The 57671-nt window shown below is 44.0% G+C and carries 56 protein-coding genes, 3 tRNA genes and 1 pseudogene (2 of these 60 only partly in view); 40 read left to right on the top strand and 20 right to left on the bottom strand.

The genetic code is table 11. From position 1 onward, the window contains the following. From CKQ84_RS20150 to CKQ84_RS20130, 5 genes are all read left to right on the top strand, one after another. Window positions 1-323 carry the 3' portion of a bifunctional 2-polyprenyl-6-hydroxyphenol methylase/3-demethylubiquinol 3-O-methyltransferase UbiG gene (locus CKQ84_RS20150; RefSeq protein ID WP_105252526.1) on the top strand. The gene continues 358 nt to the left of window position 1, outside the view, so the window shows 323 of its 681 coding nt (coding positions 359-681); its start codon lies beyond the left edge, outside the window; the stop codon is at window positions 321-323. Next, window positions 313-1374 carry an HNH endonuclease gene (locus tag CKQ84_RS20145; protein WP_105252525.1) on the top strand — a complete coding sequence of 354 codons (1062 nt, stop codon included), beginning with the start codon at window positions 313-315 and terminating at the stop codon, window positions 1372-1374. The genes CKQ84_RS20150 and CKQ84_RS20145 overlap by 11 nt, the downstream gene beginning before the upstream one ends. A 314-nt stretch (window positions 1375-1688) precedes the next feature. Then, window positions 1689-2117: a hypothetical protein gene (locus CKQ84_RS20140; protein ID WP_105252524.1), complete on the top strand. Its 429-nt coding sequence runs from the start codon at window positions 1689-1691 to the stop codon at window positions 2115-2117. Between the two features lie 21 nt (window positions 2118-2138). Then, on the top strand, window positions 2139-2723 hold the full coding sequence (locus CKQ84_RS20135; RefSeq protein ID WP_105252523.1) for a hypothetical protein: 585 nt from the start codon (window positions 2139-2141) through the stop codon (window positions 2721-2723). 119 nt (window positions 2724-2842) lie between these two features. Next, window positions 2843-3469, top strand: coding sequence for a Fic family protein (locus CKQ84_RS20130; protein ID WP_105252522.1), 627 nt, complete (start codon window positions 2843-2845; stop codon window positions 3467-3469). Between the two features lie 3 nt (window positions 3470-3472). Here CKQ84_RS20130 and CKQ84_RS23900 read toward each other — a convergent pair whose 3' ends face one another. Together CKQ84_RS23900 and CKQ84_RS20120 are read right to left on the bottom strand one after the other, a co-directional pair. Next, a complete protein-coding gene (locus CKQ84_RS23900; RefSeq protein ID WP_173913200.1) occupies window positions 3473-3628 on the bottom strand; it encodes a hypothetical protein in 156 nt (51 codons plus the stop codon). Window positions 3629-3835: 207 nt separating this feature from the next. Further along, the gene (locus CKQ84_RS20120) at window positions 3836-5446 is read right to left on the bottom strand and encodes an ABC-F family ATPase (protein ID WP_105252520.1); all 1611 of its coding nucleotides are present in this window, start codon (window positions 5444-5446) and stop codon (window positions 3836-3838) included. Between the two features lie 675 nt (window positions 5447-6121). Here CKQ84_RS20120 and CKQ84_RS20115 point away from each other — a divergent pair. The 9 genes from CKQ84_RS20115 to CKQ84_RS20075 all read left to right on the top strand — a co-directional run bounded on the left by CKQ84_RS20115 (window position 6122) and on the right by CKQ84_RS20075 (window position 14740). Next, window positions 6122-6730 (top strand): VF530 family DNA-binding protein, encoded by a 609-nt coding sequence (locus CKQ84_RS20115; protein WP_105252519.1) that lies wholly within the window; start codon window positions 6122-6124, stop codon window positions 6728-6730. A 734-nt stretch (window positions 6731-7464) separates the two neighbouring features. Beyond that, window positions 7465-7656 carry a hypothetical protein gene (locus CKQ84_RS24100; protein ID WP_254053141.1) on the top strand — a complete coding sequence of 64 codons (192 nt, stop codon included), beginning with the start codon at window positions 7465-7467 and terminating at the stop codon, window positions 7654-7656. 544 nt (window positions 7657-8200) lie between these two features. Next, window positions 8201-9169, top strand: a complete 969-nt coding sequence (locus tag CKQ84_RS20100) for a helix-turn-helix transcriptional regulator (RefSeq protein ID WP_105253121.1) — start codon at window positions 8201-8203, stop codon at window positions 9167-9169. Further along, on the top strand, window positions 9166-10359 hold the full coding sequence (locus tag CKQ84_RS20095; protein WP_105252518.1) for an EAL domain-containing response regulator: 1194 nt from the start codon (window positions 9166-9168) through the stop codon (window positions 10357-10359). Before CKQ84_RS20100 ends, CKQ84_RS20095 begins: the two co-directional genes overlap by 4 nt. Window positions 10360-10362: 3 nt before the next feature. Further along, on the top strand, window positions 10363-10662 hold the full coding sequence (locus tag CKQ84_RS20090; protein WP_105252517.1) for a hypothetical protein: 300 nt from the start codon (window positions 10363-10365) through the stop codon (window positions 10660-10662). Continuing rightward, the gene (locus tag CKQ84_RS24095; protein ID WP_254053140.1) at window positions 10652-11419 is read left to right on the top strand and encodes a hypothetical protein; all 768 of its coding nucleotides are present in this window, start codon (window positions 10652-10654) and stop codon (window positions 11417-11419) included. Before CKQ84_RS20090 ends, CKQ84_RS24095 begins: the two co-directional genes overlap by 11 nt. Then, window positions 11413-12555 (top strand): ATP-binding protein, encoded by a 1143-nt coding sequence (locus tag CKQ84_RS24090; RefSeq protein WP_367870071.1) that lies wholly within the window; start codon window positions 11413-11415, stop codon window positions 12553-12555. The genes CKQ84_RS24095 and CKQ84_RS24090 overlap by 7 nt, the downstream gene beginning before the upstream one ends. 187 nt (window positions 12556-12742) lie before the next feature. Next, on the top strand, window positions 12743-13777 hold the full coding sequence (locus tag CKQ84_RS20080; RefSeq protein WP_105252516.1) for a sensor domain-containing diguanylate cyclase: 1035 nt from the start codon (window positions 12743-12745) through the stop codon (window positions 13775-13777). 174 nt (window positions 13778-13951) lie between these two features. After that, window positions 13952-14740: a CLCA_X family protein gene (locus tag CKQ84_RS20075; protein WP_105252515.1), complete on the top strand. Its 789-nt coding sequence runs from the start codon at window positions 13952-13954 to the stop codon at window positions 14738-14740. Between the two features lie 128 nt (window positions 14741-14868). Here CKQ84_RS20075 and CKQ84_RS20070 read toward each other — a convergent pair whose 3' ends face one another. Further along, window positions 14869-15831, bottom strand: a complete 963-nt coding sequence (locus CKQ84_RS20070; protein WP_105252514.1) for a hypothetical protein — start codon at window positions 15829-15831, stop codon at window positions 14869-14871. Between the two features lie 461 nt (window positions 15832-16292). Here CKQ84_RS20070 and CKQ84_RS20065 point away from each other — a divergent pair, with 461 nt between their 5' ends. The 3 genes from CKQ84_RS20065 (at window position 16293) to CKQ84_RS20055 (ending at window position 20397) form a co-directional block, all read left to right on the top strand. Continuing rightward, complete coding sequence (locus CKQ84_RS20065; protein WP_105252513.1) at window positions 16293-17462, top strand: PepSY domain-containing protein; 1170 nt, start codon at window positions 16293-16295, stop codon at window positions 17460-17462. Next, a complete protein-coding gene (locus tag CKQ84_RS20060) occupies window positions 17462-17938 on the top strand; it encodes a hypothetical protein (protein ID WP_105252512.1) in 477 nt (158 codons plus the stop codon). The genes CKQ84_RS20065 and CKQ84_RS20060 overlap by 1 nt, the downstream gene beginning before the upstream one ends. 272 nt (window positions 17939-18210) lie before the next feature. After that, entirely contained in the window at window positions 18211-20397 is a 2187-nt protein-coding gene (locus CKQ84_RS20055; RefSeq protein ID WP_105252511.1) for a TonB-dependent siderophore receptor, read from the top strand. Window positions 20398-20989: 592 nt separating this feature from the next. Here CKQ84_RS20055 and CKQ84_RS20050 read toward each other — a convergent pair. Continuing rightward, entirely contained in the window at window positions 20990-21748 is a 759-nt protein-coding gene (locus tag CKQ84_RS20050; protein WP_011071076.1) for an IS5-like element ISSod6 family transposase, read from the bottom strand. Between the two features lie 173 nt (window positions 21749-21921). Here CKQ84_RS20050 and CKQ84_RS20045 point away from each other — a divergent pair, with 173 nt between their 5' ends. The 4 genes from CKQ84_RS20045 to CKQ84_RS20030 all read left to right on the top strand — a co-directional run bounded on the left by CKQ84_RS20045 (window position 21922) and on the right by CKQ84_RS20030 (window position 24490). Further along, window positions 21922-22380: a hypothetical protein gene (locus tag CKQ84_RS20045; protein ID WP_105252510.1), complete on the top strand. Its 459-nt coding sequence runs from the start codon at window positions 21922-21924 to the stop codon at window positions 22378-22380. A 183-nt stretch (window positions 22381-22563) separates the two neighbouring features. Beyond that, on the top strand, window positions 22564-23193 hold the full coding sequence (locus tag CKQ84_RS20040; RefSeq protein WP_105252509.1) for a DsbA family protein: 630 nt from the start codon (window positions 22564-22566) through the stop codon (window positions 23191-23193). Between the two features lie 816 nt (window positions 23194-24009). Continuing rightward, window positions 24010-24195, top strand: a complete 186-nt coding sequence (locus CKQ84_RS20035; RefSeq protein ID WP_028759929.1) for a CsbD family protein — start codon at window positions 24010-24012, stop codon at window positions 24193-24195. Between the two features lie 142 nt (window positions 24196-24337). Beyond that, window positions 24338-24490, top strand: coding sequence for a DUF3309 family protein (locus CKQ84_RS20030; protein ID WP_301553935.1), 153 nt, complete (start codon window positions 24338-24340; stop codon window positions 24488-24490). A 423-nt stretch (window positions 24491-24913) separates the two neighbouring features. Here the strand turns inward: CKQ84_RS20030 and CKQ84_RS20025 are convergent, their stop codons facing one another. The 4 genes from CKQ84_RS20025 to CKQ84_RS20005 all read right to left on the bottom strand — a co-directional run bounded on the left by CKQ84_RS20025 (window position 24914) and on the right by CKQ84_RS20005 (window position 27426). Next, window positions 24914-25216, bottom strand: a complete 303-nt coding sequence (locus tag CKQ84_RS20025) for an encapsulin-associated ferritin-like protein (protein WP_105252507.1) — start codon at window positions 25214-25216, stop codon at window positions 24914-24916. 389 nt (window positions 25217-25605) lie between these two features. Further along, window positions 25606-25682 (bottom strand) — tRNA-Val (locus CKQ84_RS20020). A gap of 37 nt (window positions 25683-25719) precedes the next feature. After that, window positions 25720-25796, bottom strand: a tRNA-Val gene (locus CKQ84_RS20015). Between the two features lie 250 nt (window positions 25797-26046). After that, a complete protein-coding gene (locus tag CKQ84_RS20005) occupies window positions 26047-27426 on the bottom strand; it encodes an MATE family efflux transporter (protein WP_105252505.1) in 1380 nt (459 codons plus the stop codon). Window positions 27427-27459: 33 nt separating this feature from the next. On the opposite strand from CKQ84_RS20005, the gene CKQ84_RS20000 reads away from it, so the two are divergent. Then, on the top strand, window positions 27460-28083 hold the full coding sequence (locus CKQ84_RS20000) for a riboflavin synthase subunit alpha (RefSeq protein WP_105252504.1): 624 nt from the start codon (window positions 27460-27462) through the stop codon (window positions 28081-28083). Between the two features lie 34 nt (window positions 28084-28117). Here the strand turns inward: CKQ84_RS20000 and CKQ84_RS19995 are convergent, their stop codons facing one another. Both CKQ84_RS19995 and CKQ84_RS19990 read right to left on the bottom strand, forming a co-directional pair. Then, a complete protein-coding gene (locus CKQ84_RS19995) occupies window positions 28118-28318 on the bottom strand; it encodes a CPXCG motif-containing cysteine-rich protein (protein WP_028759934.1) in 201 nt (66 codons plus the stop codon). Window positions 28319-28566: 248 nt separating this feature from the next. Beyond that, window positions 28567-28800, bottom strand: a complete 234-nt coding sequence (locus tag CKQ84_RS19990; RefSeq protein WP_028759935.1) for a hypothetical protein — start codon at window positions 28798-28800, stop codon at window positions 28567-28569. A gap of 291 nt (window positions 28801-29091) precedes the next feature. Here CKQ84_RS19990 and thrS point away from each other — a divergent pair, with 291 nt between their 5' ends. The 4 genes from thrS to rplT all read left to right on the top strand — a co-directional run bounded on the left by thrS (window position 29092) and on the right by rplT (window position 32218). Continuing rightward, complete coding sequence (thrS, locus tag CKQ84_RS19985) at window positions 29092-31020, top strand: threonine--tRNA ligase (protein WP_105252503.1); 1929 nt, start codon at window positions 29092-29094, stop codon at window positions 31018-31020. A 3-nt stretch (window positions 31021-31023) separates the two neighbouring features. Further along, window positions 31024-31566 carry a translation initiation factor IF-3 gene (gene infC / locus CKQ84_RS19980; protein ID WP_012089240.1) on the top strand — a complete coding sequence of 181 codons (543 nt, stop codon included), beginning with the start codon at window positions 31024-31026 and terminating at the stop codon, window positions 31564-31566. Between the two features lie 84 nt (window positions 31567-31650). Continuing rightward, a complete protein-coding gene (gene rpmI, locus CKQ84_RS19975) occupies window positions 31651-31845 on the top strand; it encodes a 50S ribosomal protein L35 (protein ID WP_006081653.1) in 195 nt (64 codons plus the stop codon). 16 nt (window positions 31846-31861) lie between these two features. Then, window positions 31862-32218, top strand: a complete 357-nt coding sequence (gene rplT / locus CKQ84_RS19970) for a 50S ribosomal protein L20 (RefSeq protein ID WP_006081652.1) — start codon at window positions 31862-31864, stop codon at window positions 32216-32218. Between the two features lie 299 nt (window positions 32219-32517). Here the strand turns inward: rplT and trxB are convergent, their stop codons facing one another. Continuing rightward, the gene (gene trxB / locus CKQ84_RS19965) at window positions 32518-33471 is read right to left on the bottom strand and encodes a thioredoxin-disulfide reductase (protein ID WP_105252502.1); all 954 of its coding nucleotides are present in this window, start codon (window positions 33469-33471) and stop codon (window positions 32518-32520) included. Between the two features lie 319 nt (window positions 33472-33790). After that, complete coding sequence (gene ald / locus CKQ84_RS19960) at window positions 33791-34906, bottom strand: alanine dehydrogenase (protein WP_105252501.1); 1116 nt, start codon at window positions 34904-34906, stop codon at window positions 33791-33793. Between the two features lie 179 nt (window positions 34907-35085). Here ald and lrp point away from each other — a divergent pair, with 179 nt between their 5' ends. From lrp to CKQ84_RS24155, 7 genes are all read left to right on the top strand, one after another. Further along, window positions 35086-35592, top strand: a complete 507-nt coding sequence (lrp, locus tag CKQ84_RS19955; RefSeq protein WP_006081649.1) for a leucine-responsive transcriptional regulator Lrp — start codon at window positions 35086-35088, stop codon at window positions 35590-35592. Between the two features lie 341 nt (window positions 35593-35933). Next, window positions 35934-38699 (top strand): DNA translocase FtsK, encoded by a 2766-nt coding sequence (locus CKQ84_RS19950; protein WP_105252500.1) that lies wholly within the window; start codon window positions 35934-35936, stop codon window positions 38697-38699. 55 nt (window positions 38700-38754) lie between these two features. Next, complete coding sequence (lolA, locus tag CKQ84_RS19945; protein WP_028759940.1) at window positions 38755-39381, top strand: outer membrane lipoprotein chaperone LolA; 627 nt, start codon at window positions 38755-38757, stop codon at window positions 39379-39381. 8 nt (window positions 39382-39389) lie between these two features. Then, the gene (locus CKQ84_RS19940; protein ID WP_105252499.1) at window positions 39390-40721 is read left to right on the top strand and encodes a replication-associated recombination protein A; all 1332 of its coding nucleotides are present in this window, start codon (window positions 39390-39392) and stop codon (window positions 40719-40721) included. Continuing rightward, a complete protein-coding gene (crcB, locus tag CKQ84_RS19935) occupies window positions 40714-41088 on the top strand; it encodes a fluoride efflux transporter CrcB (protein ID WP_028759942.1) in 375 nt (124 codons plus the stop codon). The genes CKQ84_RS19940 and crcB overlap by 8 nt, the downstream gene beginning before the upstream one ends. Window positions 41089-41106: 18 nt before the next feature. Beyond that, a complete protein-coding gene (gene serS / locus CKQ84_RS19930; protein WP_028759943.1) occupies window positions 41107-42393 on the top strand; it encodes a serine--tRNA ligase in 1287 nt (428 codons plus the stop codon). Between the two features lie 19 nt (window positions 42394-42412). Further along, window positions 42413-42535: a hypothetical protein gene (locus tag CKQ84_RS24155; protein ID WP_028759944.1), complete on the top strand. Its 123-nt coding sequence runs from the start codon at window positions 42413-42415 to the stop codon at window positions 42533-42535. 99 nt (window positions 42536-42634) lie between these two features. Here the strand turns inward: CKQ84_RS24155 and CKQ84_RS19920 are convergent, their stop codons facing one another. From CKQ84_RS19920 to punR, 6 genes are all read right to left on the bottom strand, one after another. Continuing rightward, the gene (locus CKQ84_RS19920; protein ID WP_105252498.1) at window positions 42635-42973 is read right to left on the bottom strand and encodes a TusE/DsrC/DsvC family sulfur relay protein; all 339 of its coding nucleotides are present in this window, start codon (window positions 42971-42973) and stop codon (window positions 42635-42637) included. Then, window positions 42967-43248: a sulfurtransferase complex subunit TusB gene (gene tusB, locus CKQ84_RS19915; RefSeq protein ID WP_105252497.1), complete on the bottom strand. Its 282-nt coding sequence runs from the start codon at window positions 43246-43248 to the stop codon at window positions 42967-42969. Before tusB ends, CKQ84_RS19920 begins: the two co-directional genes overlap by 7 nt. Then, window positions 43248-43604, bottom strand: a complete 357-nt coding sequence (gene tusC / locus CKQ84_RS19910; protein ID WP_105252496.1) for a sulfurtransferase complex subunit TusC — start codon at window positions 43602-43604, stop codon at window positions 43248-43250. The genes tusB and tusC overlap by 1 nt, the downstream gene beginning before the upstream one ends. Before the next feature lie 14 nt (window positions 43605-43618). Continuing rightward, entirely contained in the window at window positions 43619-44008 is a 390-nt protein-coding gene (tusD, locus tag CKQ84_RS19905; protein ID WP_028759948.1) for a sulfurtransferase complex subunit TusD, read from the bottom strand. Window positions 44009-44077: 69 nt separating this feature from the next. Next, on the bottom strand, window positions 44078-44737 hold the full coding sequence (locus CKQ84_RS19900; protein WP_028759949.1) for a Bax inhibitor-1/YccA family protein: 660 nt from the start codon (window positions 44735-44737) through the stop codon (window positions 44078-44080). Window positions 44738-45076: 339 nt separating this feature from the next. Next, window positions 45077-45979 (bottom strand): DNA-binding transcriptional activator PunR, encoded by a 903-nt coding sequence (gene punR / locus CKQ84_RS19895; protein ID WP_028759950.1) that lies wholly within the window; start codon window positions 45977-45979, stop codon window positions 45077-45079. A 115-nt stretch (window positions 45980-46094) separates the two neighbouring features. Between punR and punC the strand changes: the two genes are divergently transcribed. Next, window positions 46095-47366 carry a purine nucleoside transporter PunC gene (punC, locus tag CKQ84_RS19890; RefSeq protein ID WP_105252495.1) on the top strand — a complete coding sequence of 424 codons (1272 nt, stop codon included), beginning with the start codon at window positions 46095-46097 and terminating at the stop codon, window positions 47364-47366. 80 nt (window positions 47367-47446) lie between these two features. Continuing rightward, window positions 47447-47537, top strand: a tRNA-Ser gene (locus CKQ84_RS19885). A gap of 198 nt (window positions 47538-47735) precedes the next feature. Here CKQ84_RS19885 and CKQ84_RS19880 read toward each other — a convergent pair. Next, window positions 47736-48299, bottom strand: a complete 564-nt coding sequence (locus CKQ84_RS19880) for a hypothetical protein (protein WP_105252494.1) — start codon at window positions 48297-48299, stop codon at window positions 47736-47738. Continuing rightward, window positions 48296-49855, bottom strand: coding sequence for an MATE family efflux transporter (locus tag CKQ84_RS19875; protein ID WP_254053139.1), 1560 nt, complete (start codon window positions 49853-49855; stop codon window positions 48296-48298). Before CKQ84_RS19875 ends, CKQ84_RS19880 begins: the two co-directional genes overlap by 4 nt. A 1822-nt stretch (window positions 49856-51677) precedes the next feature. On the opposite strand from CKQ84_RS19875, the gene CKQ84_RS19860 reads away from it, so the two are divergent. From CKQ84_RS19860 to CKQ84_RS19840, 5 genes and pseudogenes are all read left to right on the top strand, one after another. Continuing rightward, entirely contained in the window at window positions 51678-51926 is a 249-nt protein-coding gene (locus tag CKQ84_RS19860) for a heavy-metal-associated domain-containing protein (RefSeq protein ID WP_105252492.1), read from the top strand. Window positions 51927-52181: 255 nt separating this feature from the next. After that, a pseudogene (locus CKQ84_RS19855) lies at window positions 52182-52400 on the top strand (IS3 family transposase); the annotation flags it as partial. Window positions 52401-53026: 626 nt separating this feature from the next. After that, a complete protein-coding gene (locus CKQ84_RS19850) occupies window positions 53027-54223 on the top strand; it encodes an efflux RND transporter periplasmic adaptor subunit (protein ID WP_301553931.1) in 1197 nt (398 codons plus the stop codon). After that, the gene (locus tag CKQ84_RS19845) at window positions 54220-57402 is read left to right on the top strand and encodes an efflux RND transporter permease subunit (protein WP_105252490.1); all 3183 of its coding nucleotides are present in this window, start codon (window positions 54220-54222) and stop codon (window positions 57400-57402) included. Before CKQ84_RS19850 ends, CKQ84_RS19845 begins: the two co-directional genes overlap by 4 nt. Beyond that, window positions 57399-57671, top strand: the 5' end (the start) of a protein-coding gene (locus CKQ84_RS19840) for an efflux transporter outer membrane subunit (RefSeq protein ID WP_105252489.1). It continues 1194 nt past the right edge of the window; the window shows 273 of its 1467 coding nt (coding positions 1-273); the start codon lies at window positions 57399-57401; the stop codon falls past the right edge of the window. The genes CKQ84_RS19845 and CKQ84_RS19840 overlap by 4 nt, the downstream gene beginning before the upstream one ends.

Here is a 57671-nt window from a genome sequence, read left to right as displayed (position 1 = left end):
GGATGCATTTATCTCCCTCAGAACGCCCACTTGCACTAGCAACACTCTCACGCTTACTCAATTCGACTGGACTTTTAGTCATCAGTTTGCGCCATGGCCCAAGCCCCGATGCGCGCGTTATGCACCCAGTCAGTGCCGATGAACTGCTCACACTGGCTGCAGATTGTCAGCTACAACTTTTAGATTTGAGCCAAGATGAAACCGATAAACTCGGTCGCTCACAAGTGCATTGGCAGACGCTAGTTTTCACACCCAAACTGATGCCAAACGTAAATGCACCTGAAGCAAGCGTTATTATTCAGGAGCGACTGAATGCCGATTGATGCGAGAAGACAAGTTGAATTTATTAGCTATTTACAACGTCTGTTAGTTCAAGGGGATTTCGTTGCAACATACAAATTTGCCTTACTGCATGCGATCGCCGATATCTGTATCGAACGGCCATTAATACTCAATGCCGAGCCTGCGCTGAAAACCGCGATCAGTATTGATGATTTGGTAGAGAAGTTTATTGAACTTTACTGGCAACACTCTTTGCCTTTTGGTGCCAATGATGGGTATTTTGTCCTGATCCAAAATAGTGGAAAGCAATCAGCCTTGATCAACCGTTTGATTGAACTACGCCATCAAGGTGTTAACAGTCTATCCCAGTTAAAAGCGCATCTTAGTTATCCAGCTTTATTGCGTAAAACGCGCGGTACGTTTAAAGATGGCCCCTTATGGCGCTTACAAAACTTGTCACGTAATGAAGAATGTTTTCTTTATCCCCATGATAAAACGAAAAATTACATCGAGTTGAATCCGGGTATCGCATTTTGCTTCAGGCGATTTCACGATTTAGTGGTGTCATTGGCTCGTACTCAATGGGTACAAAAAATCGCCGAGTTTCCAGCAAATCAGGTCATTATAGGCAGTAAAGGCAATTTAAGTGAGTTTCTGTTTGGTAGCGACAGACAGACGATCACCCATGCTAGACCTGTACTGCTTGATATCCAAAAAGGCCAATGCTTCTATTGCCAAAAATCATTAAAAGAAACAGGCGAAGTGGATCATTTTATCCCTTGGGCACGATATCCTAATGATTTAGGCCATAATTTTGTCCTCGCACATAGCAGTTGTAATAATCAAAAACGCGATCATCTTGCCGCTCAGCACCATAAAGATAACTGGTATGAGCAAAATATTATCCAGCATGGCCAAACGTTACACTCTGAACTCAGTCGATATTTCGTCTGTGAGAGTGATCGCTCTGAAGCCATTACTACTTGGGCTTATCAGCTTGCAGGACAAAATCGCTCGCCTCTCTGGTTCGATAAAAAGACCTTTGTGCCTTTTAATGCATTAGACAATGACCTGTCAAATACTGCAATTTAGAGCATGCTCACAGCTTTATGGCACTTATTTTTAGCACTTGCCAAGGTAAGCAACTGTGCTGCAATTGAATGAGCAACGCTGCCAAGCTAAAGTAATCAATGAACTATTTACATGTTATCTTGGTGGCATTACATTTTATCTTCATTGATTTTGTTACCTGTTGATAGTAAAGGTTTAATTTCTGCCAAGGTAATTGATTTCAAAGAGAATAAGGAGTATTTAGTAGGCATATATGGCGCACTCGTTCAGTGACAACAAGCAGATGAATGCACCATGGAATTTATTGATAATACATGTCTAGTTTTGGAGGTTTGATGATGAAATCGATTTTCTTACTGCCCATATCTGTGCTTGTGCTGATAGGTTGTACAACACCTAAATCGCCGAGCGAAGTGTATGACGAGTACAATACTAAGGTACAGCAGGGGATGAGTTATCAAGAGGACAAGGCTTACTATACCCAACGTAAGCAAGCGGATGTTGAGTCTAAGTTCCCACAGTATATGCAGCAGATGAAGCTGTCCCGCGATGAAGTGATCGCATCTTATCTTTCATTTTCAAAAGCCGCGGCCAAGTGCAAAGCACTCACCTTAGTGTCGCAGGTGATAGAAGGGGATACGGCCGTTCTTGAATATGCACAAAAAGATCTCTGTGGTAATGCATCGGAGGCGAATGAAAAACAAAGAATTAGCATGATAAATGAAGGTGGTTGGAAAATTGATGAGCTCCAAATTAGTCTCTAAATCATTTGGAATGTCGTATCTATGACAGGATTTTATGAGTTTTTTAGCCTGCCAAACGGAGTTGAAGTTACTTGCCCCCATTGTGCTGGCTGCGCCACTTTTACCTTTGCCCATGTTTTTCGTTTAGAGAAAAAAGATGTGCATTTATTTGAGGGTAGGCAGTTTGAGATCAAGCTGTTTAATCAAAGATTTGCCCATAAATGGCCTGGAGTGCTGTTTTTCCCTCCGCTATTGGATGCTTCTTGGCGGGAAAAATTGCCAGAAAAATACCAAGGTACTTCGACTTGGGAACATAGGGCAAACAGTGCTTTTACAGATGGTACAGATCTTGGTCTTATTTGTTGTTATCAGTGTATGGCAAAACAGAAACATCGACTTGAATGGCCCAATGACGCATTTTATTCCCTTGAGTTTAAAGGTCATTCACTTTGGGCATTTAATAAACAGATGATGCTTCAGATCCGTGATTACATTCAGGCCAAAGATCGCAATGCGGTATTCGAGTCAGAGCCGATAGTCATTCGACATTTGCCGACAATTTTTAAACTGGCTAAAAATCGCGAGATATTGGTTAAAAAAATTAATCAGCTAATTTATAGCCCATAGTTTCTACATACCTATTTCAAAGACTTGTGTGGTCAATCTCATCGAGTAGTTATGTTAAGTTGTCTGTGACTCGGATATTTGCTTTTCTATTAGTTATTACAGTTAGCGGGTCTATTATCATGTCGAAATATCATATTGGCACTACCGAGGATGAATTCGAACCCGGTTCCGGCGGCCATATACTTCGTAACAAACTCGCGATAACCGATGAAGAGGATATGGCAGAGGTAGAGACTCAGTTGTTACTAAAGCTTTATGAGTACGTGTTTCAATCTGGTGTTATTGAAAGCGAGCATCTATCGGTTGGTATGCTCTTTGAGTGGCATCGAAAATGGCTCGGTAATGTTTATTACTGGGCTGGTGAGCGGCGTACAGTCAATATGGGAAAAGGTGGTTTCGAATTTACGGCAGCGGCTCAAATACTTAAGTGTCTCACTCAGTTTGAAAAGGAATATTTAAGCAAGTTCAATGGTTTAAATTCGTTTTCTAGAGACGAAGTTGTGAGTTACTTGGCTGAAAGTCATGTGGAATTTATCCTAATTCACCCATTTAGAGAGGGAAATGGACGTTTGTCACGTTTGATACTCGATGTGATGGCAGTAAAGGCGGGTTATCTCCCACTTGATTATGGGATTTGGGAACAAAATAGAGATTTTTATTTTAAGTCAATTCAAGCAGGGTTGGGTGGGGATTATCAACATATGGCTCGTTTGGTAAACGATGTGCTCAGCGCTAAAAACGAATGAAGTTTAGGCTAAGGTCAAATGACTGAAACGGCTTTTTTTGGCCTTCAATTTTGCTTCAACTTCAGCTGTAGTTTTACCCGTCTCAATAGCGGTTGAACTGGCCACAGCGCGATAGAGTCGATTTTGAGTTACTTGTGTGTTTTTTGATTTAGTTTTCATCGGATCAACCTCAATTAAGTGCATGAATTATAGCACTCTAGATAACGAATAGACAGCTGTGTATCCAAGGCCCAAAGCAGCAATACTTCATGTTTTACCAATCATATCGCTCTTTAGATATCGATAAAAAGTCGTCAGTAGGCTCTCCCAATGACGACTCTTTTAATCAAGCTGACATAGCCGATTAAGGTTTATCAAAGCACAACATTACGCGCTTTTTCTCGCTTCCATTTCAGCTTGACTTGAAAGGTACTCATCGAAAGTGCCTTGGAAGTTAATCACTTTTTTATCTTTAATATCAATGATACGTGTAGCGAGTGACGATACAAACTCACGGTCATGACTGACGAATATCAAAGTGCCTTCAAAGTCTTTCAACGCATTATTGAGTGCTTCGATGGCTTCCATGTCCATGTGGTTAGTCGGTTCGTCCATGATCAGCACATTGATGTCTTGCATCATTAACTTACCGAATAACAAGCGGTTTTTCTCTCCGCCTGAACAGTTACGAGCTTTCTTGTTCGCGTCATCTTCAGTGAACAGCAGACGGCCTAACATGGCGCGTACCATAAGATCGTTGTGCTTAGGTTGGCGCCACTGTGACATCCAATCCATTAATGTGTAGTCATTATCAAATTCGTCACTGCTGTCTTGTGGACAGTAGCCGATTGATGCGTTTTCTGACCACTTGATAACGCCTTTATTATGTTCTAAATCATTGACTAAGCAACGTAGGAAAGTGGTTTTACCCACGCCGTTTTCGCCGATAATCGCTAATTTTGCACCGGCTTCGAGGATTAAGTCGCCGCCTTCGAATAGCAGCTCATCATCAAACCCGTGGGCCAAATCTTCGAGGATCAGTGCTTGGCGATGCATTTTCTTGCCGGCATCGAAACGAATAGAAGGGTGAATACGGCTTGAGGATTTCACTTCATCAAGCTTAATCTTGTCCATTTTTTTCGCGCGCGAGCTGGCTTGTTTTGCCTTAGATGCGTTGGCACCGAAGCGGTTAACGAAGTCTTGCAGTTCTTCGATTTCAGCACTCTTCTTGGCGTTGCCTGATAATAATTGTTCACGGATCAAAGACGATTGTGCAAGGAAGTATTCGTAGTTACCAGGGTAAATGCGCAGTTCGCCGTAATCGATATCGGCCATGTGGGTACATACGGCATTCAAGAAATGCCTATCATGGGAAATAATGATCATGGTGCATTTGCGTTTATTCAACTCGGCTTCTAACCAGCTAATGGTATGTATGTCCAAGTTGTTTGTTGGTTCGTCGAGCAGCAAAATATCTGGGTTGGCAAATAGTGCTTGTGCCAACAGTACCCGCAGTTTCCAACCAGGTGCGACTTGTTGCATTAGGCCGTAATGGAAAGATTCTTCAATACCCGCTTCGAGCAGAATTTCACCGGCGCGGCTTTCGGCGCTGTAGCCATCCATTTCGGCAAATTCACTTTCAAGATCGCCAACGCGCATGCCATCTTCTTCGGTCATATTCGGATTGGCGTAGATTGCATCGCGTTCCTGTTTGACTTTCCACAGGGCAACATCCCCCATGATCACCGCATCGATCACACTGTATTGTTCAAACGCGAACTGATCTTGGCTTAGGGTACCGACTTTTAAGCCGGGCGTGATGGACACATTGCCAGAGGTTGGCGCTAACGCTCCGCTGAGGATCTTCATAAAGGTCGATTTGCCACAGCCATTCGCGCCGATCAAACCATAGCGGTGACCATTGCCAAATTTCGCTGAAATGTTTTCAAACAATGGCTCAGGGCCAAACTGCATCGTGATGTTCGCGGTAGAGATCAAAGGAGCTTTCCTAGGTATTTGCTAACGGGGATTGTGACAAACAAGCCTCAAAATGAAACATGCGCTTCACCCACTCTAAGCCAAAACATTAAAGTTGGGATAATAAGGTCGCGGAGTATACAGACTAAGGGCTAAAGATGCGAGCAAGGATGTGATGCGCAGCTATAAATCGAGCCGTTTCAGTTGCGTTCATTTTGAGGCTGACCCAAGGCATTAGCGGATCATAGGTAAAATTTAGAAACGGGTTTGAGCTTGATGCTGAGTTCATACCTGTTAGCGTGATATCGCGGATATGTAGATTAAAACTGTCAGCTGCGGCGTATTTTCTTTGCCCTAAAGCCGATGCCAAACCTCGCTAGCGCAAATAAAAGAAGGCGTTTAGCTTATTTACCGTTATTATTCCCGCAGTTTTGTCGAGCAGCAGATTTTACGGCTAATATTTAATGGCTCTGTTTGGAGGCTTTAGGTCCTTAAGATTTAAGATCTAAGCATCACGAGTAACAAGGTTTAACGCCCGATGCTATTGCCGTAACAACGTCAGTGGCTCATGACTTCATAACTTGAGTGATTTCTCTAATCGCGAATTTTAGTAGCGAATTTAGTCACTCGTTTAACAACTCAAAACCGTAAACTAATACAGTAAAATCAGCCAATAGGGCTGAACTTGGAATTCCCATGATTGAAGAGCAACAGAACAACCCATTACACGGCCTCAAACTCGAGACAATGATCACTGAGTTAGTCGATTTTTATGGCTGGAAAATTTTATACGCGGCATTAAAGCTAGGTTGCTTTAACACCAACCCGACCATTGAGGCCTGTATTATTTTCCTCAAGAAGACTGAGTGGGCGCGGGAGAAAGTGGAAAACTTTTACCTGTATCGATTCAAGCGTATGCCTAAAGCCGTCGGTGAGCAGTTTGATCTTAAGCCACGCGAACGAGGTTTTGCCTCAGGTATCGCGCCGCGTAAACCGATGGAACTCACCATAGAATCTATCGCTAAAATGCAGGCACAAGCCAGCGCCGAGTACGAAGCGGGTAATAAACGTCCTAACTCTGGTTATGGCTCAGGTAAGAGCTTTGGTAATGGTTCAGGTAAAAGCTCAGGCAAAAAACCTACGGGTGGACGTGGCACCGGCTCTGGATATGGTTCATCGAATAGCAACTCACAGCGCCGCAGCGAACTCCGAAACGAGCCAAGAAACGATTCAAGAATGGCTGAACGTTCAGGACCAAGCCCATCGACGGATGACAACGATCCGTGGGGCACTAAACGCGGCTAATCCCATGTCTGCCGAATTGTGTGGGCATGGTTTTTCACAGGCGTTAGTTTTACATTCGTTATTTACAGTGACTAGCCTCAGCTTGCTATTTCCGTACCCGTAAAAATTAGCTCTGGTATGAGTTAGCTTTTGTATGAGTCGTTTTGAAGTCATGGTTCTAGTTGTATGATAGAACATCTGATTTATCGCCTGATTTAAAGAGAAGAGGTTAGCTGTTGAATACAGCCAACCTCTTTTTTATGATTAACTATTCACTTTATTGCATTAAGGTGAGAAAAATATCGGGGGTTATAGTTTTAGATTTGCATATCAAGTGCATAACCAGTTAATTCATCAATTTGCAATCAGATGGTGCCGGTTGCTCATTTTTAGGACCAATACCAGCGCCTTTTCTAACACCTGTGCTTTATACTTTGTGCCTTTTGTTCATCTTCGTCGCTTAAATGTCCAGAGTTAACGTCAAGGTGTTTGACGATACAGCTCCAAGGTAACCATTTAAATGTTTGATTATCATTGGGTAAGTAGTTTTAGCCGACTTGCTCCACCAGCATTCCCTGTTGCCAAACGCCGCTGCCGACTGGCTGATGCGTAACTGCCAAATCGGCGCTGCCGTCATTCAGCGCCAAGGGATATGTCAATCACTACTATATGCGAACTGCGGTTAGGCTTAGCGGCTGGTATTCTTTTGTGTCTAATGCGGGATAACTTAAGTTTGCCCGAGATGGATTTAAACTTTGCCCAACTCGCTGATACTTGCCGATGAGACCCGTTTAATCAAAGCACGCTATGACTTAGCGACACCTGCGCAAGATGCTCACCGTATTCTTCTTTATGCTTCAGCGACGCCAGTGATGATAGGCGTTCCTTTAAACGCTGGACTGGCCAATTACCCACTTATTTTCGCAGCTGGCTTGCTTAAGCCATAAGCCATTAAAAACTATCCTAGTAATATCTCTAAGCTGATACTGTCGCGGCTTGCCTATTCCAAGCACGAATAACTATGCATAAAAACGTAGATTAGTGAGAAAAATCCCGAGGTTATATCCCATATTTTGAATATTTATCGCATAAATAATCAATTTGGCGTTTTGTGGCCATTGCTGGTGAATCTTATATTTTATGCGGTTTTATAGGAGGGTTTGTTGATTGCGGTTTTATCTATGATGCAATGATTTAACCGAACGAATAACTAGACACTTTTTTCCATCGCTTTTTTGACTGTGCCATGGTCTCAGATAAACAATGGCATTTATACTCGTTTTCCTATTGCAAAAAACGTGGTGAATAAAAGGCTGAGATGGAGGAACTGAGTGATGAGTGACGAAAAAATCACTGGACTTTATTTCATCGAGAAATTTCAACGCATTTGGATTACTTTTACATTTAGACATCCAGAGCCAGTAGATGACATCGACCATAAGACGTATATGGAGCTGCTAGATAAAATAAAAAATTCAGATGGAACGCGATATGATTTGTACACCTATCTCCTATCAAAGCAAAACAAGTGCACAGACATTCTCCAATTTCTTAAAACACACCCGCAGTGAGAATAATTTATCTCAAGAAGATTTATGTAGTCTGCTCAGGCAAAAAAGCTGCCTATTCGATATGTTAGATTCCATCACTATTAGCCGTTGGGAGCGGGGAGTTAACATTCCATCCCTAGCTAAACAGTCTGAAATCGTTGAAATATTTGGCTCTGAACTGTTTGATATTTATCGGGAGGACAAAAAATTCATCAACGAAGGTTTAGCGTTAATTAACCTTTTTGAATCAACCATAGAACGCAGTGATCATCCGTACTACCGTAATACTCCTTATCGTGTCGAGTTTATCGAAAGCCACCATCAAAACTTTATGACCCTGCTGCAACTTAGCTTGGTTTATGAAAGTAACCCGCGTTTATCCTTTGTGAGCCGTAAGTTATCTCAACCTTTTTTTCGTGGACTCTCATTGGTGGTGGCTTTTAGCTTTGGCGATCAAATCATTGGACACAGTCTATTCTGCCGCACTCAAGGCAAAATTGCCCTCGAATTTATGAATGATGAGGTGGACTTGTTTGAGGTCATTAACCATAACAGTCAAGCTTTGCCAGATACCTTAATGGTGTTCTCCTCCTTTGGCGTAACGCCTTATATTGAAAATTATATGATGTCTGTTTATCTCAATGAATTGGCCACGAGTCGCTCACTTAAGTTTTTGAGTTTTAATATCTGTGATGAGTCACTAAAACGAAAATTGACGCAATTTAAGTTGCCCATATTTAAAGTAAGAACGATAGAAGGCGGCTTCAAACCAGTCAAAAACTATTCGTTTTTCTCCAGTCGCACAGAAGTCATGGCGAATCGTAATTTACTCAAGCTTTCTGTTATCCCTACATCCAAATCCCAGACGATCGATCCCATTTTCTTTATGCAGTTAGAGACCAATATATGAATATTCTCATCATAGATGATCAACGCTTTATTAGAGAAACCATGAAAGCTGATATCCATAAGTACTTAGCAGAGGACAATGTGGAGATCTATGAAGCCAGTAATGGTAATCAAGGAATTGAACTGATCTTAGCTGTAGAAGCAAAACTTGATTTAGTCATTTTAGATTTAAAAATGGATCAAGGTGACGGTATTGCGGTGATTAATATGTTGGCCTCCGAGCCCCGATTTACAGCCATTCCGATTGCGGTGATAAGCTCCTCGGATAAACGGACTTTAGAACTGGTGGATAGCATTATCACGGGTTTGAAACTCAACTTGCTTGGCGTATTTGCTAAACCTATCAATGTGAATGACATTTTAACGCCATTGCTAGACGCCTCCGACGATAGAAACCGTGTCCATCAAGATGAGTCTATCGTGCAAGACATGGCGGCGAATATCAATGTGCGGCAATTGCTCAAAAATGAACAATTAATTTTGTGTTATCAGCCTAAGATTAACCTTAAAACAAAGGAGATCATCGGTTTTGAAGTGCTTTCGCGGCTTTGCGATCAATCCAATGGCTATATTTATCCCGACGTTTTTTTGCCACTGGTGAATCAGCAGGGGCTAAATAGCTTGTTTTCGCGGATGGTTATTTCCCAAGCATTGCAATGTTGGTCGCGCCAACCGTTATTAATGGCGTTTGCCCTGTCGATTAACATTACCGCAGATGATTTGACCTGTGATGAACTCATTGAGTACATCATCGAATGTGGTCGTGAGTATAAACAAATCCATTTGATTTTAGAGCTCACCGAATCACAGGAAATCATTAACCAAGATAGAGTGCTTAACTCAATTGCACGGCTGATCATCAATAATATTGATATTTCCCTTGATGATTTCGGTAAAAGTTATTCTACTTATGATCGTCTTGATGCCATTCCCTTTAAAGAGATCAAAATTGATAAAAGTTTTGTCTCCGATATGGATATCAATCACCAACATTATCTCATCGTAGAGTCCACCATCGCGCTTGCGCAGAAGATGCACGTAAAGGTGGTTGCAGAAGGCGTTGAGACAAGTGCAATAGAGTTAATTCTCTCTGAGTTGGGGTGTGATGTTGCCCAAGGTTATTTGTACAGCCCCCCGATTGAAGGTCGTTATCTTATTGATTGGATTGCTCAATATAATAGGAGTGCCTAATGTATGAATGCTAATACTGAGTTACCCAAGGCCTTATCTGTATTTTTTGAGCAATACAGCCAAGAACAGCAATCGCGACTGCGATTGACACTGATTGCTGAATTACAGCGAATGCGACTTGAGCTAGAACAATATGAGTCCTCTGACAGTATCGAAGGGCTGAAACATCAATTTACGGGTATTGCGCGCTACTTGCAGCTTAAAGATATGCTGTCTGTCATGGATGTTTGCGAGCGAGAGCAGTTTGAACATCAGTTATGCAGCTTGCTAAAGGCCGTAATGGATTACGCTAATGAGCTTTAAATATAGCGCTTGTATCAATATGTTCAGTGGTTTATGGGTCACTCTGTTGGTGCTGTGGTTAACCTTGTCCCACTCACGTTATGAATTTGACTCCATTTACAATAAAAAAGCAGAAGCGGTTTTTACTTCTTCACGGGATATGTTCTTACAACATGAAATTATGTTGGATGCGCTAAAATCGTTTTTTTATGCTTCGAGTGAGGTAACGTCACAGGAATTTGAGGTTTTTGCTAAGGACTTACTGAAGATCAAATCTGCTGTCGCTTTTACACTGACCCCCGAACTTGAACTGGCCTATATCTCTGATCAGACAATGGCGCGAGAACTTAAGCCACTTAAATTAGTCAAGAATAGTAAAGGGGAACTTCAGGCTAGCCTTGCCGATTACACGTTAGCGGTTGTTAATATCGATGGGCCTAATATGCTTTATTTAGTCTATGCCATTTCTCATCAGCGGATATTAGCGCGGATTGAGCAGGAGCAGGGTGTATGTATTAGCTATCAATTTGAACAATCGTTATTGCAAAGTTCATCCTGTAACCATGAGTTTTCCACAGGCATATTTTCAATGTTTAGCTACACAGATAGCCGAACTTTGGATATTCCTGGATACCAAACCCGTGTGAATTTACGCATAGAATATCAAGTGCCACAAAAAGAGGTTGTCGAGCTAATCGTGATTATCTTACTGATTGCTTCTCTTGGTATTACTCTGTCTTTTCTTTTGTACTTTAAGTCTAAAAATCACATATTGTAGAGCAGATTAAGCTCGATAATCGATCTAGATTAGCAGTACTTTCCAGCATAAATCATGAGATCCGCACTCCTATCAATGCCATTCTTGGCTACAGTCGCATGTTAAAAAAAGCGCGTTCACAACCACAAAAACTGGACGAAATTATCGATAAAATGACCTGGTCAGCTAACTTACTTTACTCGGTTGCCGAAAATACGTTGAATTACAGTAAGGCTGAAGCTGGGCAGTTAAAATTGAATCGGCATTTAGTCAATTTGCACGAATATCTGAGCAATATTGAGGATTACTATCGTGCTTTTAGTGCGACATCGGGTAAACGTTTACAGGTTGTCGTGAATGAGTCTCTGCCGAAGTTTATCGAGCTCGATGGGACTAAGTTATTCCAACTCATGACTAACATTATCAATAATGCCTTTAAATACAGTACGGGTAGCGAAGTGCATTGTTATATGGACTTACGCCTTAAACGTAACCATAAAGACCATAGTCCTATGCTTAGGGTACTGATCCGCGATTTTGGTGAGGGTATGTCAAAGGAAGCGCAGCGCGCTTTAGTTGATCCCTTTATGCACGCATCTAACTCATATACAACAACATCGGGCATGGGATTAGGACTCTATACTTGTAATCGATTGCTTGAGCAAATTGGCGGTAAGTTTATGTTGCGCAGTCAAAAGGGCAAAGGCACCACAGTGCTGTTACATTTTCCCTGCCAACTTACCGAGGTGAAAGAACGATTAACGATTCAATATGATCAACAAAAAGTGTTAATCATAGATGATAATCTGTTTAACCTTGAGATTTGCAAAGCCATGCTAGAGCACTATCATTTTCAAACCTTCAGTGTTGATAACGCAGCACAAGCACTTAAGATGTTGATTCACTCATTGCCACATATTGTTATTGTGGATTACCGTTTACAAGATATGAATGGCTTGCAACTTATCAAACAGATGCAACAAACATTACAAAACCTTGCCAGTGATACCCTGCTTGAGCATCACTGTCGCTTCTTTTTGCTTTCAGCTAATGATAGCGATGATATTCCTGAGTTAGCATTATTCCCTGAGGTACATTTCATGCAGAAACCTTTTAGTGCTGAAATATTTCTCAGTAAATTGGCCGTAAAATCGTAAATTATCAAAGCATTGGATCTGGTTTTTAAAGCTTATTTGCCGAATGTGTGGGATTTACATCGCGGTAGAGCCAATCCCGTTGCGGTAATATGGGGGTAAAGACAAAGACGCTGTGATTAGTGTAGAACGCTGCTAATCTAAACATGTCGGAGATCTTCTCTAAAAGCGTCATTGCTAGGAATAATCGATGGAAAAAGAATCTCTTGAGTCTGTTTACCCCTTTTTAACCGAAGCCTTACGGCTAAGCGAGAATGGCCTCGCTGTTTTGGACAAGCACAATCATTTTATCTTTTATAACCATACCTTTGCGAAAATGTTTGGTTTTGTTGATCAAGACATGGCTGGCCGGCATTTTGACGACATGATGCACTTTGCCTTTACTCATAAGCAAGGGCCTAAAATTGATCATGAAACCATAGAGGAATGGCTTGAACTTATTCATGCGAATCAACGTAAATCAGCTTTTCGACGTTTTGAAGTGGATCTGGTCGACGGTAGCTGGTTGCAACTTTCTGAGCAGGTCTATCACAATGGCGATATGGTCATTGTTTGCACCGATATTACCCAGTTAAAACAGGTCGAATTTGCCCTAAGGAATGCGCAGACTGAGTTGAATCGACTCGCACTCACCGATGAATTAACCGGTATTGCCAATCGACGGCATTTTTTCCAGCAGTTAGAGCATGAAATCAAACGCTTGAGTCGTCTACAGTTACCTTTGTGCCTTGTCATGATGGATATCGATTATTTTAAACTCGTTAATGATCGCTATGGGCATCAAGTGGGTGACAAGATACTGCAGCATTTTACCCAATTTATCAGTGCTCGTACGCGCCCATACGATATCTTTGGTCGCTTCGGCGGTGAGGAATTTGCGCTATTACTGCCAGAAACGTCGGTCGATGTCGCGCAGAAAATTGTGACGCGTATGATGTTAGCGCTTGCGAATGAAGATATTTCAGCGATAGTCGCCGATTTTCACTATCAATTTTCGGCAGGAGTGAGTGCGTTAACACCTGTAATTACTCATCATGCCATCGAAGAAAACAGCGGTATTTTACCGCTTCAGTCTGTGCCTTCACCGATTGAAATCGGGAGTCAGTGCCGTTCAGATGCTGAAAAGCTGGTGGCCGAGGCCGATAAAGCCTTATACCACGCTAAAACGACGGGGCGAAATCGTGTCGTGGTTTGGGATGATGTGATATTAACGGCTAAAGCTTAGCGAACCCAATGGTTGACGAAATCTAAGCATCGCGATACCAAACCAAGAGTAAGCGCTGCTTGGCTCCTATTCTTAACTTGATATTGCACTTAATGCAGCGTTTTGTTCCTGTGCATTTTCATCTAAAATAGCCAGCTTAATTTGTCTCTCACTGCATAGGGTTCAAGGTAAGTCGTGTTAATTAATCAGCAATATAACCGCCATGGACCCGATTATCGATTTGGTGAACAAGTCACTTTTCTTGATATTAAACAAACCTTTGGTTTTAGCCATGTGCGTGTTGGCCGCTGGGTGACGCGGGATGAATCGCGCATTGCTGCGGATTTAGTGTTTGATTCGCTCGCCGATTTGGCCTTTATCTTAAAATTGCCACCTTTGACTTTAGGGCTGCGGGAAACCGTTAGCCTGGCCTTTGGTCATGGCGGTCAAAAGGGCGTTCAGGCCCATTATGCACCCGCGACCCGAGAGTTGGCATTGGCTAAAAATGCAGGTGCAGGTGCTTTAGCCCATGAGTTTTGGCATGCGTTTGACCATTATATTGCCGCTAAATCATTCAAACCTACTAATAAGCGGTTTCAGTGTGCGAGCGATCTTTGGCTATCCGATCTGCCCATCATAGAGCATCCATTAAATGCTCGATTAACTGAGATCTTCAAAGTGACATTGTTGAGTGGACAGGGTGATGAGCCCCATGATTATGTTCGCCGAGCGATTGCATTAGATAAAAAACATGGGATGCAGTACTTCTCTCGGCCAACGGAGATGATGGCGCGAGCATTTGAAGCCTGTATTGAATCCTATACTGATATTTCGAATCCGTATTTAGTGTCGGGAACCCGTTTCTCAGCAATGGCAAAGGAGGGGGCTTATCCCGATGCGGCCCACAGACAAGTGATTTTTCAGGCGCTGATCAATTACTTTGAACCGTTGGGGATCGCATTGGGTAAAAATCCCCTTAACTAGGGTGTGTTGACGTTTTGAGTCATGCATTTAAACAGAGGTTGGTTTAGCGTCGCTAGAGGGCAAGGTAAAAGGTAAAACGACATTCGCCTTAGGTATTTTGAATGCGAATGGCAGTAGACTGGGGAAGGTCACGAGCCGTTTGAAAGCTCGTTGCCAATCAAGCTCGCCTGCTTAGTCGACAACGTTTGCCAACAATAGGCCAAACTATGGCGAATCGCATCAAGATATTGAGATGCCTGAGTATCCATTAAATACCAATTGCTGGGTTTTGATTCTGGCATGTGGTTGAAAAATAAAGCTTCAGTTTTGATGAGCTGGCTAGGATGAGCAAATTGCTGCCAAATATTAATGGGGGTATGCGCCAGTGTGATTAGCCATTCAAGTTGCATCTGCCGCGTGGCTGGATTTAGTGCATCTGCGATTAATGAATTCGACTCCTGTAAACGCTCAAGAAAATCAAAGGGATTATCTGCGTTTATCCTAGGTGCGACTCGGCATGGTTGCATTTGGTTTATTGCGGATAGGCGAGGTAAAAATACGGACGCTAAGCTAAATTCAGGCCAGTCGACCGATGGTACCAAAGCCTGGGCAATCCGCCGCTCGCCTAACCAATTATGCACCATGCAAGGTAAGTGATCGTCAGGCGGTAAATCATTGGGTCTTGATAAACTCGGAAACAGCGACATCCGCTGCACTTGCACATGCTGAGACAACTGCTGCATCAATACTATTGTGGTTAACCCAGATGAAGGCCAGCAACCAAGCTGAGGCGTTAATTCAATCGCAACTTGCGTCAAGGCTTGGGTAAGCAGACCACTTTGTGGATGACCTTGTACTACAAAAGCATATTTTGATTCAGCAAAACCACCGTTGGCGATATTTACTATCTGATTATTTGCATTGTTGTTTTCAGCCCATTGAGTACCGTTAAAAATAAATGTCGTACCTGTGGTCGCAGGTTGCCAATCGCCAGAAGCATTACCAATAATGGTCACTTGCTCAAAGGCAAGGGTGCCCGCTAGAGCTTGCAGATCTAATTTAGCATGTGGCATCTGCAAATGTTGATGCATGTGGGTGTGAGACTTAGGCATAGGCGGAACATCTGTTTTACGAACTCAAAATGGACTTCATTGTAATGGATTATCCCCCTGAGCCCAAAGGGTTAATCCATTGAAGTTTACCGGATGCTGTTTTAACGCAGGATAGTTTAGCTTTAGGTATACCGCGCATAAAAGTGATGCGCGGTATTGGCGATTAACAATTAGACTAAAAATTATAGCTCAGGCTAAGTTCGACATTTCGCGGTTCGCCGAAGAAACCTTGATTGTAGAAATCGATACTAGAGTAGTAAGAAGCTATTTGGCATAGGAACTCGGCGCTAACAATAGGCTCGAAATGAGCGCTGCTAACAAGGTTTTATCCATCATGATTCCCCATCATAGTATTTTGTGACCGGCATTCTAATTGAAAACAATTCCCAGTACATCGTATTGATAACAATTTGCATTACCTTTACACTCGCGAAATACGATAAGTGTTAGGAAAGTCACAAATGGCGAAGATCAGTAACCGATTCTGGTTTATGTTGCATGGTTGGGTGTCGCTCCCAATTTGGTTGTTATTTTGTTTTATCTGTTTGACGGGCACGATTGCGGTACTGAGTCATGAGATCACTTGGTTAACGAATCCTGCATCGAGGGCGTTGAACCCTAATGATTTACCCGTAAAACCGGTTAGTGAATTAATGACGATTGTTGAGGAAGCCTACCCAAGTGCGGCAGTCTCTGGCGCTATGACCCTAGAACCTTATATGGTCAATGTGATCATGTTCAGTGACGCTGATAAACCCTATGCCATGGCCTATGTCAATCAATACACTGGTGAGATCCAACAGATTAATGAAGGCATGACATTTGCCGGTTTTATCAGATCTTTGCATGCTTGGTTATTATTTCCTTGGCAAAGCGGTTACAGCTTGGGTTATTACCTTGTCTGTTCGATGGCGCTGTTTATGCTCGCGTCTTTAGTGACGGGACTCATTGTTTATAAACGTTTTTGGCGAAGTTTTTTTGCTCCAAAATTGCGTGTGAGTCAAGGTAAAAAGACACTATTGGCCGATTTGCATAAATTGTCTGGTGTGTGGTCTATTTGGTTTATCGCGATTATGGCCGTTACCGGATTATGGTATTTAGTCCAAGCCATTTTTTGGCATGCTGATATTGATATTGAGCCACATGCGCCATTGGTTGCTGCTGAGCAATTGCCCTTTATCCAAAAGGGTGATGTGAATCCCGCAGATCCAAGCGTGACATTTGCACAAGCCTTAACATTAGCGCAAACGCACTTTCCAGACTTTCAACCAAGCTATGTGATGAAACCAGAGCATAATCGTGACATGTATCATCTGAGTGGTAGCGGCGATCACATTTTTTACGATCAGTATTCTTACAACCTCAGCATTAACCCTTGGACGGGGGAGATTGCAAAAATGACATCACCCGAGACGATGACAGGAATACAAACGCTAATGCATATCGCAGATCCTTTGCATTACGGTACCTTAGGTGGTATCTGGACAAAAATCATTTGGTTTATTTTTGGGGTGATCCTATCGGGTATGTCAATCACGGGATTTATGATGTGGGGACTGCGTAATGTGCGTGCAATTAAAAAAATGGGATCCCCCAGTACTGTGACAGATAGGTTAGAGGAGGTACGTTAATGGCTTTCATTCATTCAACTTTTTGGCAAAAAAATAAATATAAACTGAGTGGGTTTATTCTATTGCTCCCCCTATTGTTTTTGTATCAGTCGCTAACACCTACATTTCCACCGGCCTGGCAGGCTCAAGAGTTAGGTGAATTTAAAATAGCCCCTTTGCCCTTAGATCTAAAAGCACCCTATGTGCATCATGATGACTATGTGAAAGATTTTATGTTGGTTTTTGAAAAAGGTGAGGTAGGCAATATACGCCAAGGCTATGCCAATATTGGAACGCAGGCTTTGCCAATAGCAGATTTACAGCGCAGCGAGAATGGTATTTTGCACGGTAATAAGCATGGCCAACACGTACACGCCATCGCAACTAAGACGCTAACCTCCGCCGATAGTCTGTGGATATCGATAGAGAATTGGCAAGGTGAGTGGCAAGTGGCAAAGTGGCCTCTGCCTGCCGAGCTAATAGTACAGACACACTGAATGAGGTAAAAGCTAAACACTAATGGCGATCCTATGGAGTAATAATTTCAGGGTCGCTTTTAGTGGCGTAGATTAAGAATGATTAACCGAATACGGGTAAAGAATAACCTTTTTCACCGTAAACTCTCACTTTTGAAGGCATAAACACAGCGGGGACGTTTATTCCTCATTAATAAATGATGAATTTGTTATATACATCACCAAAATACAAATGAAAGTGATTCGCAATAGCGTTACCGTATATCCATCCTAAATAAACTCCCTAAATTACTATGCGCTTTTATCTACTACCTCTCGCGTCTGCCATTACGTTGGCATTAAACCCTTTGTCAGTTTTGGCTGCAGAGCCGTCTTCTGCAGCAGATGCAAATGATCAAAATATTGAAAAAATAACAGTGATGGGCAAGTACACTGTGAGTCGAACCATTGATACCGCCACAGGTTTAGGGCTGTCACTGCAGGAAACGCCACAGTCAGTGAGCATCTTGACCGCTGAACGGATCCAGGATCAGGCACTCAATACCGTTGTTGATGTGGTTAATAACACAGTAGGTTTGTCTTCATCTAAAACAGATAACGTTCGAAATGGCTTTATGGCCCGTGGTTTTGCGGTTCAGAATTACCAGATCGATGGCGTACCTTTATCTTGGAGTTTGGGGGGCGATGCAGGTGAAACTGTGTCTGATATCTCTCTGTATGAGCGTGTAGAGGTGGTGCGTGGTGCAACAGGCTTACTAACGGGGGCAGGGGATCCTTCTGCTTCAATCAACCTAGTGCGCAAACATGCCGACAGTGATGAACTTAAGGGCTATGTTGATGTTGCTACGGGTAGCTGGGATAAAAAACAAGTTACCGCAGATGTTTCTAATGGCCTCAACGACAGTGGCAATGTGCGCGGTCGCATGGTCGCGAAATATGTCAATAGCGATTCTTATCAGGATCTTTATCAAGACCGTAAGACCATTCTTTACGGCGTAATTGATTCAGACATTACTGACAACACTATGCTGCGCGTTGGCGGTAGTTACAATAACAACAACCCCAAAGGAGCGATGTGGGGTGCGTTACCAGCAGTATTCAGCGATGGTTCGGCTACTGATTGGGATGTTTCTACTACAACAGCGGCAGATTGGAGCCGTTGGGAAACGACTAACATCAACTATTTTGCTAACTTGAACCATTATTTCAGCAATGGTTGGCAGTTGGTGGCGAACTATAATCGCATGGAATATGAAACCACCACCAAAATGATCTATATGTCTGGCTTGCTGAATAAAGAAACCGGTGCAGGTTTGAGCGGTCAGCGTTATCACAGCCATGGTGAAAGTAACTCTGATAATTTCGATTTTCAGTTGAAAGGCGATTACCAACTCTTTAACCGTGAGCATCAATTTGTGACTGGTGCCTTATACAGCAAACAGAAATCCTATGCTGATACCTATGAACCCATCCGTGAGAATATGACAGGCTGGGACTCAAAGGCAGTTGAAAACTTTTATGATTGGCAAAGCAACGCCTTTGAAGAGCCTGAATGGTCAACAAACGCCAATCGCCAGTTGAATATGGATACCGAGCAGAAAGGTTTCTACGCAGCAACTCGGCTAACACTTACCGATGATTTAAAAGTGATTGCCGGTGGCCGTATTTCTAGTTGGAACCGCGAAGGGATCAGTTATGGTACTGATACCAACTTTGGTGATGATGGCGTGTTCGTTCCTTATGTTGGCGCCTTGTATGACATAAACGAAGAGCATCGTGTTTACGCCAGTTATACCGAAATATTTAATCCGCAGAATAAACAAGATGCTAGCGGTAACTATCTGGATCCACTCGAAGGTAAAGCCTATGAAATCGGTTTAAAGAGCGCTTACCTGGACGACCGTCTGCACACCACTGTGGCACTGTTTAAGATTGAACAGGATAATTTTGCTAAGCAAGATACAGACTTTGAGCCGACGGATGAGCAAAAAGCAAATGGTCAGACAAGTGCTTATTATGCAATACAAGGTACTAAAAGTACTGGCTTTGAGTTAGAAGTTGTGGGGGAGTTTATTGATGGCTGGAATATTTCGACAGGTTACTCTCAATTCACCGCAGAAGATGCAGAAGGCAAAGAACTTGAGACCACGAGCCCTCGCAAACAGTTTAAACTCTTTACTACCTATCAGTTTGTCGATCATTTACCTGAATTAACTGTTGGCGGTGGTGTTAACTGGCAGAGTGATAGTTACGCACAAAATGGTAGCGTTGTAATTGAGCAAGATGCTTATTCACTAGTTAACCTAATGGCTCGTTATAATCTGGCGGAAAATATGGATCTACAACTTAATCTCGAAAACCTGCTGGATGAAAAATACTATGCCTATATGTCTGCAGCATCCTATATGCCTCTTGCATACAGTGTGTATCATTACGGAACCCCACGTAATGTGACCCTGAGCTTTAATTACCGCTTTTAAATTTTCCGCTAAATAAAAGGAGTAGCCGATTTATCGGCTACTCCTTTTTTATCTTCTATTATTGTTATTCCCAATATTTTGATGGCTTGTTTCGTGCGTATTAACGACTCAGTACTGATATCGATAAATATTGGGCTAGCTCACCTATGGTTCGTTCCCAAATCTAATACTGTTATTAACTGAAAGCGGGAAGATGACGCCCTTCAATCTAGTTATGGAATGGCAACATATTGTATTGGTAGTTTTCCCTCTTTCTTGTGCGCATTGTATTGTCAACAATCAGTGCGGCAACGAACAGAGTCAATAGAAAAATATAGGTATACTCATGCCATTAGCCTTATTACAATGTTGTGGTTTATCGCCAGCTTTTTAAGCTAAAGACCAGATGTTACATAGATTAAGCCGTTATTGGACTGATAAAGTATTTTATGTAGATGACAGACTGTCAATAATTCATATATATTAATAATAGACATAAGTGTTTGACTATTTAGTCAATAATCATGTAAAAACTGCGCTTTTAATGAGAAATAATATCATTGTAAATATGAGCTTGTTTAGGGTCTGTTGATCTTTGCTGTACAAATGTTGTTCAGCAATACATCGGCAGCCACATTAACATAAACGCCAGTGACACCATACTGGCGTAATTTCTTGCTAGCTTGTCATATCTTGTTGATATTGCTCGATAGTGCTTAATTCTTCCAAAAGCATTCTCCACTAAATGTCGATACCGATATAAGCACCAATCGACTCTTTCTTGAGGTGTATTCTTATAGCGGCGCCTTGGAATAACAGATTTCCCGCCTTTATTTGCGATAAGTTCACGAAAAGCATCGCTGTCATAACCTTTATCTGCAATGACGGTATCAACCTGCTTCAGGTGCTCAATTAAGCTGGGGGCGTGTGTAATATCGTGTTTTTGGCCTTCTGATAATTCGAAATAAATCGGTAATCCTCCGCTGTCGACGGCTAAGTGAATTTTGGTTGAATTACCGCCTCGACTTTTACCAATACTCTCATTACTTAGCGTCGCTGCACCTGCACTGTGCTGGTGAGCCCGCACTATCGAGCCATCAATAAAGACCCATTCTATATCAGCAAGGTTGGCTAAGGCCTTGAATAAATGTGCTAGAACGCCTTTCTTAGACCATAAATGAAACCGTCTAAAGACCGTGCTCCAATGACCGAACTCTTTAGGTAAATCTCGCCAAGGGATACCTGTTCTAAGGCGGTAAAGAATACCTTCGAATGTTTGTCTATGTTCAGGTTTGTCATAAACACGGCCTGTGCTTTTCATTAAATGAAATAGCTTTTCCCAGCGTGCATCGGTTAGCATAAGTCTTGGCATGGCTTGAGGTTATGGTTACTTTTGGCGAAGCAAATTATAACGTCTTGCCATGCTGTCTAAAAATCACTCTCGAAAGATCAACAGACCCTAGTAAGTTTACTTTCATCAATGCATAGAAAAGTGATTCATTTTTCACAGTAAAGACCAAGGACTCCCGTTTTGAGGAGAATAATATGCAAATAGAAACGCTTTATGATGTTATGCAATGGACTAGAAGTATACACCAACAGCTGCATGTATTTGCGGCACATTGCGCACTTACAAATGATAGCGAAAGAAGTGGATTACTGTTGGAGTATATTTCAGCCCACGAGCAAAAAATGGCACTGGTTATCAGACAGTTCGAAGATAATGGCAATAGCAATGCACTTAACACTTATTGTCGGCATTATTATGAAAAAACCGCTATTCCTTTTAACACCATAGGTGAACATCCGTTTAAGAGGATGGATACGGATGAAATAGCGATGGCCACACTTGAGTATCATAAAAATATTGTAGGGCTGTTTGAATATCTGCAAAATTGCAGTTCTGCACCTTCCGTAACTGAATTTCTTAGCAACATACTGTCCCTTGAAGAAGCTGAAAAGCGATTGCTGGCACGTAATATGAAACAAATCGATGACTTCTAGTATGTTTGCTAAAAATCACATCCTTGTACCTATTGCTCGGTGTAGCCTCGGTATTTATTCTGTAGTTCAGATATTGAAATCTTGACTTCTGTGGGTAACAAGTAGATCTGCCATCACAATAATTATTGATTAGCCTTGAAACTAAAGTGTATGACTTAAACTGCCACCTTATTAAGGATTAACATGAATCAACCCCTGATCATTGATTACTACTCTGATATTCTTTGTGTGTGGGCTTGGGTTGCACAACAACGTATTGAGGAGTTAAATCAAAAGTTAGAAAATAAAATTCATTTTAAATATCATTATCTTGATGTATTTGGTGATGTTCAAACAAAAATTGAGACACAATGGAAACAGAAAGGTCAATATAATGGTTTTGCAGAACATGTACATAAATCTGCATCTATCCGTGATGACGTTCCCACAAACTCAAAAATATGGACAGAAGTCAGACCGACAACGTCGGCCAATGCTCATTTAGTGCTTAAAGCCATTGAACTTATCTATGACAAAAACACCAGTATCAATATGGCATTGAAATTTCGGAGTGCATTTTTTATCGACGCATTGGATATTGGTAAGCTTGAAATACTTTATGATCTGGTTGATTTCTATGGGCTGGAACAGAAAAAAATCATCTCAAGCGTTCATGATGGTTCTGCTATAGCCGCATTAATGAGCAACTACCAAAAGTCAGCACAACAAAATCTACAAGGCAGTCCAAGCTATATTATCGACGAAGGTAGACAAATATTTTATGGTAACGTAGGTTATCGTGTTCTTCTTGCGAATATAGAAGCATTATTGTAAAAATCAGCAGTCGAGGCTAGTTGGTGCTAAAAACCTTAGACTACCAGTCTGTGGTTCTCTAAGTTCTACAATATGCTATGAACACCTCTAGACCATTTTAACGTTTTTAGAGTTATACCTCTTAGTTCCTTCTTCGTTTAGCCACTGAATACTCATATTCATATTTTTAATGGCATCGATGACATACCAAAATGTAGCTACATTAGGTATCAACTGATGTTTCATTGTGTTTTAAGTTAAATTGCGGATTAAAATATTTATAATGTGTACGCTATAGCACAGACACACTTTTAGATAAATTATATATTGGATACAGAGTTTAGATTGATATGCCTTTAATGGGTAATCTTTATCTTAATAAGATGGTTTGTGTTGTTTATCTTGATATTTTGGCTCATCATTAGGAAGTCAGCTTTAGCTAAAAAATCACTAGATAATTAAATAATGGAATTCAGCCATGACTAATGCTAAATTTCAGCAAATAAAATAATCTCCACAATTTATACTTAAGATAAAATTCAAGATTGCTACATAACCACCCCTATTTAAACCAATGTTATATTGTAGAATTCATACCTAAGTTGACGCGGTGTGATTGATGTGTAACCAGTCACACAATTTTATGAAAACACAGGAATTTATTTTCCCCGTCTAATTTACCATATGGTTTTACTGATATTTTACCAACTAAGATATTTACTAAAAATATTTAGATGTTTGCTAAACGCTATTTACTAAAATGAAAAATAGCTCATAGCTGATTGTTAGCGCTCATTATTATTTAGATGTTATATCAACAACAAAAGGAAATTGACCATGAACAAAGACCAAATAGAAGGTTCAATAAAAGACGCTGCAGGCAAAGTGCAGCAAAAAATTGGTGAGATCGTTGGCAACCCGAAACAGCAGATGAAAGGGGTTCAGAAACAGATAAAAGGTAAAACTCAAAAAGCAATTGGTAATGTAAAAGAAGCGGCTAAGGATGCCGAAAAACACAGTTGATGTCAGAGGCTTTTACAATTAAGTAAGCACCTTAAGCATAAAGTTTGGCAGCTTTATGTGGGTATTTAAAAGGATCTTTGTCATATTGATTAAGATTTCTGGTTCGAGTTATATCCATAATGTCTAGGAGACTCTCATGAGTATAGGAACAATATTATTGGTGGTTTTGATTCTGATGCTGATCGGTGTGGCTCCGACTTGGCCACACAGTAAGAGCTGGGGGTACGGCCCGAGCGGTGGATTAGGTTTGGTAGTATTGATCCTCGTTATACTCCTTCTACTCGGTAAAATTTGAGCGATAAAGCCTAAGTGATGTATGACTTCAATATTGAGTCATCATTTCTAATTGCCGTAGGTAGCTAAAAATAGTGAGTGATGTTTTTAGTCGTTCAAAAATGGCTGACATCGCTCGTTTTTCTTGTACGGCAGTGCTCGCCATACTGAGATTGAAAGGTCCTGTACGTCTAAGATTTACACGCAAGATATTTCGTTAAGGTGGCATTAGGTGAAGTCCTTGACGCTAAAAATGAAAGTCACTAAGTCCGTAGAATACAGTGTCCGTAGTAATACATTTGCACGCTAGTATTCTGCAAGGCTGTATGAAATGAGCTAAATGGTGCAATAACACATGCAGAGGTTTGTATTATAAGAACGGCAGCTTAGTGACTAAAGGCGTTTGCTCACGAAAATGGCTTGCTCAAACAGCCAGATTGAATACTTATTTGTGAACAATAGGTGTGTGAGCAACAGGCGTATCTGTAAAAAGGTAATGTTTTAGCTGTTTATCAAAGCTCGGATCTTGTCTCCTTATCCATTCTTGTAGCATTGCAGCATGTTCTTTTTCTTCGTCTCGATTATGTATAAGTATCTCTCTCAACTCATTATTTTTGCACGCATCAATTCTTTGGTTATACCAGTCTATTGCTTCAAGCTCTTCCATCAGTGATGTAAGTGCACGGTGCATGTCCTTGGTTTTATCGGTGAGTTCAGTAATGGGTTCATGATAACCTTCATTCGACATTGGGATTTCCTCGCTAAATGCAGATAGGATCGCTCACTATTGAGCGGTGATGATAATTGCAGATGATTGTCTTAACGCTATTTTCAACGAACAGACTTTGAATGCATTATTCTGCGACCTTAACCGTCGAGTGTCTGTTCGATGCCGTACTTAGTCAAAAATTTTTAGGCCGCTCGTTTAAAAGGATTGGAGAGGGCGCAGAAATACCACTGCGAATATTTGATTTAGCACAGGATATTACTTTGGATTTTGAACTTTGAGATATTTGGGAATGAATTTTAAATCAAAAGATAAAGGCAGTGAAAACCATAAACACCTGCTTTAAAAGGCAGATTAATTGTATTTAGCTTGATAAGCAGAGGGGGATTAATGAAATACATAATAAGAAATGGTACACCCGAGTGGACTCGAACCACCGACCCCTACCATGTCAAGGTAGTGCTCTAACCAACTGAGCTACGGGTGCACTGTTTGAATTTCAAATTTAGACTCTTTGAAGAGAGTGGTACACCCGAGTGGACTCGAACCACCGACCCCTACCATGTCAAGGTAGTGCTCTAACCAACTGAGCTACGGGTGCATTGCAAAATTTAACAAGCTATTCAAAAGCGTTGCGCCTTGGAACGAGCGCTATATTAGGGGCATAGCGCAGGGCTGGCAAGCAAAAAAAACAAATTTGTCGTCAAATGGTGAATTGCTGTGCAACTTGCCCAGTGTTTCAACAACACCGCTGATAAAACCGCAATTTCCTATTCGCTTTACTTCAGAGAATGCATCGAAATCAAACTGATAAACCAAAAGGCGAGCACTGTCGCTCGCCATTAATGCAATCAATGGTGAGCACTGTCACCTTCAATAAGGCTCAAATGCACGCCATGCTTTTGGATGTAACGCAGACGAATGAAAAATAACAGCGCTGCTGAGGTCAAGCCCGCAATCAATCCTGCCCAGAATCCATGGGCGCCCATCGCGGGAACGATATGGTCCGTATAAGCTAAGGTATAACCGAGTGACATACCAATCCCCCAGTAGGAAAACAGCGTGATATAAAAGGCGCTGCGTGTATCTTTATAACCGCGAAGAGCACCCGCTGCGACCACTTGAACTGAATCAGATAATTGATACAGGGCTGCCATCAACATCAAGTTGCCGGCTAAGGCAACCACTTCAGGATCACCATTATAAAGTTTCGCAATTTGGAATCTAAATAAGACGGTCAAAACCGCTGTCGTTAGAGCAAGGGATAGTGCCAGCCATAAGCCCACTTTAGTGACCACCGCGGAAATATCAGCGCGATCACGGCCTAAGTAATAACCAATCCGAATCGATACCGCGATACCGATAGATAACGGCAGCATAAATACGATGGCAGAAAAGTTGAGCGCAATCTGGTGACTTGCGACTACTGTTGCGCCAAGTGGCGCGAGTAATAGCGCTATGATGGCAAATAAACTCACTTCAAAAAACAGCGCCATTGCTATCGGCATGCCGAGTTTGGTCATTTTCTTCATCGTTTCAAAGTCTGGGCGATGAAATTTACTGAAGGGAGCTAAAGCCGCGAATTTTTTATGTAACTGCATGTAAATGGTCATGGCTACTAGCATGGCCCAGAATACGAGGGCAGTGGCGATACCACAGCCTGCGCCGCCCATGGCCGGTACGCCAAAGTGTCCATAAATAAAAATATAGTTAGCGGGGATATTTACGGCTAGACCGACAAAACCAATGACCATGGTCGGTAAGGTATAGGATATACCTTCACTGCAGCCACGTAGCACTTGATAAAGCACAAATGCGGGTGCGCCCCATAAAATACCGTCGAGATATCCTATGGTTAAGCGGTATAATTCGGGTTCTAAATCCATATGGCTAAGCACAAAGGGCGCAGATGCGAGGAAAACCATCACGCCAATGCCGCCAATGATGGCAAGATAGGCACCTTGAAAGGCCAAAGGTTGGATGGCTTTTTGATTATTCGCTCCATTGTAGTGGGCAAATAAAGGCGTAAAAGCCATCAGTAAACCTTGGACGAACAGAATAGCGGGTAACCAAAGGCTAGTGCCGACCGCAACAGCGGCCATATCAACCGCGCTAACACGGCCCGCCATAACGGTATCAATAAAGCCCATCATGGTCTGAGTGACCTGAGCTATTAGCACCGGCAGCGCCAATTGGATTAAACGTTTGGCTTGATAGCCTGAATGATTCATAAATACAGCCTTTAACGATTAAGCGAGCAGAAAATGTTTACAGGTATAGTTCAAGCCACCTGCGAGGTGGTTGCAATACATAAGAAAGATGGCCTAAATACCCTTGAGGTAGCGTTCGAACCTGATTTGCATGAGGGACTTGCGATTGGTGCAAGTGTGGCAAATAACGGGGTATGTCTTACTGTGACTCAGGTCGTTGATGATAGGGTATTTTTCGACGTAGTGGAAGAGACCTTGCGACTGACGAATCTGGCTAATTTGTCTATAGGTCAAAGCGTCAATGTTGAGCGTTCGTTAACTTTTGGTAGTGAAATTGGTGGGCACATTCTCTCTGGCCATATCCATACTAAGGCCAAAGTCATCGATATTAGCCATACAGAACAGCATTATGATCTGACACTTGGCATTGAGCCTAAATGGATGGATTACATTTTTTATAAAGGTTTTGTTGGCGTTAATGGCTGTAGTTTAACGGTTGGCGAGGTGAGTGACTCAGGCTTTAAATTGCACTTAATCCCTGAAACCTTAAAGCTGACCAATTTAAGCCTGTGCAAAGTGGGGGATGAACTCAATATCGAGATCGACAGCCAAACGCAAGTTATCGTCGACACAGTCGAGCGCGTGCTGGCCAGGCGTTTTAACGAACAAGCACGTTAGTTTTGTGACATCGCAGCGTGTAGTGCAATCTCGTTTAATAGATTTGCTCGTCGTCTGAATCGATATACAGCTCAACCGTTCGTCTCGATTCATCGATGTGTAAGCGTAAGTGAATCGGATTACAACAAATTCGGCAGTCATCGTAATAATCTTGGTCTCCACAGCTGGCATCGATACTGATATCTTGATGGTGCCCGCAGTGGGGACAAGCAATAACTTTGTTCATGACTCTCATGGTGCAACTCCTTATCGCCAATAGAGCGAATCGCTCTGCTCAATCAACGCATCTCATACTTCGTACGCTTATCGCTTATATTGTCTGCGCTTTGTCGATATTCGAAACCTGAGTGCGCTTTATGTGCTTCCTATTTGAGTATACAGCAGAGTGCAGTGCACTGACTTAGATGAAGTCGGTCTCAAAACGCAGCATGATAGACCTTCTGGTTAAATATTTTCTTGTTGGATCATTATTTCTTCTAAAAACTAGTCCTTTACCGTCACTAACCCCTCCATTTCACTGCTGTGTAACACGCCATCGCGGGCATCTTGGGTAATATCCAGCGTTAAACGCTGCATCTGTTGCTCAAGTTCACTTTTAATATCAACGAGTAACACTTGAGTATCAATCAAAGATTTGCTTGTAATTTTCACCTGCGGCTCAGGTAAAGCGGTTGCAGTGTGCGTGAGTGTTACAGCCAGTAGAATGCAGTTCAACATATCAACTCCCTTGTCATGTTTTCAGTGATGCCCAATAAACTGGCGCTAGAATAGGGGAGTTAGATGACCAAGAAGTTACCCAGACACTGCAAAATCATGAATATGCTTTTTGTTTCCAATCCCAATTCTGGTCAATATGCTTGCGCCTTTTAGCTACAATCCCTTAGAATAAACGCCCTGCTACGCAAGGCGGCTAAGACTCCTGTACTGTCTTAACCTAGCGAGCATTTCTCTTACATTAACTAAAACCAAGTGGCCCTACGTGTGGGTCACCACTGGAAAGGACATTTCATGCCTGTAATTACACTTCCCGATGGTAGCAAACGCGAGTTTGCCCATGCTGTATCGACCCTCGATGTTGCCGCCGATATTGGCCCTGGTTTAGCGAAAGCTTGTATCGCTGGCCGCGTTAATGGCGAATTAAAAGATGCTTGCGATCTCATTGAAACCGATGCTGAGCTATCAATCATTACCGCCAAAGACGAAGACGGTGTTGAAATTCTTCGCCATTCTTGCGCGCATTTATTAGGTCACGCGATTAAGCAAATGTGGCCAGAAACCAAGATGGCGATTGGTCCTGTTATCGATAATGGCTTCTACTATGATATCGACCTTGAGCACAAGTTGACTCAAGATGACATCGACGCCTTAGAAAAGCGCATGCTTCAACTGGCAAAAACCAACTATGACGTAGTAAAACGTGTCGTTAGCTGGCAAGAAGCCCGTGATACATTCGCTGCGCGCGGTGAAGATTATAAGATTGCCATTCTGGATGAGAACATCAGCAAAGACGCGACGCCTGCGCTATATCATCACGAAGAATACACTGACATGTGTCGTGGACCGCACGTACCTAACATGCGTTTCTGCCAACATTTTAAATTAATGAGCATTGCCGGCGCTTATTGGCGTGGCAACTCAGAAAACAAGATGTTGCAACGTATCTATGGTACCGCTTGGGCCGACAAAAAAGCCCTGAGTACGCACTTAACCCGTCTTGAAGAAGCGGCTAAGCGTGACCACCGTAAAATCGGTAAGCAGCTCGACTTGTATCACATGCAAGAAGAAGCACCGGGTATGGTGTTTTGGCATAACGACGGTTGGAGCATTTTCCTCGAATTAGAAAGATTCATTCGCCGTAAGCTAAACCAATACACTTACCAAGAAGTGAAAGGTCCATTAATGATGGACCGCGTGTTGTGGGAACGTTCTGGTCACTGGGATAAATACTCAGAAGCCATGTTCACGACCAGCAGCGAAAACCGCGAATACGCTATCAAGCCAATGAACTGCCCTGGCCACGTGCAGATCTTCAACCAAGGGTTGAAATCTTACCGTGATCTACCATTGCGTATGGCGGAATTTGGTTGCTGTCACCGTAATGAACCTTCAGGCTCGTTACATGGATTAATGCGTGTACGTGGTTTTACGCAAGACGACGCCCATATTTTCTGTACTGACAGCCAAGTTCAAGAAGAAGTGAGTGCCTGTATCCAGATGGTTTACGATACTTACGCCACCTTCGGCTTTGAAAATATCGTAGTAAAACTGTCTACTCGCCCAGAGAAACGTATCGGTGACGATGCAATGTGGGACAGAGCAGAAGAAGCACTTAAGCAAGCTCTGCGTGCCAATAATATTGAATTCACTATTTTGCCAGGCGAAGGCGCGTTCTACGGACCCAAAATCGAATTTACTTTACACGATTGTTTGGACCGAGCGTGGCAATGTGGTACTGTGCAGCTCGATTATGCGTTGCCAAGCCGTCTTGGTGCAACTTACGTTGCCGAAGATAACAGCCGTCAGACCCCAGTGATGATCCATCGTGCTATTTTAGGCTCTTTGGAACGATTCTTGGGTATCTTGATAGAAGAATATGCAGGACGTTTCCCAACTTGGTTAGCCCCAATGCAAGTTGTCGTGATGAATATCACCGATAAACAGGCTGATTATGTTGAAGAAGTCGTAAAATTCTTCAAAGAACAAGGTATTCGAGCGTCTTTTGACTTGAGGAATGAGAAAATAGGCTTTAAAATACGCGAGCACACCTTAAGGCGTGTCCCTTATTTGTTGGTCGTTGGCGATCAAGAAATGGAAAATAAGGAAGTAGCGGTGCGTACCCGTGATGGTATCGATTTAGGTAAGATGCGACTTGAAGATTTCGCCACTAAAATCCATCAACAGATTTCGCTCCGTAGTCTCAAATTGTTGGAGGAATAGGTCATAAAGATCAAAAAAACAGCAGGGCGTCAGCCGGCCCCTAATAGAATCAATGAAGAAATCACAGGTGTACCAGAAGTACGCTTAACAGGCATTGATGGTGAAGCTATTGGTGTGGTAAGCATCAGAGATGCTCAGAATTTGGCAGATGAAGCAGGTGTAGACCTAGTAGAAATCAGCCCAAATGCTGAACCTCCAGTATGTCGCATTATGGACTACGGTAAGTTCCTTTTTGATAAGGCTAAGTCAGCCAAGGAACAAAAGAAGAAGCAAAAGCAGGTCCAGGTCAAGGAAATTAAATTCCGTCCTGGAACTGACGAAAACGACTATCAGGTAAAACTACGCAACCTGATACGTTTTCTGGAAGACGGGGACAAAGCGAAGATTACGCTTCGTTTCCGAGGTCGCGAAATGGCACACCAAAACCTGGGTATGGATCTATTGAACCGTATCAAGGCTGATTTGGACGAGTATGCGGTTGTTGAATCTTTCCCGAAAATGGAAGGCCGACAAGCAATTATGGTGCTAGCGCCTAAAAAGAAATAAGTAGGGCAAAACTTAAAGTAGCAAAGGTCTATGGCCTTTGCTCGCCTTGCTTTTTATTAAACATCCCAATGCGGAGTTTTAGAAATGCCTAAAATGAAAACAGACAAGGGTGTAGCGAAGCGTTTTAAGAAAACCGCTAATGGTTTCAAACGCAAGCAAGCACACTTACGTCACATTTTGACGAAAAAAAGCACTAAACGTAAACGTCACTTACGTGCCAAATGTTTAGTATCAAAAGCTGACGTTCCAGCAATCGCGCGTCAATTACCTTACGCTTAATTTAGGAGATTAGAAAATGCCAAGAGTTAAGCGTGGTGTAACCGCTCGTGCTCGTCACAAGAAAGTTTTAAAACTAGCTAAAGGTTATTATGGCGCTCGTAGCCGTACTTACCGTGTTGCTGTTCAAGCAGTAACTAAAGCTGGTCAATATGCTTACCGTGACCGTCGTCAGAAAAAACGTCAATTCCGTCAACTTTGGATTGCACGTATTAATGCTGCTGCTCGTCAAAATGGTCTGTCTTACAGCCGTTTCATCAACGGTCTGAAAAAGGCGTCTATCGAAATCGATCGTAAGATTTTGGCTGACATCGCTGTATTCGATAAAGTTGTATTTGCAACTTTAGTTGAAAAAGCAAAAGAAGCGTTAAACTAAGAAATTAGTTTGTTGCTGTAGAGAAGGGACCATTTGGTCCCTTTTTTTGTGCGCCATTTTTGGCTTAACGAAATGATTTTACTTACCTAAGAACTTATATAAGTACTATATAAGTACTATATAAGTATTATATAAGTACTATCTAAGTGGTGCGGAATTAAGAATCGCAAAGGAAAGACATGTGCGTGCGTGAACAATGTCGATTGGCACAGCCCGCAAAAATTTTTGCTATTGCTTAACAATTTTGACCTAAAAAAATAGCAAGCTAAGCCTGCTATTCGTTGAAAAATCGAGTCTAGTTACTTTTTAGCGTCTAAATAACGCTCTGCATCGAGTGCGGCCATACAGCCTGTACCGGCAGAAGTAATAGCTTGACGATAATGTTGGTCCATCACATCACCACAGGCATAAACACCTTCGATACTGGTTTGCGTGGCGTTACCTTGCAAGCCACTCTGAACTTTTAAATAACCGTGGTTCATTTCCAACTGGCCTTCAAAAATACCGGTATTAGGGCTGTGACCAATGGCGACGAACACACCAGCAACGGCTAAGTCAGTGATCGAGCTATCTTTAGTGCTCTTCATCTTTAGACCTGTCACACCCATGGCATCACCAACCACTTCATCCATGGTTTGATCTAAGTGAAGGATGATGTTGCCATTGGCGACTTTGTCCATCAGACGGTCGATCAAGATTTTTTCTGAACGGAAGGTGTCACGGCGATGGATGAGGTGAACTTCAGCAGCAATATTGCTTAAGTACAGTGCTTCTTCAACGGCGGTGTTGCCGCCACCGATCACAGCGACTTTTTGATTGCGATAGAAGAAGCCATCACAGGTTGCACAGGCTGATACACCGCGACCTTTGAAAGCTTCTTCTGACTCTAACCCTAAGTAACGGGCAGAAGCGCCAGTTGCGATGATCAGCGCATCACAGGTGTACTCGCCGTTATCGCCTTTCAGACGGAAAGGGCGCTCGGTAAGGGTTACTTCGTTGATATGATCGAACAAGATTTCAGTATCGAACTTTTCAGCATGCTTCTGCATACGTTCCATCAAGGCCGGACCTGTTAAGTCGTCCGCGTCACCTGGCCAGTTTTCAACTTCAGTCGTCGTGGTTAATTGACCGCCTTGCTGCATACCTGTGATCATCACAGGTTTTAAATTCGCACGCGCAGCATAAACTGCTGCGGTATATCCTGCTGGGCCTGAACCCAAAATCAATAAGTTACAATGTCTGACCTGGCTCATTTTTATCTCCGTGCCTTTAGCAAATTGCAAGGATTGTAGGGAATTTACCTGTGGGGGTAAAGTGTTGGAGGGCGATTCTTTTAGATTGCACTAATCGAGTCCATCCGTTTTAGTATGGAGAGTGTCAGTTTTACTTTACTGTGAATAAATAGCTTAAGTGTGAACCACGGGATGAGCTTGTATAAATATGATGGTGCGATCGTAGTGGAGCCTATTTCTACCCAATAAAAAATCGGCCTCAATTGTATCGAGACCGATTTGAATTACATACTAAGTAAAGCCAGCTTAAATCCACATAAAAAGTTAAGTTAATTAAAACTTATACTAATAGTGTCGCAGGAGATGTGAACGCTAAGTTTAGGGCGTGAGCCACTTCCTTACACACCACTTTACCGTGCATGACGTTTAAGCCATTAAGAAAATGCTTGTCTTGCAACAGCGCTTCTTTATAGCCTAAAGTTGCTAACTTGAGAATGTACGGTAAGGTTGCATTGTTAAGCGCAAATGTTGAAGTACGAGCGACCGCACCAGGCATATTTGCAACACAGTAATGCACAACATCATCAACGATATAGGTAGGATCTTGGTGAGTAGTGGCATGTGAAGTTTCAACACAACCGCCTTGATCGATCGCCACGTCAACGATAGCGCTGCCAGGCTTCATACGTGAAATCATGCTACGAGTAACCAATTTGGGCGCCGCAGCACCTGGAATTAGTACACCACCGATCACAAGATCGGCCTCAATAACATGACGTTCAATTGCATCCGCAGTTGAATAAATGGCTTTTACAGCAGAACCGAATTGCACATTTAAACGACGTAGAGCATCAATACTGCGATCAAGCACAACAACATCAGCACCCATACCAACTGCCACTTGTGCTGCATTAGTACCAACCATACCGCCGCCAATAATGACGACTTTAGCAGGCTCAACCCCCGGTACGCCGCCCAATAACATACCGCGGCCACCAGAAGATTTCTCTAATGCCATAGCGCCAGCTTGGATTGACATACGACCAGCGACTTCAGACATAGGAGCAAGCAAAGGCAGGCCACCACGATCGTCTGTCACAGTTTCGTAAGCGATACATACGGCACCACTTTTGATTAAATCTTCAGTTTGCGGTAAATCTGGAGCAAGATGCAGATAAGTAAATAAAATCTGATCGTGACGCAATATAGCACGTTCAACTGCTTGAGGCTCTTTTACTTTTACAATCATCTGCGCTTTAGCAAAAACTTCAGCAGCAGTCGCTAAAATTGTGGCGCCAGCATCAATATAATCTTGATCTGAAAAACCAATACCTATGCCTGCATTTGTTTCAACAAAAACGTCGTGACCTTTGATCGCCAACTCGCGAACACTAGAAGGAACCATACCGACACGATATTCGTGGTTTTTAATTTCCTTGGGAACACCAATAATCATCTTTGAGCCTCAATTGCCTGAAATCCCACTTTTAATGGGCATAATTGTTATTTTATCGTGACCTGAACGTGATTAATTCAGGGATATCTAGTATAGTATCGGCGACGCAGTTTATGCTGCTGAACTTTCGGCATACGTAGAATAAAATGTTGTTTTAGTGATAAAGCAAGGTTAAATAAATGGCATATAATAAAAAGAGTCCTGTAAAAGACTTGGATCGCATCGATCGCAACATTCTTAATGAACTACAACTTGATGGCCGCATTTCAAATGTGGAATTGTCAAAAAGAGTCGGACTAAGTCCAACTCCGTGTTTAGAAAGAGTAAAACGTCTCGAAAAGCAAGGTTACATCAATGGCTATACCGCATTGGTGAATCCTCATTTCTTGGGTGCATCCCTACTGGTATTCGTGGAAATCACATTAAGCCGTGATACTCCCGAAGTGTTTGATAAGTTTAACCGCGCAGTGCAACTACTCGATGATATTCAAGAATGTCATCTGGTTTCAGGCGATTTTGACTACTTACTGAAAACTCGTGTTTCAGATATGTCGGCTTATCGTCGCTTGTTAGGTGAAACTTTATTGAAATTACCTTCAGTTTCCGACACGCGTACTTATGTTGTGATGGAAGAAGTTAAGCACACCAGTCGTGTAGCGATAAATCATCTACTCTCAGATATCTAAATTACCCTGATTGTTTGGTTTTACAATAAGGGGCTTAGGCCCCTTATTTATCAGTAACGTCGATATATTCATCTCATTTAACGCCTATTACTATTCGCCTTGTATTGCCCTTAAGTTTGCTAACTTAGGGCTTCTTTTTGTGGCATTTTTAAACAAATTTGTTAACGGAAGTGTTTGTGTAATAACTCATTCCTCCCTAAAAGCACACTAAAACACCTCAATAGACTAAATTTTGCCAATCATGACCAATTCTGTATAGAAAAACAGGCTAATGTGCTCCACATTTAGTGGGATTCTGGTATCGTTAGCCCACCTGTTTTCACTTTTATGGATTACGTCGTTTGTCTCAAGGAAATAGTGTACGCACGCTCACTGGCCTGCAACGTCTGCTGGAAGGCGGACTCATCATTTGTTGTGTTCTCGCCACTTATATTTTGCTCGCATTGACGAGTTTTAGTCCGTCTGATCCTGGTTGGAGTCAGTCGCATTTTCAAGGCGATATTAAAAACTGGACCGGAGCAGTAGGGGCTTGGATTGCCGATATTCTGTTATATTTCTTCGGCGTTACGGCTTATATCATGCCAATTATTGTCGCATCGACGGGTTGGTTATTGTTCAAACGTGCCCATCATTTACTTGAAATTGATTACTTTTCAGTGGCCCTGAGATTGATAGGATTTTTACTGATCATTCTAGGATTTTCTGCTTTGGCGAGCATGAATGCCAACAACATCTACGAGTTTTCGGCAGGCGGAGTGGCGGGTGATGTGATCGGTCAAGCCATGTTGCCGTATTTTAATAAACTCGGCACTACCTTATTACTGCTGTGTTTCTTGGGCTCAGGCTTTACGCTGTTGACTGGGATTAGCTGGCTGACTGTGGTCGAGAAAATCGGCTTAGTCTCTATTTGGATTTATAAAAAGTTAAAATTATTGCCGCAAGCGATGAAGCGTGAGCATGAAACCGAGGATACCCGTGGTTTTATGTCCGTGGTGGATAAGTTTAAACAGCGCCGTGAATCCCAATATGTGCTAGAAAAGCCCCCCATAGTTGAAAAGCCTAAGGTGCGTGAGCGTCATATTGGTCGTAGAGCTGAGATAACCCCAACGCTATATGCTGCCACTGATGATATGGTCATTGAACCAGAAGGTATTATTACTGAAACTGAGAATAATTCGTCGCCAAAAAACAAACTATCGGCGCTTGCAAAAATTCTGAGCTTGAATGGCAGTAAAAGTAAGAGTGCACAACGGGTTGAGCCACAAATCGATAATGATGATTTGGCCGCCCATGGCAATTTTGAAGCGCCACCTTGGTTAGCTGAACCTCAGCATTCAAATGCCGATGAGCAAGGTAGTGCCGATTTTAATTCGCATTCATTCGATCATGATGACAATGAGCCAGTGTTTAGCAGTCAAGCATTTACAGAAAATGAAGACGATGAAAGTCTCGGTTTTAGCGATGATGACGTCATTGATTTTGATACTAAAGTGTCAACAGGTGCAGTGAATCAAGCGCAGCGTAATAAGCAAGATCAAAAAGCTAAAATTGTCGATGGCATTGTGGTATTGCCAGGACAAGAAGACAAACCCGCACCGAAAAAACCGATGGATCCTCTGCCGAGTATTAACTTGCTCGACATACCTGACCGTAAGAAGAATCCGATCAGCCCAGAGGAATTGGATCAAGTCGCTCGCCTTGTTGAGCTTAAATTGGCCGATTTCAACATCATCGCCAATGTGGTGGGTGTGTATCCAGGCCCTGTGATCACACGCTTTGAATTAGAATTAGCGCCGGGCGTTAAAGCGTCAAAAATCTCTAATCTATCAAAGGATTTAGCTCGTTCATTACTGGCTGAAAGTGTGCGCGTGGTTGAAGTTATTCCGGGCAAGGCTTATGTCGGACTCGAATTGCCCAATAAATTCCGCGAAACCGTGTTTATGCGCGATGTGTTAGATTGTGCCGCCTTTACTGAGAGTAAATCCAACTTAACTATGGTGTTAGGCCAAGATATTGCTGGTGACCCAGTTGTTGTTGATCTTGGTAAAATGCCACATTTATTAGTAGCGGGGACTACAGGCTCTGGTAAGTCTGTGGGTGTAAACGTGATGATCACCAGCTTACTGTATAAGTCTGGCCCAGAAGATGTACGCTTTATCATGATCGACCCCAAAATGTTGGAATTGTCTGTCTATGAAGGTATTCCGCATTTGCTATGTGAGGTAGTTACCGACATGAAAGAAGCTGCCAATGCGCTGCGTTGGTGTGTCGGCGAGATGGAACGTCGCTACAAGCTGATGTCTATGATGGGCGTGCGTAACATCAAGGGTTATAACGCCAAAATTGCCGAAGCGAAAGCCAATGGCGAAGTGATTTTAGATCCTATGTGGAAGTCATCCGACAGCATGGAGCCTGAAGCGCCTGCGTTAGATAAGCTGCCATCGATTGTTGTCGTGGTCGATGAATTTGCTGACATGATGATGATTGTTGGTAAAAAAGTTGAAGAGTTGATTGCCCGTATTGCCCAAAAAGCGCGTGCAGCTGGCATACATTTGATCTTGGCAACCCAAAGACCGTCAGTGGATGTGATCACAGGTTTGATTAAGGCCAACATTCCCACACGTATGGCGTTTCAAGTGTCATCTCGTATCGATTCGCGCACCATTTTAGATCAACAGGGTGCCGAAACCTTGCTTGGAATGGGTGACATGTTATTTTTGCCACCGGGTACTGCGGTACCGAATCGTGTTCATGGTGCATTCGTTGATGATCATGAAGTTCACCGTGTCGTTGCCGATTGGTGCGCCCGTGGCAAACCGCAATATATCGAAGAAATTCTCAACGGTGCCAGTGATGGTGAACAAGTATTATTGCCTGGTGAAACCGCTGAATCAGACGAAGAATACGATCCGTTATACGATGAAGCAGTCGCCTTTGTGACTGAAACTCGTCGCGGCTCGATTTCAAGCGTACAGCGTAAATTTAAGATTGGTTATAACCGTGCAGCACGCATTATTGAACAGATGGAAGCACAAGGTATTGTTTCTGCTCAAGGCCACAACGGTAACCGTGAAGTCTTAGCGCCGCCAGCACCAAAACATTATTAAGCCGCGCTAAGGCGTAGCTTTGATACACCCAAGGGTTTACAGGGTAAGGAATAAAATGAAAAAACGATTATGCGCTGTGTTGTTAGCTTCACCTTTGCTATTTAGCGCGGCTGTGTTTGCCGATGATGCGCAGCAACTCAGGGAAAAATTGATTGGTACCGCGTCACTAAAAGCCGATTTCAAACAAACCGTAACAGACGTTAATAAAAAGGTTATTCAAACGGGGTCAGGCATTTTTGCCTTGGCGTATCCGAATCAATTTTATTGGCATTTAACCCAGCCCGATGAATCACAGATTGTCGCTGATGGTAAAGATTTGTGGATCTACAATCCTTTCGCCGAAGAGGTGGTCATCATGGATTTTGCTGAAGCAATCAATGCATCTCCCATCGCATTGCTCGTACACCGCGACGATGCGACTTGGTCACAGTATTCAGTGTCCAAGAAACAAGATTGCTATGAGATCAAACCTAAGGCGATTGATTCGGGCATATTGTCCGTCAATGTGTGTTTCAAAAATGCCCAGTTAGTCAACTTTAATGTTGCCGATGATAAAGGTAATTTAAGCCTGTTTGATTTAAGCAATCAACAAGCCATCACAAATAAAGACAAAGCCTTGTTCACCTTTGTGATCCCTGACAGCGTCGATGTTGATGATCAACGTCGTAAAGCAGCGCATTAGGCTATCGCGTGAGCAGTTTATCGTTTAATTTTGCGCCCGATTTTCGCCCCTTGGCCGCGCGCATGCGGCCAAGAACGATTGGCGAGTACATAGGTCAAGCCCATTTACTGGGTGAGGGCCAACCACTACGCAAAGCATTGGAAGCAGGGCGCGCCCATTCTATGATGTTGTGGGGACCGCCGGGCACAGGTAAAACAACCTTAGCCGAATTAATCGCACATTATTCAAATGCTCACGTTGAACGCATTTCCGCGGTCACCTCTGGTGTTAAGGACATTCGCGCCGCGATTGAGCAAGCAAAAGCCGTTGCAGAATCCCGTGGCCAACGTACCTTATTGTTTGTCGATGAAGTCCACCGATTCAATAAGAGTCAACAGGATGCTTTTCTGCCATTTATTGAAGATGGCACAGTGATCTTTATCGGCGCGACCACAGAAAATCCGTCTTTTGAAATCAACAATGCCTTACTCTCGCGGGCAAGAGTCTATCTTATCAAGCGCTTAAGCCATGATGAAATCGGCCATATAGTGACTCAAGCCTTAAACGATACCGAGCGCGGTTTAGGCCTACGACAATTTGTAATGCCAACCGATGTGCTCACCACATTGGCACAACTTTGTGATGGTGATGCCCGTAAAGCGTTAAATCTTATTGAGTTGATGAGTGATATGCTCATCGACGGTGGCACCTTTACCACTGAAATGTTAATTCAAGTGGCGGGGCACCAAGTTGCTGGTTTTGATAAGAACGGTGATCAGTTTTACGATTTAATCTCGGCTGTACATAAATCCATTCGCGGCTCAGCACCCGATGCCGCGTTGTATTGGTTTTGTCGAATATTAGAAGGCGGTGGCGATCCGCTTTACGTGTCAAGGCGCTTACTGGCGATTGCCTCTGAAGATGTGGGCAATGCCGATCCTGCGGCGATGACAATCGCACTGAATGCCTGGGATTGTTTTCACCGTGTTGGCCCCGCCGAAGGTGAGCGAGCGATAGCACAAGCCATTGTTTATCTTGCCAGCGCGCCGAAGAGCAATGCTGTGTATACCGCATTTAAGGCGGCGCGTGCGTTAGCTCGCGAAACAGGACAAGTCGAAGTGCCGCACCATTTACGCAATGCACCGACTCAGTTAATGAAAGACATCGGCATGGGAGCTGGGTATCGATATGCCCACGATGAAGCCAATGCCTATGCCAGTGGTGAAAATTATTTCCCCGAATCCCTGCAAACAGCACAGTTTTATTTTCCGACTGAGCGAGGGTTCGAGAAACGGATCAAAGATAAATTGGCGCAATTAGTCCAGTTAGATCAAGCCAGTGAGAACAAAAGATATGACTAACATCTTATTAGTGGCTTTCGGTGGGTCAATTGGAGCAGTTTTACGCTATCTTATTTCAATATTCATGATCCAAGTATTTGGCAGCAGTTTTCCTTTTGGTACACTGTTGGTTAATGTTATAGGTTCATTTTTTATGGGCGTAATTTACGCTCTGGGGCAAATGAGTCATATCAGCCCTGAACTCAAAGCGCTTATAGGTATCGGTCTATTAGGTGCTTTGACAACGTTTTCGACTTTCTCTAATGAAACCTTGTTGCTGATGCAAGAAGGGGATTGGCTGAAGGCGATTTTGAATGTGGTGTTGAATCTAAGTCTATGTTTATTCATGGTGTACTTAGGTCAACAACTGGTTTTTTCTCGCATTTAACTATTAAGAATATATCACATGTTAGATCCTAAATTTTTGCGCAACGAATTAGAAGTTACCGCTGAGCGACTGGCTACCCGTGGCTTTATTTTAGACATAGCTCATCTCATTCAATTAGAAGAAAAGCGTAAGTCACTGCAAGTGGCTACCGAAGAATTACAAGCGTCGCGTAATGCCATCTCCAAATCCATTGGCCAAGCTAAAGCCCGTGGTGAAGATGTTGACGCAATCATGGCGCAAGTGGGCGATTTAGGTTCACAGTTGGATGCCAAAAAGATTGAACTGGCCGCTGTACTTGAAGAAGTCAATGCCATTGCCATGTCTATGCCTAACCTGCCTGATGAATCAGTACCAATGGGTGCCGATGAAACAGAGAACGTTGAAGTGAGACGTTGGGGGACGCCACGCACTTTTGATTTCCCGATTAAAGATCATATCGATTTAGGTGAAGGCTTAAACGGCTTAGATTTTAAAAATGCCGTTAAAATTACTGGCTCACGTTTCATCGTGATGAAAGGCCAAGTCGCCCGCTTAAATCGCGCCATTGGTCAGTTCATGTTGGACTTACATACCACAGAGCACGGTTATACCGAAGCCTATGTGCCATTACTGGTTAACGAGGCAAGCTTACTCGGCACAGGCCAGCTACCTAAGTTTGGTGAAGACTTATTCCACACTAAACCTGCGACTGAAGAAGGCCAAGGCTTGAGCCTTATCCCAACCGCAGAAGTGCCATTAACGAACTTAGTTCGCGATAGCATTGTTGATGAAGACGAGCTGCCAATAAAGTTAACTGCGCATACTGCATGTTTCCGCAGCGAAGCGGGCTCATACGGCAAAGATACCCGTGGTCTGATCCGTCAGCACCAATTCGATAAAGTTGAAATGGTGCAAATTGTTAAGCCTGAAGATTCAATGGCGGCACTTGAAGCGCTGACTGGTCATGCTGAAACAGTGTTGCAGCGTTTAGGTTTACCGTATCGAACTGTGATTTTATGTACTGGCGATATGGGCTTTGGCTCAAGCAAAACCTACGACATCGAAGTCTGGTTACCAGCACAAAATACCTATCGTGAGATTTCTTCTTGCTCAAACATGAAGGATTTCCAAGCCCGTCGTATGCAAGCACGTTACCGCGTGAAAGCAGATAATAAGCCTGCGCTATTGCATACGTTAAACGGCTCAGGTTTAGCTGTAGGTCGTACTTTAGTGGCTATTTTAGAAAACTATCAAAATGCTGATGGTAGTATCACAGTCCCTGAAGTTCTGCGTCCTTACATGGGCGGTTTGACTCAAATAGGCTAATGGAACACAAAATAATACTATGGATAAAGGCCAGCGCTATCTCCGTTGGCTTTCCTATACCGCTGTGATTGCAGTATTTTTTGCTGTAATGCTCGCCACCGTAGGCAAAGCCATCTGGGTTGTGTTAGAAAACGTCAAATAACCCTATCAACTTTGTTCAAGTAAAAAGAAAGGCATGTTTCCCAAGGGAACATGCCTTTTTGTTTGTGTCATGTTTACGTGATGACTTAACCCTTTGCCATTAAATACACTTAGCTGGTTTGGGCAGGCCAGCGATTTTCGTTGCTTGTTTCGCAGGTCCAATCGGGAATAGGGTATATAAGTATTTTGAATTGCCTTTGTCTGGTCCTAAGGCTTGGCCAATGGCTTTAACTAATACACGGATAGCAGGGCTCGTTTTATATTCGAGATAGAAATCTCGAACAAAGTTAATCACTTCCCAATGGGCTGGCGTAAGTACAATTTGCTCTTCTGCCGCTAACAACAGGGCCATATCGGGTTGCCAATCGTTAAGATTTTTTAAATAACCTTGATGGTCACGGGCGATTTCTGCGCCATTAAATTGCAATGGATTTACCACGTTATCACCTTGTCATGGAGTAATGATTGAGCCACAAACTCATTGTAATCGATAAGCATGACGTTCTTTAAACGTTCGGATAGGCCACGTGCGACAACATCGTCTTTTAAGACCATCAACTTGAAGGGCGATAATGCCATTGCCCACTGGCGCAGCAGTAACGCGTTAACGCCATCGCTCGATAATAAAATCGCATCTTCCTTACAGGCGTAACGTAAACAAAGTTTCAGCGCGCTATCTCGACTGGGAGATGTTTGAATATGATGTAAAATCATTAGAATACTAAGACCTCATCCACTTGGTTTAAATGGGCTGCGATGGCTTCATCGTTGACGACTGTCACTGGGATCGACAGTAAGCCATGGCTTAAGCCGTAATCGGCTAAGGATTGCTTACAGACAAATACAGATCCAATATCATACAGCGGCAGTGCTTTAAAGGTGGAGATGTAATCTTTAGCACCGATAAGCTCAGGCAGTTGATCTTTAATCAAATGCAACACACCTTCATCCACAAACACTAAACTCACTTCTTGTTCGAAGCTAGCGCTAAGCAGGGCAAGATCTAAACCTTCGCGGCCACGAACAGTACCATGTGGCGAGCAGCGAAATAGAATACACAATTTTTTCATAGTAGCCCTGAGAGTTAAAAACTGATCAAACGATCGGCCGATTCAATACCTGTGATTAGCTCACCTAAACCGCCCATGATAAATGACTCGCCCACATTCCAGTGGCTTAGGCCATTCTCGCTGGCATCTTGCTGACTCACAATGCCACGACGTAGCGCTGCAGAAACGCAATTGACTAACGGGACCTGATGGGATTGCGCCAGCTGTTTCCAGTCACTGATCACATCATTTTCATCGGAGGCGGGTAAGCTTAAATCTGTGGAGTTATACACGCCATCTTGATAAAAAAACACACAGATAATCTGATGCCCAGCTAAAAGTGCAGCTTGGGAGAAGCGTAAGGCATTAACACTCGCCGACGTGCCATAAGCGGGCCCGTTCACTTGGATAATAAATTTGCTCATTTAAAATAAAAATGGCCCTAAAAGTAGGGCCATTCTAACGCAAGTTAAGCTAAAAATCGCTAACTAGGATTAGTCATCGTTGCCTATGCCCATCAGGTGCAACAGCGCGATGAAGAGGTTTAAGAAGTCTAGGTATAACGAGATAGTCGCGCGAATGTAGTTAGTTTCGCCGCCATTGACGATACGGCTAGTATCAAACAGGATAAAACCTGTCATCAGTAACGCCAAGCCCGCGTTAATTGCCATAAAGGCAACACTGTTACCCATAAAAATATTAATCACAGCGGCGGCGATCACCACAATCAAGCCGGCGAACAAGAATCCACGTAGGAAAGAGAAATCTTTCTTAGTGGTAACGGCATAGGCTGATAACGCAACGAAAATCACTGACGTTAACCCCAGTGCTTGCATGATCAGCTGTGGACCGTTTGCCATACCCGCGTAGTGATTGAGCATGTAGCCCAGTGAAGCACCTTCCATACCAGTAAAGGCAAACACCCAGAAGATACCCGCTGCAGACTCGGCTTTACGTAAAGTGACAAACAACAGTACTAGGCCACCAATCGATAAACCAATGGAGACTAACGGACTGATATTTAATGCCATTGCCAAACCCGCACACAGGGCAGAGAAGGCCAATGTCATCGATAACAGCATATAAGTGTTTTTAAGAAGTTTGTTCACTTCCAGTGTTGACGCACTCGTCGAATATAAGGTTTCTTGGGTCATGTTGATCTCCGTTGACACATTTCCGAACTGATCATTTTGATTTTTTACAGCACACTAAGTTCCCGTAAAATCCTAAAATGAACTTAACTGGTGCAATGATACCGCACATGAGATACGGGTGAAAGTCATAGAACCATGAATAACAAATTGTTAATCTTCAAAATTTTACTCAATTATTTATTTCAACTTTAACTACAAAGCATAAAAAATAAGATTTTTGTATCTGCGTCTTCATCCACTATGAAGGTAAAGATTTAGTCTGTACATAAGCAGACGGTACACAATCACATTCAATGCTGATTTCAATGACTAGATCAGCATATTGAGTTTAAACCAAGCTTAAGCCAGCCACTCTTTGTGCAATTTTTCAGTATCGCCAAGATATTCCAGCACCCAAGCGAGTGCAGGCGACATCTTGTCAGCATTCCACGCCAAGCAACAAGGGCTTGTCTGCTTTGGATTTTCCAGTTGTTTTTCAACAAGCGCACCCGCCTTAATAAACACGCTCGCTAAATGCACTGGCATATAACCGACGCCTAAACCTTCGCGGAAACAGTTAATGGCACGGATCCAATCAGGTACGACTAACCTGCGTTGATTCTCTAGCAACCAAGTCATACGTTTTGGAATTTCCCGAGAGGTATCTTCTAAACAAATCGAGGGAAAAGGGCGCAGCTCATCGTCACTTAATGGGCGGTCAATACTGGCCAAGGGATGATTTTTACTAACAAGAAACGCCCACTCAATATCCCCCATGTCTTTATATTGGTAAACACCACCGACTGGAATTGCGGTTGTCGCACCAATAGCAATATCACTGCGACCCGTGGCGAGCGCTTCCCAAACCCCGTTAAAGACCTCAATGCGAATAATTAATTCAATATCATGGAAGTGTCGATAAAAGTCAGCAATTAATACGCTGATCCTGTCGGCACGGACGATATTATCAAGGGCTATGGACAAGGTGGGTTGCCAACCATTTGCCACGCGCTGAGTGCCACGTTTCATCTCGTCCATCTGCGTGAGCAAGGTTCTGGCTTGCTTCACAAAATGTTCACCCGCTGGTGTTAAGGTTACACTGCGATGATGCCGTTCAAAAAGAATGACGCCGAGTTCTTCTTCTATTTGCTTGACCGCGTAGCTCACGGCAGAGGGCACTTTATGTAGCCGATTCGCCGCCGCGGTGAAACTACCTACACGAGCCACAATATCAATGAGTTCTAGCGCTTGTTCTGAGAGCATAACTGACGTCCATTCCAATGAAAATAATTGATAGCACAAGTCAAAAATAAACGTTTCCAATAAATTTAACAAGTCTTTAGACTGCACACTTTAGTCAATCCGACCCGATTATTTTATGAAAACGTCTAGTAACACCTTTGTAAACATAAAGTTCTTTATGTTTCTATTCTATTTAGCCATGTTGAGCATGCTTGGCTTTATTGCCACTGACATGTATTTGCCTGCTTTCAAAGCAATTGAAGGCTCATTTAACAGCACACCATCACAGGTGGCGATGTCACTGACCTGTTTCCTTGCGGGTCTTGCCTTAGGTCAGCTGCTTTACGGCCCGTTAGTCAATAAAATCGGCAAACGTTGGGCACTGATCTTTGGCCTTGTTTTATTTGCCATTGCTAGCGTGTTTATTGCCAACAGTGATTCTATATTTATGCTCAATACCGCGCGCTTCTTCCAAGCCATTGGCGCCTGTAGTGCAGGGGTTATTTGGCAAGCTATTGTGGTTGAACAATATGATGCCGATAAAGCCCAAGGTATTTTCAGCAACATTATGCCATTGGTCGCATTATCGCCTGCATTAGCACCGATCCTTGGCGCTTATATTCTGAACGAATTAGGCTGGCGTGCAATCTTTATCTCCTTGTGTGTTATCGCATTTCTGCTGGTATTGATGACCTTGTACTTTGTTCCAGGCAAGAGTCAACATAAACACAGTGAACATGCTGCAGTATCTTATGGGCAAATTTTGAAAAACACCCGCTATTTAGGCAACGTCGTGATCTTCGGTGCCTGTTCCGGTGCTTTCTTTGCCTACCTAACTGTGTGGCCGATTGTGATGGAAATGCACGGTTATCAAGCGACTGAAATTGGGTTAAGTTTTATCCCGCAAACCATCATGTTTATTGTCGGTGGTTATGCGAGTAAGTTACTGATAAAACGTATTGGCGGGCATCAAACACTGAATATCTTGTTGTCGATTTTCGCTGCCTGTGTTATTTCAATCATCATGTTCACGCTGATTTATCCTGCGAGCACGATTTTCCCACTGCTTATTTCGTTCTCGATTTTGGCCGCAGCTAATGGCGCCATTTACCCGATAGTCGTAAACAGCGCGCTACAGCAGTTTAGTCAGAATGCCGCTAAGGCCGCAGGATTACAGAACTTCTTACAGATCAGCATTGCCTTTGGTGCATCAAGCTTAGTCGCTATGTGGGCAAGTCTTGGTGAAGTGGCGATTGGTTGGGGTATCCTATGTTGCGCTATTTTAGTTGTGGTCGGCTATATACTTAAGAGTCAACAAGAGTGGGGCGACTTTGCCAAACATTTCACTAAGCCAGATCCCGCACGGGTAGGCATAATGTCCGATGTGAAGCAAAATCCAGCGGATTGAGTGTAATAGCAACAATTGGCGCATAATTGAGAGTTAGTGCTTTACAGTCAACAGACTTACTTATATTATGCGCCTCGTTCGGAGGGGTGGCAGAGTGGTTTAATGCACCGGTCTTGAAAACCGGCGTGGGTTTATAGCCCACCCAGGGTTCAAATCCCTGCTCCTCCGCCATATTTAGTCAAAAAGCCGCTAAGCAATTAGCGGCTTTTTGCATTTTTAGCTATTTTAGCCTTGCGTTTCTGATTCGAAACGCAGCGCCTCAGCCATATTTCACAAGCAAAGCCATCAGCAATGATGACCTTTTTTGTTTGTATTATTTAACTCTAGATTTCCTCATTCAACATGATGCACTAACAATCTCAGCCATCATTACACTTTGGGTAATTTGTGTTGGACCATGGCCAGCGCAAAGGAGTTCCAGTTTGCATTAGCATAGCTACTCACCAGATCCCGGAGTGTTGTCGGTTCGCCAGCATTATCCACTGGTTGAAAAATTATCTGCAAATTCAGCGCATTGCAGTAATCCTGCCGCTCCACCACCAAAAACTGCTTATTGTAGGGAAGTAGCAATGTGTCCTCAGCTTGCGCATTAAACTCACGCGCGGCTAAATAGCCAGTAAACCAATGATTGAGTAATGTGTCGCATTGTTTAGTATGGAATAAACTTCCCCAATCATCCCCAAGTATGGCTTGACCCGACAGGACTCGCTGGCAATGATGAAAATCGATAAAACCTAGCTCACGTGTAATCACTTGTTGGCAATGCTTAAGCTGGAGATCTGAGTGTGATATGCCCAATTTCGCCATTAAGGTCGCGACTCTTTGCTTGGCTAACGGCTCATCCTGCTGACAAGCTTTGAGCAGTTTTTTAGCGCGAACTTTGGTTTCATTTAATGCGATGGCGCTTGAGTCTTTCATCTTGGCTAACTTCATTTTGCATTACCTCCATGACTGACTCGATTTGCTCGCGGTACGTGAATGAAAGGCCAAATACTGATGATCAATAAACTCAAGAGACAAGCTAAGAAGTCCGCAATTGGAAAGGCCATCCACAACTCAGCCAAAGCCTTTGGCATGATATAAATGTTTAATGCACCTGTGATAAATGAAATATCTGCGAAGGATAGTTGAGGCAACAGGATCAGCAGGGGCAGTAACAAACCATAGATTTTTATCCCAGATAATAGCAAAGCAAGCTTAGGGCGATTTGTGCCTTGATACACAGCAATCGCAATACCTGTGATCCCCGCCAAAGGTAAAGCGATAAACGTCACACTCGAAATCTTAATACAAGCGTCAATGAGTGAGGGATCATCGGTGAAAATACCAAAAACCGAGGTAGGAAACTCCATAAATATAATTGTCACTAAACTCAGATAACAGCAGGTCAAGACGATTCCCCATTTAGCACACGCTAACACCCGAGAAGATGCCATCGCCCCATAGTTATACGCACTGATCGTTTGCGCTGCGCTGGTAAGTGCCATGAGCGGCAGGGCGATAAAGATATTAAAGCGTCCGATCAAACCATAAGCGCTGATCATGTACGCGACCTCATTCGCGGCTGGCGTATTGGGCGCTACATTGGCTAAATGACTGACTAAAATATGATTTACCGATGAGATCACACAGGCAATCCCAAGATATGATAATAATATTGGGCTACCCAAGCCAAGAATCGCTTTTATCTCAGTGAGGTTGAGCTTTATCTGCTCCATTCTAAAATAAATAGGCTGGGTAGCTTGCTTATGAAGCGCCTGTTTACTGGTAAAACGGTTATTGGGGACAAAATAGACGGCTGCAATAAATAGACTCACACATTGACCCGCCACCGTTGCCCACGCGGCTCCGCTAACGCCCATATCTAAAACGGCAATAAAGAGTGTATCGAACAAGATGTTCATGACCGCCGACAACAAGATAACCAGCAGCATAACCACGACTTTGCCTTGTGCTCTGAGTAAATCGCCGCTAAGAGATAACAAAAAAGTGAATAGACTAAAGCAGAGAATGGGTTGTAGATACTCTGTAGCAGCTAAGGCAAGTGTTGAGCTTATCCCAAGAAATGCCAATAAATTGTCAAGCTGGGCGAGCGACACGATAGTCACTATCAGGCCGTAAGCTAAGGCTAACGCAAAACCAGTGTTCGCGATTTGACTCGCCTTATCAAACTCGTTTGCCCCTAAAAATCGGCTTACTAAGGTCGCAGTACTATTTCCTATCATGCAGGCCAAAGCAAAAATCATCATTTGTAACGGGAAGGCAATCGTCACCCCAGCCAATGCATCGGCACCGATGTATTTCAAAATAAAATAAGAGTCGACTAAGTTGTAGCTGCCGCTGAGCATCATGGCCAATGCCATGGGTAACGCAAAGCGCAAATACAAAGTAGGGATAGCTAAACTCAGTTGACTGAGATCCTGAGTGATATTTCCCGTGGGAGGGCATTTCGGTGGATGCCAAGGGTACAATGTCAGAAGGTTCAGCATTGATACCGGCGGGTTTGAAAGTGTTAGCGGTTGCATGTTTCACAAACAATTCTCCTAAGTTTATTGGCATTCCGCTAAGCCAAACTTATTTGATTGCTGTGGGTTCGATATGAAATCGATTCGCAACGCTGTTAATTTATCAGAGTGATATCATCTTTTGCGGACAGGCTTCTCTGCAACCTGCCGCGTATTATTCTTACTCATCCGCCCGATGTCAATCATCAGCTTGTCGTATTTGACGGAGGCATTTAACCACTTCCCAGTAGATGAGCGATAAATGACGCCATCCAACAAGCCACTTAAACCACTTTCTGTACCGCAAGTTATCGCAAATTCAGTGCCTAGCGATAATATAAGAGTCTGTTATACAAACTTCCTTTTAGTTATGACACAAGCTGTCGCATCTCTGCGTATAATATTAAAAAATAACGAATTGAGGTGCACTATGGATGGTCTAGTTATTGAGTCAATCAGCCTACTGACCTTGCTTGAAGTGGGTGATGCCTACATTCCGCTCCGCTCTGATGTTATGTTTTGCCAGCTGCCGTTTGCTGTAGTAAAAACGTTATTGTTGATTTTACAGCTCGGGGGTAGGGTGTTGGTTCGACCTTATTTAAGGAAATTGAATTTTTTGCATAAATACTAACGACTCTAAGATCATGCTTCTTAAAACCCACATCATTACCGATGACGAATGTGGGTTTTAACCTTAGTGTCTATGCTTTAAGCTAAATCGTAAGTATATAAGTTTTAACAGGTAACATTGCTTCATTATATGAGTGATAATTGCATCGGTTTTTGTTGCTGGCGTATTTGCAGTACATCTTCAAATTGGCAAAGTGCCAGCACGCGCGACGAGAAGTAGCAACAAACCATCATCAAGTCCCCAAACACAAACTTAGTTAATCGTACTAATACCCAAATAAGAGCAGGTAAGATGGCCAGAAGATATCGGCGAAAAAAAGCAAATTTCAGTCTGCCGCGAAACCTCATTCTGAGTGGCCACGAACACAAAACTGTGGCTTTTCATACAAAATGAGTTTGGGAAATACGTAGAAACAACGAGTTAGAAAATACGATTTTCTTTGGGAGGCTTCAAATTGTCATAATTTATGATTTTAAGCGCTTTTTTGTCAAAAAATATGATTTTAAGCGCTAATAAATCAATCTGCATCTGATTGAAGATTGCCGAAATATGACTTTATTTATATTTAATAATATAGTTTTTAAGTAATTTATCACTCTATTTTTATCAGAAGTGTAAGCATGGAATTAAAACGAAGACTATTTGAATTCAACGAAGACAATCTTTTGAGATAAAAAAGCATGATCAAAATAACTATAGGCCCTCCGGTATGATGGGTTTTTCTTGGTCGAAAGTTCCGATCACTTGGAGGGCTATTAGTTCAAAGTTTCTTATCCCGAGTTCAGGTTAAATAAGGCTCCACGCACTGAAGCCAGCTACTGTATAACTGTCAGCAATTACAACTGTTGGAGTTTATAGCTCGCGCTAGAAGATAGGGGTTTTCATGAAATGACATTTATCCTTACTGCAGCTCTGGTGCGATCTAGAGCGGGAAAGCCGTAAAGTCAAACAGCTAGCAGAGCAGCATCTGACTTAAATTAAAGGGAAGAGCAGTGAGCTACAACAAATGCAGTAAGTACTGCAGCAGCTATCAGATTGCAGCACTGGCGACCCCTGCTCACATTATGCCATTTGGGCACAACTGGTACTGGGTAACATCACAGAAAATAAGCCTTGACCTTCTCCCTGTAGCAAGGTGCAGAATTTTAGCTGCCCACTTAGTAAAGGAGATTTACGATGTTAACGTTAAAAATTACCGATATGACCTGCAACCACTGCTTTGGCTTGATCAACCGTGCAATAAAGGAACTGGACGCCGATGCAGTCGTAACAGCAGATCTCACCAGCCGTAGTATCAATGTACAAAGCAGCCAATCGCAAGACGAAATACTCGACGCTCTGGAGGAAATTGGATATCCGGCCAAACCCGAGTCAACCTGTTGCAGTGTAGATAGAAGCAGCAAGTCGCAAAATACCGCCAATTGACAGTGCACCTTAGTGGAGGCTTGAGCTGTGTGCAGTGAAAGTTGCATGTACGGTTCTTAGGAGAGCAGCACCTAGTAACAGAGGTGCTGCTTATCCGCCCATAACGAGTTATAAATGGATATAATTTAAGGACAGAGTAATTGAATTTGTTTCCAAAAATGTAATATCACCGCCAATATAATAGTCTGACTCTGTATACCACTGCACCTGCTCCGGTCTAATTTTATTTCAGCACTTAACTTTGAGGCAGTATGGGTAGGTGCGTGTTGGGATAATGCCTTCGTTGGGCGTTTCTTTGGTAGCTTAAAACACGATTGGATTTTTAATATTGCTCAATCAACAAGAGAGTTTTTGAAGCTAGATGTGACTGCTTAAATGAAATATTAGAACTTGGAGTGACGTCATTTTGCTAATGGTGAACTGTCAACTGTAGAGTTCGAAAATTCTCAATTAAAATTGTCTAGTATGGGTTGAACAGTACACTGAACGCTCACAAACAGAAGTAAATCTAATGCAATTAAGGCAATGGCACTCATGCGCTAGCCTTGATCAAACACCTGAGGGATCTCCACGAATTTAATCATAGTATCAGCTCTTCTTCATTTTGATTACTGCTCAGTCTGACACTTAAGGCCAGAACATCATTTCCTTATTTTAGCTTGTATCTGCTTAGTTCTAAGCTCTAAGTTTGCGAGCTTACATTCCTCATACCCAAGTAGTCGAACGGTAAAACTCGCCAGTGTTTAATGCTGTTTGCTTGGAACTGCAATCAGGCCATTTCTGCTGTCAGCCCTAACATGAATGCAACCAGTAGGCTAAAGCTGCCAGCAGTAACAACACTTCCAATCGCTCTCATTTGTAAGTGCAGTGGTCGTAGCAGCCAAGGCCGTATGTCTGGCTTTTTTGTCGAGGAAGTTTTCTTCTATGTGCATGCCTTAATACTTAGCGATTTTCGTCGCTGATCATGATTTTTTCGTCATCAGAGTTAGACTTCGCTGTGTCTCGCAAGGCCCCCTTACTAATCAAAAAAAACACTTGACCTTCTAAGCGTAGTAAGCCGGATAAATACAGTAGGAGCTACCTCGGCTCAGCAAAACTAAATGTCGACTGCTATCGAGAAAGGAAAAATGATGAAGGTCAAACGCATAACCATAACCACTGTGGCGCTAAGCGTTGCACTCGCTATCGCAGGATGCAAGGAGGCTATTCCCTCTGTCAGTCCCGCAAAGCCACCAAGCGTTCCGGTGGCCGAAGTGATCGTTCGTCCGGTGACGCCATTTGTCGAACTCACAGGTTCGCTGACCGCGGTCAAGCGGGTTGAGCTGCGCCCGAGGGTTGCAGGCTATATTCAGAACGTAAGCCTGCCCGAGGGACGCTTCGTCGAAAAGGGCAGCGAGCTCTTTCTCATTGATCCTCGGGTGTTCCAAGCCGCGCTGAACGCCGCGACGGCGCACCTGCGCCAGGCTGAAGCGGCATCGATACTTGCCCAAACGGAATATGCACGAGCCGAACAGCTATTTGCCCAAAAGATCGTTGCTCGTGATCGCTTCGACATCGCAACCGCCTCTATGAATGCAAGCAAAGCACAGGTCGACGCCGCAAAGGCAGCGGTGGATGCCGCACAATTGGATCTGAGTTTCGCACGTGTCACGGCGCCGATCAGTGGACGTGTCGGCCAAGCCCTCGTTACAGAAGGCAACTACGTCTTCAGCGGCGAGACGCCACTCACGACTATTGTTTCTATCGATCCCATCCACGTCTATTTCGATGTAGACGAACGCACTTATTTGCGATCGCTCGCCGCAGGCCGAGACCACACTACCACGCATGGTCCACAGGCGGAAAAGGTCATGGTGGCACTGCTCACCGACAAGACGTATTCGAGGCCAGGCCGTGTCGACTTCCTCTCCAACACCAGCGATCGTGGGACGGGAACAGTGCGTATCCGCGCTGTTGTCAACAACCCCGATGGGCATTTGACGCCCGGTCTTTTTGCCAAGGTTAAACTAGAGACCGGAGCGCCGCAAGCTAGGGTTCTGGTTTCCGATCATTCGATTAGTACCGATCAAGGTAGCCACTATGTGCTCGTTGTCGGCAAAGACGACAAGACGGAATATCGGCCAGTCGAGCTGGGTCCGCTGGTCGAGGGGTTGCGCGTGATCGAACAAGGTCTACAGCCCGGCGAGCACATTATCGTCAAGGGGCTGGTAGGCCCGGGCATGCAGGTCACGCCACAGTCCGCTGCGATTGACGGTACACCTATTGCGGTGTCACAAACCTCGGGAGCAGTACAATGACATTCCCACGTTTCTTCATCGATCGCCCGATTTTTGCCATCGTTCTTTCAGTTTTGATGGTGCTCGCTGGCATCGTTGCTTTCTTCCAATTGCCGCTCAGCGAGTATCCGACCGTGACGCCGCCGACGGTTCAGGTGACCGCTTCCTACCCGGGCGCCAATCCCAAGGTGATTGCAGAAACGGTAGCCGCGCCACTCGAGCAGACGATCACCGGGGTCGAGGGCATGCTATACATGTCGTCGCAATCAGCCACTGACGGCCGAATGATCCTGACCGTCACGTTTGCGCAAGGGACGAATGCCGATATGGCACAGATCCAGGTACAAAACCGCGTCTCGCGCGCTCTGCCGCGTTTGCCGGAGGAGGTGCAGCGCCAAGGCGTCATTACGCAGAAGACCTCGCCGGACATCCTGATGGTGGTTCACCTGTTATCGCCAGACAAACGCTACGACCCTCTCTATATTTCGAACTACGCTTACCTCCAGGTGCGCGACGATCTGTCCCGTATCCCGGGAATCAGCGACGTTCTGGTTTGGGGAGCTGGTGAATATAGTATGCGGCTCTGGCTCGATCCGAGCCTGATCGCCGCACGAGGGCTGACAGCGGGCGATGTGATTGCCGCTGTGCGCGAGCAGAACGTACAGGTAGCAGCTGGCTCCGTCGGTCAGGCTCCCAATTCCAGTGCCGCGTTCCAAGTGACAGTGAACACGCTCGGGCGGTTAACTGATGAGGAGCAGTTCGGCGACATCATCATTCGTACGGGCGGCGACGGCCAAGTGACGCGCTTGCGCGATGTTGCCCGCATTGAAATGGGGGCCGATACCTACGCATTGCGCAGCCTGCTTGACGGTGAACCTGCCGTCGCGCTGCAAATCATCCAGAGTCCGGGCGCCAACGCACTCGACGTTGCGCAGGCGGTGCGTACAACCATGCAGCGGCTTGAAGGCAACTTTCCGGAAGGACTCAGCTCGCGCATCGCGTATGACCCGACGGTCTTTGTCCGTGCCTCGCTGGAGTCGGTGGTAACCACCTTGTTGGAGGCGATTCTTCTTGTCGTTATCGTGGTGGTGCTGTTCCTGCGCAACTGGCGTGCTTCGCTCATACCCCTTATAGCGGTGCCAGTGTCGCTGATCGGCACCTTTGCCGTCATGCATCTGATGGGTTTCTCACTGAACACGTTGTCGTTGTTTGGCCTGGTGCTTTCAATCGGGATCGTCGTCGATGACGCGATCGTAGTGGTCGAGAATGTCGAACGTCACATCGAAAATGGTGAGGAACCCATTCAGGCCGCACGGCTTGCCATGGACGAAGTCACCGGTCCTATTATCGCGATCACCTCGGTACTTGCCGCCGTTTTCATTCCGACCGCTTTTCTAAGCGGCTTGCAGGGTGAGTTCTATCGACAGTTTGCGCTCACGATTGCGATTTCAACCATTCTGTCAGCAGTTAATTCACTCACGCTCAGCCCTGCGCTCGCAGGACTCTTGTTGCGCCCGCGCCAGGCGGCAATAGTGCGAGTTCCGCGCAGTTTGCGTGGCCGCGCCGATCAGTTGTTTCGGACACTAGGCCAGCCGTTCCAGCATGCACCTGACGCTTATGGCAATACGGTGCGCAAGGTCGTGCGGATTAGCGGCGTGGCGCTTCTGGTTTACGCCGGACTCCTTGCATTGACCTTCTTCGGATTCAAGGCCGTCCCGCCCGGCTTCGTGCCCATGCAGGACAAATATTATCTTGTCGCAATCGCCCAGCTGCCAAACGCCTCGTCACTGGACCGCACCGACGCAGTCGTCAAACAGATGTCGAAGATCGCGCTGACCGAATCAGGTGTCGAAAGCGTCGTTGCGTTTCCCGGCCTTTCTATCAATGGTTTCATCAATGTGCCAAATGCCGCGGTCATATTCATCATGCTCGACCCGTTTAAAGATCGCACTACACCCGATCTCAGCGCGATTGCGATTGCGGGGCGCTTGCAAGCCCAATTTGCCAGCATCCCCGATGGTTTCCTCGGCGTGTTCCCGCCACCTCCGGTGCCTGGCCTTGGCGCGACGGGCGGATTTAAGATGCAGGTCGAGGACCGCAGCGGTGCTGGGCTAGCAGCTCTGGTGCAGCAGACCCAGATCCTGATGACAAAAGCTACCGAGTCGGGCGAGGTGGCTGGGCTTATGACCAGTCTTGACATCAATGCGCCGCAGTTAGATGTCACCATCGATCGCACTCAGGTCATGAGCCAGGGGGTTCGTCTGGCGGATGTGTTTGAGTCGCTTCAGGTCTATCTCGGCTCTCTATATATCAACGACTTCAACCGCTTCGGTCGAACCTATAAGGTGACGGCCCAAGCCGATGCAGACCACCGCATGCAAGCCGAATCTATCGGCCGACTGCAGGTGCGCAACGCGGCCGGAGATATGCTGCCGTTGTCCTCCTTTGTCACTGTGACACCAAGTGCCGGCCCAGACCGCGTGATGCACTACAACGGTTACCCTACGGCCGACATCTCGGGCGGTGCGATGGCTGGCGTCAGCTCAGGGCAGGCTGTTGCGGTCATGGAACGATTAGCCAAGGAGGTTTTGCCTGAAGGCATGAGCTTCGAATGGACTGATCTTACCTACCAGCAAAAACTGGCTGGCGATTCTGCGCTGTTCATTTTCCCATTGTGCGTGCTGCTCGCTTATCTCATCCTCGCCGCGCAATACAACAGCTGGCTGCTGCCTCTGGCGGTTCTGCTGATCGTGCCGATGTGTCTTTTGAGCGCGATTACCGGTGTCTGGCTGGCTGGGGGCGACAACAACGTCTTTGTTCAGATTGGGCTTATCGTGCTCGTCGGTTTGGCGGCCAAAAACGCAATTTTGATCGTCGAGTTTGCACGCAGCCTCGAAGCTGCAGGAACAAGTGCGCTGGAGGCGGTCGTTGAGGCTTGTCGATTGCGGTTGCGGCCTATCGTGATGACCTCATTGGCATTTATTGCTGGCGTCGTACCGTTGATATTGGCAAGCGGTGCTGGGGCCGAAATGCGCCAGGCTATGGGGATTGCGGTCTTCGCAGGTATGCTCGGCGTGACATTGTTCGGATTATTCCTGACACCGGTTTTTTATGTAGTGATACGTGGCTTGGAGGCTCACTTCGAGCGGCACAGTTACAGTTCAAGTGCTAAGCCGCACATAGAGGAGAGCATGTCATGAGAAGTCCCTACCAAGCAGTTCTGTTACCCCTGAGTGCGCTCATCTTGACTGGATGCACGGCGGTGGGCCCAAACTACTCACTACCTTCATCGCAGTTTCCGACCAGTTTCAGTGAGCCTCCCGCCGGTCTTGGAACAGGGGCCGTTGAGGTGAAGTGGTGGGGCACCTTCGACGATCCAGCTCTGAACATCATGATCCAGCGGGCGCTCGCGGCGAACCATGACATAGGTATCGCTGTCGTTCGGCTCGAAGAGGCAAAGGCCATGTTG

This window comes from Shewanella sp. WE21, from assembly GCF_002966515.1.
Lineage (GTDB): Bacteria > Pseudomonadota > Gammaproteobacteria > Enterobacterales > Shewanellaceae > Shewanella > Shewanella oncorhynchi.
The sequence above is the reverse complement of the archived record's forward strand: the minus strand, read 5'-3'. Positions and strand labels throughout refer to the sequence as shown.

What these genes read in the sequence shown, in the direction of transcription:
- CKQ84_RS20145 (WP_105252525.1), top strand. Translation starts at nt 313, where the DNA reads ATGCCGATTGATGCGAGAAGACAAGTTGAATTTATTAGCTATTTACAA.
- CKQ84_RS20140 (WP_105252524.1), top strand. Translation starts at nt 1,689, where the DNA reads ATGATGAAATCGATTTTCTTACTGCCCATATCTGTGCTTGTGCTGATA.
- CKQ84_RS20135 (WP_105252523.1), top strand. Translation starts at nt 2,139, where the DNA reads ATGACAGGATTTTATGAGTTTTTTAGCCTGCCAAACGGAGTTGAAGTT.
- CKQ84_RS20130 (WP_105252522.1), top strand. Translation starts at nt 2,843, where the DNA reads ATGTCGAAATATCATATTGGCACTACCGAGGATGAATTCGAACCCGGT.
- CKQ84_RS23900 (WP_173913200.1), bottom strand. Translation starts at nt 3,628, where the DNA reads ATGAAAACTAAATCAAAAAACACACAAGTAACTCAAAATCGACTCTAT.
- CKQ84_RS20115 (WP_105252519.1), top strand. Translation starts at nt 6,122, where the DNA reads ATGATTGAAGAGCAACAGAACAACCCATTACACGGCCTCAAACTCGAG.
- CKQ84_RS20100 (WP_105253121.1), top strand. Translation starts at nt 8,201, where the DNA reads ATGATTTGTACACCTATCTCCTATCAAAGCAAAACAAGTGCACAGACA.
- CKQ84_RS20095 (WP_105252518.1), top strand. Translation starts at nt 9,166, where the DNA reads ATGAATATTCTCATCATAGATGATCAACGCTTTATTAGAGAAACCATG.
- CKQ84_RS20090 (WP_105252517.1), top strand. Translation starts at nt 10,363, where the DNA reads ATGAATGCTAATACTGAGTTACCCAAGGCCTTATCTGTATTTTTTGAG.
- CKQ84_RS24095 (WP_254053140.1), top strand. Translation starts at nt 10,652, where the DNA reads ATGAGCTTTAAATATAGCGCTTGTATCAATATGTTCAGTGGTTTATGG.
- CKQ84_RS20080 (WP_105252516.1), top strand. Translation starts at nt 12,743, where the DNA reads ATGGAAAAAGAATCTCTTGAGTCTGTTTACCCCTTTTTAACCGAAGCC.
- CKQ84_RS20070 (WP_105252514.1), bottom strand. Translation starts at nt 15,831, where the DNA reads ATGCCTAAGTCTCACACCCACATGCATCAACATTTGCAGATGCCACAT.
- CKQ84_RS20065 (WP_105252513.1), top strand. Translation starts at nt 16,293, where the DNA reads ATGGCGAAGATCAGTAACCGATTCTGGTTTATGTTGCATGGTTGGGTG.
- CKQ84_RS20060 (WP_105252512.1), top strand. Translation starts at nt 17,462, where the DNA reads ATGGCTTTCATTCATTCAACTTTTTGGCAAAAAAATAAATATAAACTG.
- CKQ84_RS20055 (WP_105252511.1), top strand. Translation starts at nt 18,211, where the DNA reads ATGCGCTTTTATCTACTACCTCTCGCGTCTGCCATTACGTTGGCATTA.
- CKQ84_RS20050 (WP_011071076.1), bottom strand. Translation starts at nt 21,748, where the DNA reads ATGCCAAGACTTATGCTAACCGATGCACGCTGGGAAAAGCTATTTCAT.
- CKQ84_RS20045 (WP_105252510.1), top strand. Translation starts at nt 21,922, where the DNA reads ATGCAAATAGAAACGCTTTATGATGTTATGCAATGGACTAGAAGTATA.
- CKQ84_RS20040 (WP_105252509.1), top strand. Translation starts at nt 22,564, where the DNA reads ATGAATCAACCCCTGATCATTGATTACTACTCTGATATTCTTTGTGTG.
- CKQ84_RS20035 (WP_028759929.1), top strand. Translation starts at nt 24,010, where the DNA reads ATGAACAAAGACCAAATAGAAGGTTCAATAAAAGACGCTGCAGGCAAA.
- CKQ84_RS20025 (WP_105252507.1), bottom strand. Translation starts at nt 25,216, where the DNA reads ATGTCGAATGAAGGTTATCATGAACCCATTACTGAACTCACCGATAAA.
- CKQ84_RS20005 (WP_105252505.1), bottom strand. Translation starts at nt 27,426, where the DNA reads ATGAATCATTCAGGCTATCAAGCCAAACGTTTAATCCAATTGGCGCTG.
- CKQ84_RS20000 (WP_105252504.1), top strand. Translation starts at nt 27,460, where the DNA reads ATGTTTACAGGTATAGTTCAAGCCACCTGCGAGGTGGTTGCAATACAT.
- CKQ84_RS19995 (WP_028759934.1), bottom strand. Translation starts at nt 28,318, where the DNA reads ATGAGAGTCATGAACAAAGTTATTGCTTGTCCCCACTGCGGGCACCAT.
- CKQ84_RS19990 (WP_028759935.1), bottom strand. Translation starts at nt 28,800, where the DNA reads ATGTTGAACTGCATTCTACTGGCTGTAACACTCACGCACACTGCAACC.
- thrS (WP_105252503.1), top strand. Translation starts at nt 29,092, where the DNA reads ATGCCTGTAATTACACTTCCCGATGGTAGCAAACGCGAGTTTGCCCAT.
- rpmI (WP_006081653.1), top strand. Translation starts at nt 31,651, where the DNA reads ATGCCTAAAATGAAAACAGACAAGGGTGTAGCGAAGCGTTTTAAGAAA.
- rplT (WP_006081652.1), top strand. Translation starts at nt 31,862, where the DNA reads ATGCCAAGAGTTAAGCGTGGTGTAACCGCTCGTGCTCGTCACAAGAAA.
- trxB (WP_105252502.1), bottom strand. Translation starts at nt 33,471, where the DNA reads ATGAGCCAGGTCAGACATTGTAACTTATTGATTTTGGGTTCAGGCCCA.
- ald (WP_105252501.1), bottom strand. Translation starts at nt 34,906, where the DNA reads ATGATTATTGGTGTTCCCAAGGAAATTAAAAACCACGAATATCGTGTC.
- lrp (WP_006081649.1), top strand. Translation starts at nt 35,086, where the DNA reads ATGGCATATAATAAAAAGAGTCCTGTAAAAGACTTGGATCGCATCGAT.
- lolA (WP_028759940.1), top strand. Translation starts at nt 38,755, where the DNA reads ATGAAAAAACGATTATGCGCTGTGTTGTTAGCTTCACCTTTGCTATTT.
- crcB (WP_028759942.1), top strand. Translation starts at nt 40,714, where the DNA reads ATGACTAACATCTTATTAGTGGCTTTCGGTGGGTCAATTGGAGCAGTT.
- serS (WP_028759943.1), top strand. Translation starts at nt 41,107, where the DNA reads ATGTTAGATCCTAAATTTTTGCGCAACGAATTAGAAGTTACCGCTGAG.
- CKQ84_RS24155 (WP_028759944.1), top strand. Translation starts at nt 42,413, where the DNA reads ATGGATAAAGGCCAGCGCTATCTCCGTTGGCTTTCCTATACCGCTGTG.
- tusB (WP_105252497.1), bottom strand. Translation starts at nt 43,248, where the DNA reads ATGATTTTACATCATATTCAAACATCTCCCAGTCGAGATAGCGCGCTG.
- tusC (WP_105252496.1), bottom strand. Translation starts at nt 43,604, where the DNA reads ATGAAAAAATTGTGTATTCTATTTCGCTGCTCGCCACATGGTACTGTT.
- tusD (WP_028759948.1), bottom strand. Translation starts at nt 44,008, where the DNA reads ATGAGCAAATTTATTATCCAAGTGAACGGGCCCGCTTATGGCACGTCG.
- CKQ84_RS19900 (WP_028759949.1), bottom strand. Translation starts at nt 44,737, where the DNA reads ATGACCCAAGAAACCTTATATTCGACGAGTGCGTCAACACTGGAAGTG.
- punR (WP_028759950.1), bottom strand. Translation starts at nt 45,979, where the DNA reads ATGCTCTCAGAACAAGCGCTAGAACTCATTGATATTGTGGCTCGTGTA.
- punC (WP_105252495.1), top strand. Translation starts at nt 46,095, where the DNA reads ATGAAAACGTCTAGTAACACCTTTGTAAACATAAAGTTCTTTATGTTT.
- CKQ84_RS19880 (WP_105252494.1), bottom strand. Translation starts at nt 48,299, where the DNA reads ATGAAGTTAGCCAAGATGAAAGACTCAAGCGCCATCGCATTAAATGAA.
- CKQ84_RS19875 (WP_254053139.1), bottom strand. Translation starts at nt 49,855, where the DNA reads ATGCTGAACCTTCTGACATTGTACCCTTGGCATCCACCGAAATGCCCT.
- CKQ84_RS19860 (WP_105252492.1), top strand. Translation starts at nt 51,678, where the DNA reads ATGTTAACGTTAAAAATTACCGATATGACCTGCAACCACTGCTTTGGC.
- CKQ84_RS19850 (WP_301553931.1), top strand. Translation starts at nt 53,027, where the DNA reads ATGTCGACTGCTATCGAGAAAGGAAAAATGATGAAGGTCAAACGCATA.
- CKQ84_RS19845 (WP_105252490.1), top strand. Translation starts at nt 54,220, where the DNA reads ATGACATTCCCACGTTTCTTCATCGATCGCCCGATTTTTGCCATCGTT.